This window comes from Acinetobacter sp. LipI_23, from assembly GCF_058243045.1.
Genome location: NZ_JBZAYJ010000001.1, coordinates 2822909 through 2880579, shown reverse-complemented (window position 1 = coordinate 2880579; position 57671 = coordinate 2822909). Strand labels below are relative to the sequence as shown.

Here is a 57671-nt window from a genome sequence, read left to right as displayed (position 1 = left end):
TATATTGGATTAGGTTTTTTGTTATGCGTATCTTTCGAAAATTACATCAAAAGCTCAACTGGACATCGACCCGTTATGTCGGTGTCGTGGTGGGTTTATTGGCTCTGACTTATTTAACCTCCGCAGTTTACCATAGCGTTAAACCACTGCCTGATGGGCTGGACTATACGGGCAAGTTACGTCATGCCGATGTCAAATTTATTGCAGATCAAACCTATATCGATGTACAAGGCAAGCAGCAACAAGATCATCATATTTTCAACACAGTGTTTCAACTGATTGAAGATGCACAAACCACGATTGTGTTGGATATGTTCTTGTTTAACGATGAAGTGGGAACATCTCAAGCATCACAACGGGCGTTGACTCGTCAGCTGACCGATGCGTTGATTGTCAAGCGAAGCTTACATCCGAATATTGAAATCAAAGTCATCACTGACCCGATTAACTCGGTGTATGGCGGGCTATTACCTGAGCATTACCGTAAATTGCGTCAGGCAGGTGTGGATGTGATTGAAACCGATTTACGTCCGCTACGTGCTTCTAACCCTATTTGGTCAGGTTTTTGGTATATCTGTTGTCAAAATGCAGGCAATAATCCCGACGGTGGTTGGTTAAAAAACCCGTTTGGGGATGAAAAAATCACCCTACGTAGCTATCTCAACTTATTTAACTTTAAAGCCAATCACCGCAAAACTTTGGTGGTCGATACCGCCGAAGGTTGGAAAACCTTGGTCACATCGGCGAATCCACATGATGGTAGTTCGCGACATTCCAATGTGGCGCTATTGGTGACAGGTAATACCGCAATTGATGTCTTGAAAACAGAGCAAACTGTGGCACATATGTCCCAGGGCGATGTACCGATGGTGATTCTAGGCGAAATTGCAGGCAATCCATCTCAACCGCAGGTACAGGTGTTGACTGAGGAAGCAATCCTAGATGCAACCCTCAACTTGTTGAATACCGCAAAAGCCAATGATCAGATTGATTTGGCGATGTTCTATTTGTCTGAGCGTCAAATTATCAATGCTTTAAAAGATGCACAGAAGCGCGGCGTTAAACTTCGGATTTTACTCGACCCAAATAAAGATGCATTTGGTCGTCAAAAGAATGGAATTCCTAATCGTCAAGTTGCGTCTGAGCTTAACGATGCTGGTATTACAGTGCGGTGGTGTAATACTCAAGGAGAGCAGTGTCATAGCAAAATGATTTTAAAACGCCATGCACAAGAAGCAGAGCTCATTTTAGGTTCAGCGAATTTTACCGCACGGAATTTGAAGAATTATAACTTAGAGACCAATTTACGTGTGATAGGCCAGTCTAATGTAGCGGTGTTTACAGATGCACAGCAATATTTTGATGGGGCATGGTCGAACTTAAATGGTCGTCAAATGAGTGTGGGCTATGAGCAATATAAAGATGAGTCAAAACTCAAATATGGGCTATACCGCTTTATGGAGTGGAGTGGTTTATCGACGTTTTAGAGATTTTTTTCCTTGTTAGAAAAGGCGTAGCACAGCTAGGTAAGAGAAAAACTAAAATAAAAAAAGCGCATATTGCGCTTTTTTTATTTGGACTTACTGTTCAGGATTTGGCGGGATGATTTGATCCAAATCTTTATCGGTCATGTTATCAAGTTCATGTAGATCGGTTTTGATTTTCCATTTTTCGGCATCTTCCACTGGGCTTGGTAGACGTGCTTCTAACCAGTCACAAATGACATCGGGTGGAAAGTCAGGATGGTTACACTGAATGACCCATGCCAAGAATTGTTTGGCTTCACCATTCATATACGGCGGCGGTGATACAGGTAAAAACTGCGTCGGTAGGCGCTCATTTTTCGAAATATAGTTCAGTACATGTCCCAGCTCTTGTACCGTTTGCCATGCCAAAGGATGATCTACATCAATTTGAAACTTAAACCACCATGCACTTTTTCCATCTGTGCCATAAGCATCAATCAGATTTTTTTGAATACTGGGCACTTTTGCAAAATATTCATAGAGTCGATCAAAACTTAATTCAGCCACGATTGTTCATCCAATACATTTATAAACAAAGATTAAGTATAAACTGAAAACTCATGCATTTTTTGCTTTTCAAAGAAATCCAGCTTCAAACCTTATAGTGGCGATAACGGGCAGTGATCTAAAATTGATGGTTTATACATTTTTTATCCATAAAATGGGTTTAAAATAATAATATTCACCTCAGTGGAGGAAGATGATGAAATATTTAAAAATAATCTATGGAATAAGTTTACTCAGCTTATTTCCTGCACTGAGTTTTGCTCAACCAGCGACGCGTTTTTATGGAAAACCGCTGACTTCGCAAACCCAGCGTTTCCCAACTTATGCTGGGCCGTATCAAGGAGCAATGCCCAGACCTACATCACCGCCTCAAATTGAGCCCCCTCATCACAGACCACCTCCGCACCATCCACCACATGGCGGATATCCGATGCGACCCGGTGTGAGTATTATCTACCGAGCACCCAGCTATTCAACCTATAGTCAGGAAACCAATAGCTATGTGTATGGGGATGGCGACTCCAGTATTGAAAGCCGTGATTATGTGTTGATTACCGATTGGCGACGTTTGGGATTGCCAGACCCACCTGAAGGCATGCACTGGATCTATGAAAATGGACGCTACGCTTTAGAACCAGATTCAAAATAAATGAATCTTTGATCGATATAGAAAACCCTCCGTTGTTTAGATGGAGGGTTTTTTAGTGGTCAATAAAGAATTAAGCGAGTTCATCATCTTGTGGGCGTGGTGTTTTCCCTTCAGCTAAAGGCTTGTCGGCATGTTTATCCCGAATTACTGAAGGATAATTCCACGATGCATAACGCACCACCAAAATTGCAATCGCCATAATTAAAATTGAACCCGTAATAATCACCAAATCCATATCAGCTTTGTGGTCATGCTGGATATCGGAAATTAAAAGTCGGGTGAGGGCAGTGATGGCGATATAAATTAAAAAGCGGACAGGCATGTGGTTGGTTTTAAAATAGATACCAACCATTGCACCCAGTTCTAAGTAGATGAATAACAGTAAAATATCATCAATTGAGGCATATTGTTTAATGGTCAGGATCTCATAAACGGTATGACCTGCCGACCAAATCACCATACAGCCAATAATAAATAAAGCCACATAGTGAAAGCTTTCTACTGCGGTATTGCCCAGTTTATCGAGGAGGGTTTCTATTTTCTCTACTTTAGGGTCACGGTTGGTCATGGCTGCCTCCTGATATGTTGATGGTGGTTTATTGCATCATAAGCAAATTTCATGCACATGACGTATAAAAGCAAAAATAAAGCTGAGCCATAAAAAAACGCCTGACGAAGCAGGCGTTTTTTTGTTCAGTCTTTGAGCGATTAAGCTTGGCTGGTGAAGTAGTCTTCAGAGAAGTTCATGATGACTTCTGCACCTGCTTTTACTTTTGCAATACGTAAGTCGATTTCAGGCAAAATACGTTGAGCAAAATAAGCTGCAAGCGCCAGTTTGTTTTGATAGAAGTCACCATCTTTGGCTTTTGCAGCATTGGCAATTCTTGCAAACATATAGGCAAAGCTGAGTAGGCCGACTGCATGTAAGTAATCTACTGCTGCTGCATTCGGGAACTCTGCACTTTCAGCAGCACGTTCAAGAACATACTTGGTCACTTCTTCCACTTCTGTTGCCGCATCGAGTGTTGCATCTTTAATGAAGTTTAGATCCGCATCTAAGCTGTTAGCAAAATCACGGATTTCAGTAATGTAGTCTGCAATGAATGCACCACCACATTTAATGGTTTTGCGACCGATTAAATCTTGAGACTGAACGCCGTTGGTGCCTTCATAGATTTGTGCAATACGTAAGTCACGTACACATTGCTCCATGCCCCATTCACGAATATAACCATGACCACCGAAGACCATTTGTGCATCTAAAGTTGCTTGGAATGCTGTGTCGGTTAAATACGCTTTTGCAATAGGAGTTAACAGTGCAACGCGGTCATTGGCTGCTTTCACAGCTTCAGGGTCGGTTGAGAACTTGGTGATATCCAGTTGCTGACCCACGTAAACTGCAAATGCGCGAGATGCTTCATTATTGGCACGTGCATTAAGCAACATACGACGCACATCACCATGAACTAAAATGCTGTCTGCAGGTTTAGCAGGTGATTGAACACCAGAAGCGCTACGACCTTGTAGACGGTCTGTTGCGTACTGTGCAGCATTTTGGTAAGCAAATTCAGATGCGCCTAAACCTTGAATACCCATCGACAAACGTTCGTAGTTCATCATCACGAACATAGCCGCAAGGCCTTCATTTTCTTTACCCACCAAGTAACCTTTGGCACCGTCAAAGTTCATTACACAAGTCGCAGACGCTTTGATCCCCATTTTGTGTTCAATTGAACCTGGACCTGCCGCATTACGCTCACCTACAGAACCATCTGCATTCACGAGGAATTTAGGCACGATGAAGAGTGAAATACCACGTGAACCCGCAGGTGCATCAGGAGTTTTTGCTAGAACCAAGTGAATGATGTTTTCAGCTAAGTCGTGGTCACCGCCTGTAATAAAGATTTTGGTCCCTGTAATGTTATAGGTACCGTCTTCGTTACGTTCAGCTTTAGTTTTGATAATGCCTAAATCTGTACCTGCATGTGGCTCAGTTAAACACATGGTCCCAGACCATTCACCTGAGTAAATTTTAGGTAAATAGGTTTCTTTTTGTTCTTGCGATGCATAGCTGTTTAACGCCATGCCTGCACCTACAGAAAGAAGCGGGTAGAGCATGAATGATGGGTTAGTTGCAAACAGCATTTCATCTGCAAGAACCGTCAGCATTTTTGGCATGCCTTGACCGCCCCATTCTTCATCAGCCGCTAAGCCAATCCATCCGCCTTCAGCATATTGCTTAAACGCTTCTTTAAAACCAGCAGGTGTAGTCACTGCTCCATTGCTAAATGTTGCGCCTTCTTCATCACCTGTACGGTTTATAGGTAGGGTGACGTTCTGCGCAAATTTAGCCATTTCCTCGAGGATCGCTTCAGCCGTCGCACTGTCTACATGAGCTAGATTTTCATTAGACTGCCAGAACTGATCTGCATTGAAAACGTCATTGAGGATAAATTTCATATCCGCAAGTGGGGCATTATAAATTGGCATGTTCGTTCACCTGTTTATTGTTTGAATCTCTGTAGACTTAGGACAACTTAATTAACAACGGAGAGTGTTGTCAGATGACCCAAGCGAAATAACGCTCTATTTATAAAGAAAAAGGACCGCCAAAGCTATGACTGTCCTTTTTCATTTCTGTACTCAAGAGTACAACTATTTCGAATATCGAATTAGTTATTAACTACTTAGAATGCAAAGTGCTCTGCATCTAATGCAAGTAACGGTTCTACGCCACCAGCAATCACGTCAACGTGTGAGCGAACACGTGGAAGAATCTTCTTGAAGTAGAAACGAGCTGTCGTTACTTTCGCATTATAGAAGTCAACGTCAGTTGTACCTGCAGCCAATGTTTCTTGTGCTACAAGTGCCATACGTGCCCATAAGTAAGCAAGCGTTACATAACCAGAGAAGTATAGGTAATCGACCGCAGCAGCACCGACTTCATCTGGATTTTGCATTGCTTTCATACCAATTTGCATGGTTAAGTCGCCCCACTCTTTATTTAGAGCAGCAAGGGGTTCAACAAACTCTTTCATTGCAGCATTATCTTTGTTTGCTTCAACAAATTTGTGAATAATCTTAGTGAAGTCTTTCAACATTGCACCTTGAGTACCCAAAACTTTACGACCTAACAAGTCAAGCGCTTGAATTTCAGTTGTCCCTTCGTATAGACACGCAATACGTGTATCACGAACGATTTGTTCCATGCCATGCTCTGAAATAAAGCCGTGACCACCAAACACTTGAACGCCGTGTTTTGCAGATTCAGAACCTGTTTCAGTCAAGAATGCTTTTGCAATTGGGGTAAGGAGTGACAAGATGTTGTCAGAAGATTTACGCTCTTCTTCAGTTGCACCTTGTTCAACCACGTCCGCATGTAGAGACAATAAGTAAACCAGAGCACGACCACCTTCAGCAAATGCTTTTTGAGTTAACAGCATGTTACGAACAGCAGGGTGAACAATAATTGGATCGGCTTCTTTTTCTGGTGCTTTAGGACCTGTTAAAGAACGCATTGCTAAACGGTCTTTCGCATAGGTTAATGCACCTTGGAATGCACCTTCAGATGCAGCAAGACCTTGAACAGCAGTACCAATACGTGCGGTGTTCATGAAAGTGAACATGCAGTTTAAGCCACGGTTTTCAGGCCCAATCAGGAAACCTTTTGCATTGTCAAAGTTGATTACGCAAGTTGAGTTCCCGTGGATCCCCATTTTGTGTTCGATAGAACCACAACGCACCGCGTTACGCTCACCCACAGTACCGTCTGCGTTTAAGTTAAACTTCGGTACGATGAATAAAGAAATACCTTTGGTACCTTTAGGTGCGCCAGGAAGACGAGCAAGTACAATGTGAACAATGTTCTCAGCCATGTCATGTTCACCCGCTGAGATAAAGATTTTCTCACCAGTGATTGCATAGCTACCGTCTGCTTGTGGCTCAGCTTTAGTACGGATAATACCCAAGTCAGAACCAGCGTGTGATTCTGTTAAGCACATCGTACCTGTCCAAACACCTGAAACAAGGTTTGGTAAGTAAGCATCTTTTTGTTCAGCTGAACCGTGATGTTCTAAAGTACGAACTGCACCATGAGAAAGACCTGGGTACATACCCCATGCCCAGTTCGCAGTACCCACCATTTCTGAAATCACGTTACCCAAAGAAACAGGTAATGCTTGACCGCCATATTGTTCTTCAGCAGAAAGAGACGGGAAGCCAAGTTCGATATATTTTTGATACGCTTCTTTAAAGCCAGTTGGAGTTGTAACAACGCCATCATTCCAAGTACAACCTTCGCGGTCGCCGCTTTGGTTGATTGGAGACAATTCGTTTTCACAGAAATCTGCAGCAGCTTCTAAATATTGGTCAACCAATTCACGGCTTACGGTTTCCTGAAATGCAGGCAATTTAGAATAGTGTTCTTCTGCATTCAATAGCTCATGCAGTACGAATTGCATATCACGTAAGGGCGCTTTGTATTGTGGCATATCGGTTTCCTCAATACTGGTTTAACCAGCTTATAATCCTAATAAACATAAAAACGTGTCTTCTTTGACACGGATTGGAATAACTTAATCGTGCAACATCTTCTAATTTGGTACAAGCGGTTCGGGTGCTTTTCTTGGTGACTGTAAAGTCAAATAAATATTATTCAAAATCGCTAAGTGCACTGAGTGTAAACAGTTTTGCTGCTTTTGGCATGACATAAATAGTCAAAAAGCGTAAAAAGTTATGTCCAATAAAAAAGGCGCAATTTGCGCCTTTTTGATCTAATTATACTTTTTAGAGTGGTTTAAGCAGCCTTATTCGGTGCTGAAACAGGAGCTTTAGGTTGGAAGTGAACCATACATTTGCCATCTACTGTTTGTGTGCCAACTTTTAACTGCACGGCTTTACCATCGGTTTGACCTTGGCAGGCTTTGGTCGCAGCTTGTTGGCGCGCTTGACGTTCAGCTAAACGTTGATCGTATTGCTGGGTTAACTCAGCACGTTTCGCATCGGTTAGTGGTTCGCCGCGTTGCATATGCATACCACGGAATTCACCACGATCGGCTTGATCGCCACGCATTGGGCGATGTTCACCACGTTTCATTTCATCACGGTTCGGTTTAAATGAAATCGCACATGTACCTTCTAGTGTTTGCTCACCTGCTTTGACTTGGACTGCTGAACCCACCGCTTTGCCATCGCAGGCTTTTTTAATGTCTTGCATGACTTGTTTACGTTCAGTACGCATTTTTTCAAATTGTTCGCGTTGTTCAGGTGTCATGTGACGGTCTTTTTGATAATGACCATGCATATGTTGCGACTGCTCCATATCTTTCGGTGCTTGGGTGGATTGACAGGCAGTCAACGCACCTACAGATAAAACGCTGGCAGTGGCTAAAGCAATTTTTGTCATCTTATTCATTCTACAACTCCCCCATACAAGAGCATGTGATTTTGGATGATTAAAGATTAAATAATAAAGATGTAGAAACAATGGAGAGTTTTTTGATGCAGTGTTCTATACAATAACAAGGCAAAAGAATGACCGAGAGACTGCTTTTGAAGATTCGCCGCGTACCGATTGCTTTACGCTTATTCCTCACTGTATTGCTGACCACTTTGGTGATTACCACGGTGAGTTTAGGTGTGCTGCATTGGACGATGCAAAAGAATTTTGCCAAATATGTGGCGGACGTGGAAATGCAAAAGCTCGATCATCTGATTGATAACTTGGCTGGCGTTTATAGTACCTATCATGACTGGGGCAATGCCATTCAAGCGCAAATTTTGCAGATTGAAGGACATGCCGCGCCAGATGATTATGACCGTCTCTCTCGTTGGTGGTTGCGCCGCCAGTACGATATTGCTCTGCAACAGCGTTATTTTAAAGAAAATACCAAAACCTTACTCAGTGATGTCTCTACCACTGAAGTCAAACATGAAAAACAGATTTTAACCGAACAAGAATTGCAAGCTTTGGAGGAAAACTTACCTTCGGAGTTTCAACCCTTCGAAGGTTTAAAGTTTCCACTCAGCGCCAATCAAAATGTGTTCCGCCCAGATCGTAAAAAAGAAGAGATTGAACAAGAGAGCAAACAAAACACAGGCAAAAAACAGTTTATTTCCACGCCTGACCGTTTGGGTCTGAGCTCGCGTTTGTCTTTATACGATACGCAGCGTCAGTTTGTGGTCGGTGAACCCTCGGATGATCAAGTTTCTTTCCGTCCTATTGTGGTGAATAACCAAGTGGTGGGGTATTTGGGGCTGAAACCAGTCCTTGATCAAGATGATGCATTGAGTATCAACTTCTTTAGTAACCAAAAACGTTATTTATTGCTGGTCTATGGTTTAACCGTTTTTGCTAGTTTAATTGCTGCGTTGTTGCTTGCGACTTATTTTAAGACACCGATTCAACGCTTGTTGAATGGTACGCGTGAATTAACAAAGGGTAATTTTCAGCATCAAGTTAAAGTGAATCGAAACGATGAGCTGGGTGATTTATCCAATGAACTGAACCAACTGGCTGTGATTTTAGATCAGCATGAAATTTCGCGTCGTCAGTGGGTGTCAGATACTTCGCACGAGTTGAAAACACCGCTGGCAGTGTTACAAGCGCAGATCGAAGCGATGCAAGACGGAATTCGAAAACCAACGCCTGAGCATTTTGAATCGATGTTACGCCAAGTCACCAGCTTGAAAAAACTCACACATGACTTGGCTGATTTGGCACAAGCGGAAGCACAGCAATTAAACTGTTACTTTGCAACCGTGAACCCGTGGGCGGTGATTGAGCAAGAAGTGGAAAACTTTAAGCCTAAATTTGAACAGGCCCATTTAAGCATTAGTGTCGAAGGTGAGGGCGCTGAGTTACAACTTGATATTGACCGCTTTAAGCAAATCATGGTCAATTTGTTGGGCAATAGCATTCGTTATACCGAAGCGGGTGGTCAGGTTCGAGTCCATACGGAACAGTCCGCAACAGATTGGACGGTCTATGTCGATGACAGTCCTTATGGTTTAAGTGATGAGCAACTAGCAAGACTCGGTGAGCGTTTCTACCGAGTCGATGACTCGCGTACGCGTAGCACAGGTGGTACAGGTTTAGGTTTGGCTTTATCGGCTAAACTGGCACAGGCTTTAGGAGGTGAATTGAGTTTTGATCATTCGCCTTTGGGTGGTTTACGTTGCAAGTTAACGTTCCCAAAAAAATGAAACACAAAAGGAAGTATGTATGAAACATATTATGCTGGTTGAAGATGAAGTAGAACTTGCACAATTGGTCCGCGATTATCTTGAAGCAGCGGGCTTTGAAGTCAGTATGTTTCACGATGGTCAGGACGCATTTGATAGCTTTACGCAGCGTAAACCGAGTCTGATGATTTTAGATTTGATGGTGCCGCGTATGGATGGCTTGACCATTTGCCGTAAAGTCCGTGAACAGTCGGATTTGCCGATTATTATGGTTACCGCACGCACCGAAGAAATTGACCGTGTGCTTGGCTTGAACATGGGAGCAGACGACTATGTGTGTAAACCATTTAGCCCGAAAGAATTAGTGGCGCGTGTCCAAGCCGTGTTACGCCGTTTAGAGCGTAAAGCTGAGCCTGAAGATCAGTCTTTGTTCCGCATGGATAAAGCGCAACAACGCATTTGGTATCAACAAAAGCCTTTAAACTTAACACCGACTGAGTTTCGTTTACTGGAGTTGTTTTTAGAGCATGTGGGGCAAGTCTATTCACGTGCGCAGTTACTAGATCATATCAACCCTGACAGTTTTGAAGTGGCTGACCGTGTGATTGATAGCCATATTAAGAACTTACGTCGTAAGATCTCTGATGCGGCTGAAACAGGTAACCGTCATGAATGGGTTCAGGCGGTATATGGTGTAGGTTACCGGTTTGAATATCCTGAAGATTAATTCATTTTTTAATTAAAAGTAGAAGCGGATAAGCCTTGGGTTATCCGCTTTTTTTATGGGATGGACTCAAGGCAGCAATCAAAATCTACAGTCCGTTTAAACCTTCAACTGGTGAAATGAAACTGAGCAATCGGCAATTTTGAAGAGCAAGACTGGTTGATCGCTTGTGCAAGCGGTACAATTCATTTTTTTATCAGGTGAGCATGTGTTTTGAGCAGCGAGACGCCTAAACTTCAGCGCCGTTTAAAGAACCGCCATATTCAATTGATCGCCATGGGCGGTGCAATTGGTACAGGTCTGTTTTTAGGTTCAGCACATATTATTGAGTCTGCTGGCCCATCGATTATTTTGGGTTATATGATGGGCGGTTTGATTGCATTTTTAATTATGCGTCAGCTCGGTGAAATGATTGTGCATGAGCCAGTGACGGGTTCATTCAGCTACTTTGCCTTTAAATATTGGGGGCGGTTTTCAGGCTTTTTAACGGGCTGGAACTACTGGGTACTGTATATCTTGGTGGTGATGACTGAACTGACCGCGATTGGCAAGTATGTGAATTACTGGTGGCCACATATTCCTGCGTGGGTCTCGGTGCTGGTGTTTTTTGTGGTGATCACACTGGCCAATCTTGCCAATGTCAAACTGTATGCGGAGTCTGAGTTTTGGTTGTCGATGATTAAAGTTGTGGCGATTATCGCCATGATCATCTTCGGGGTTTATCTGTTGTTGACGGCTGATGTTGGTTCAACTGCATCTGTCACGAACTTATGGGTACATGGCGGGTTTTTCCCACATGGCTTTGAAGGCTTGTTTTATATGCTGGCCTTTATGATGTTTGCCTTTGGCGGCATTGAGCTGATCAGTATGGCGGCTGCGGAAACCGAAGATCCTGAAAAGAATATTCCAAAAGCCGTCAATCAAACGGTGATTCGGGTTTTCCTGTTCTATATTTGCTCGTTGGCGATCCTTTTGTCTTTGGTGCCTTGGAATCAATTGGATTTGGGTGGTTTAGATAAAAGTCCATTCGTGCTTATTTTTAAGCAAATTGGCATTGATTGGGCAGCGCATTTACTGAATTTTATTATTCTGACTGCATCGGTTTCTGTTTGTAATAGTGGGATGTATGCCAATAGCCGCATGCTGTTAGGTCTGGCAGAACAAGGTAATGCCCCGCAAGTTTTTAAGCAGGTTAATCGACAGGGGACACCGATTGCGGCGGTTTTATTTTCAGCATTACTGATTTTTGGGTGTGTGCTGTTGAATTACTTTTTGCCTGAAAAAGCGCTCAGTTATCTGATTTATATTGTGGTCAGTGCGGCTGTGCTGAATTGGATGATGATCAGTTTGATCCATCTTAAATTTAGACAGAGTATGAAAAAACAGGGCATTCAAACCAAGTTTCCAGCGTTATTTGCACCGTTTAGCAATTATTTTGTTTTAGTGTTTATGCTGATGATTTTATATATCATGTGGAATCAGGGTTTTATGCTTTCCGTGTTGATGCTTCCTGTGTGGATCCTCGTGTTATTTGTTTTATTTAAAACATTGAAGCCGAAGAAAAGCTAAAGCTTAGGTGATGATGTTGAAAAGGACTTAATATGAGTCCTTTTTTATTGGGCTTTTGATCGGTATATAAATTATAGATATTTCAAATCATGTGTCAGTTTGTCTTTTTACTTTTACGTTTGTTTTAGACAAAGTCGATGAGTCGATATTCAAATCAGCGAAGCATTCTGCTAGCCATGTGCATACCACTTAGGGTTGGACTGTGAGATGGCATTCTAACTTTTCAACAATGCAATCAAATAAGCAACTGAATATGAAAATGACCAAACTTTTACTCATTCTCAGCCTAGCTTTGTATGAGTTCAGTATGGCTTTTGATTAATTTGGATGGAGAGTGAGCGATTTGCATACTCGATCTGTTCGGATTGATATGTATAGATAATTAAATAGGCAAAATCGAGAAAGAGTGAGTGTATTTCCAACAGATTGAAGTACTGAGCTATAAAGTTGCTTTTAAATCACGCAAAAATTCATTTTAAGGAGTCAGGCTCAGTTTTAGTCATCCTGAAAACTATCCACAATTTCTGCGGATAATTTTGGGGGTAAGTCTAATTAAGCTTATTTTTCTATGTACGTTTTGGCTTACACTAATTCAAGCGGATTGCGTCTAGGTCAGCTCTGAAATATTTTATATGATGCAGTCATAGAAAACAGGAAGTTCCAAAACATAAAACAAAAATGATAAGTTCAACACTAGGATGTGAGGTACGACAGGAGTTATACCTAGCTAACCAATACGAAAAAGCCCGACAGGATGTCGGGCTTTTTTTTATCATCTATAAATGTCTCATTTCACTTTTCGTTTCGAATTTTGGGTTCCAAAGTGGGCAATACGTAGAAAACGTTGAAAAACTGTTTAGCCGAGACAATATACCTTCAAATCCATGACCTGCGTGATGCAGTGATAGGGTTGCGCTTTAGGACATGTAATTGGAATAATTAACAATCTTTTTCATTCAATACATATTTAGGTGATGGCTTTAAGCGCAGCGATTCGCTGTCTTTGTCGTTTATTCAGCTTGGATACCACGAGCTCATAAGAGCTATGTACCAGATCAATGACTAAATCAGGATCTAAGTCTTCATCTTCATATATCGAAATCCAATACTTTTTATTCATATGCCAACCTGCATGAATATACGGATAAATATCACGTAGCATCGCGACGTGGTCAGGCGTAACTTTTAAGTTACTTAAAGCCGCGCCACTTAAAGATGAATTGAGCAAAAACATTTTTATCCATGACTTTATAGACATCACAGCCTTCACCAAAGGGCTGACTACACGTCACTTCTGGCAGGGCAAGTGCAGCTTTTGCAGCAATAAGATGTAAGGACATGTTGATCATCACTCAGTGGGCGAAGCCCTGTGGATATTGTTTAATTTATCCACAGTTTAAGCCAAATGCTTAAGAGGAACAACTCACCATCACTTCAGGCACATCCGTTGGTAAAGGTGCTAAATCCTCAGCTTTCTCTAGTGCTACATTCCGCTCAAATGGATGGCTAAGCAGGTCAAATAAGCGTTCGACTTCTGAGAAATCGTTCCGTTCAGCCAGCTCAATCGCTTTTTGTGCCATGTGATTGCGTAGGATATAAACAGGATTGGCTTGCTGCATAGCTGCATTGAGTTCTGTTGTGTTTTGATTTGCACGAATCTGTTCATATTGCGCGAGGAAACTTTCAAATTGACGACGGTCAAGGCAGTCATCTTTAATCATTTCATATTGCTGCTCTTGCAAACGCGTAAAGCTTTGTGTGTAGTCGAGCTGTTCAGTTTGTAGAATCCGTAAGAAGGTCATGGCACAGTCAAAACTGTCAGTATGAAAATGAGGTAAGCCCATTTTCTGACTTAAACCCAGTTTGTAGTGCTCCAAGAATGTGGGTTCATAGTGCTCTAGGCAATCGGCAAGGTCTTGCTTCCATTGTTCTTTGTCATAGTCTTGCGGACAAAGCGGAATGAGGTTATTCAACCATGTCCATAAATTCCAGTGACCAATGCTCGGCTGCTGCTGATAGGTATAGCGGCCTTGATAGTCGGAGTGATTGTTAATCCAATTCGGACGGAAGCGCTCCATAAAGCCATAAGGGCCAAAATCAAGGGTTGAACCCGTAATGTTTAAATTATCGGTATTCATCACCCCATGTGCGAAACCGACCAGTTGCCATTTGGCAATCATTACCGCAGTCCGTTGAATCACTTGGGTTGCAAATGCCAAAACAGGTTGTTCCGCATCTAAACACTCGGGGTAATGCCATTCGATGCATTTTTGGGTAAATTCGTCGAGTAAATCAGGTTGGTACTGGTTGATCCACTCAAAATGTCCCAAGCGAATATGACAGTCTGATGTACGCAACATCATCGCACCGAGTTCCAATTTTTCCCGCTGCACGCCTTGAGCCGATGAGGTAAAGCCCACCGCGTTGCTTGAAGCCACGCCTAAACTATTCAGCGCATGTCCAGCCAAGTACTCACGAATGACGGAGCGAAGTACCGCACGACCATCTCCCATACGCGAGTAAGGAGTAGAGCCTGCACCCTTTAAATGCAGGTCAATGGTTTGCCCATGTTGATCGAGGATTTGTGCGATCAATAAACCCCGACCATCACCGAGCTGTCCTGCCCACTGACCAAATTGATGTCCTGCATAGACCATTGCCAATGGTTCAAATTCACTAAAGGTTTTTTGTCCGCTACAAATCTCTACCCAAGACTGTTTGTCGGCTTCAGACCATTGCAACTGTTCTGCTAAAGCTGCATTGAAATGACCTGCTTTTGCCCCTTTTAGTGCCAAGGGCTGTTGATGGTGATAAAGCTTTGACGGAAGGAGAGAATAGCGTGAATTGAACTGCATAGTGAAGGATCACAAGGGATAAGCCATGACCCTATCAATATAGCAAAGTTTTAGTGTTAAGACATATATCCAACTGTTTTAGTCAACTATAAACAGTTTGGCACCTTTTGAGGTGGACGAGCGATGGGCTTCGGCTTGATCTGCAACTTGGTAACTCATGCCAGCCGTGAGGGTAAAGCTACGACCATCATCTAGTTCAGTGTGTAGTTCACCTTCTAAGCACAACAGGATATGTCCTTTAGAACACCAATGGTCGGCCAGATAGTTCTCAGAATACTCCACCATACGCACGCGAATCGCGTCAAATTGCTGAGTACGCCATAGGGCATAACCCTGATCACCTGTATGGCGGGTGGTGGGTATCTCAGCCCAGTTGGTGATACCGAAAGGAATGTTGTTAATATCCATGTTGTTATCCTTTATGAACTGCTAAAAAAAGCCCCTTGCGGAGCTTTCTTTTGAAATGCTGAATCAGAGATTAATTACTGAGAAACAGGGGCTTTTTTAATGCTGCGCATCAGTGTGGTCAAGGTTTGACGGTGATGACCTAGACGCTGTTCGACTAACTGAAACTCAATTTTGAGCTTTTCATCCATTTGATGGATTTTTTCAGCCACTGCTGTTTTCTTGGCTTGAATTTCTTGTTCTTTCAATTTTGCCCAGTCATTCAAGGTTTGGGTAAAAGCATCATATTCTTGTGCAATACGAGCTTTCGCAGAGCTGATGTCATCACTGACATTGAGACCATGAACTTCTAAGTCTTGTTCAGCGTATTTAAACTTCATCGCCAGTTCAGCTTTTTTAATATTGAAACTCGGAATACGACGTAAGTTTTTAGCTAAACCAAGTTTTGAGCATGACCAAATCAACCATTTGGTTGGGTCATATTGCCACCATTTCACACCATTACGGTAGTCGTATTGGAAAATGTGGTGGTAGTTATGATAACCCTCACCCCAAGTCGCAATAGCTAACCAGAAGTTGTCACGTGCGGTATTTTCGTCGGTATACGGACGTTTGCCCCACATGTGGCATAAAGAGTTAATGAAGAACGTGACGTGGTGGCTGAGGATTAAACGCATTAATCCGCCCAACAATAACACGCCCCATAAGTCGCCTACAGCCCAACCAATTGGTAATAAAATACCCATGTGGACGCTAATCACTAAAGGAACATAGTATTTGTGTTGGAACATCACCAATTTGTCATTGAGCAAATCGGGTGCATTTTTAAAGTCAGGTTCTGCTGATGGATAGTCACGAAGCATCCAACCCATGTGCGCATACCAAAAACCATTGTTAATCGAGTACGGATCTTTCTCGATATCATCGACATGGCGGTGATGGGTACGGTGACCTGAACCCCAATATAAAATACTGTTTTGCACGGCAAAGGTACCCATAATCATCAAAATGATTTTTAAAGGTAAGCTTGCTTCATAAGCACGGTGTGCCCATAAGCGGTGATAGCCAGCGGTAATACCTAAGCTACTAACACCCAGTAATACAAACATACTGATCCAAGCGGCTAAGCTGAAATCATGCTGAAAGGCATATAAGGGAATTGCAATCACAGCCACAATGGGAAGAAAAACCAATGCAAAAATTGCAACCCAGTTAAATGGGGCTTTGGGTAGGGGAGCATTCATCTCCAACAGCACTCCTGAAACCTTGGGAGGTATAAATGGAAGGTTAATCCATTACTTTTTGCATGGATTAGGCTACAGAATATTAGCATGAGCGAACCTTGGTTCACTAGCATTATTGTACAGATGTATTGTACTAAACAGTAACAGAATACGAATGTTTAGATATCGAAATTACCGAAGCTTTTCTAGGCTTTATCGTAGCAGAGCGATCAATATGAAAAATCAATATTTTCAGTGTCACTGCTCATGTAAAACTCAAGTCAGTCGTTGGCTTGTTCAATGAACATCTGCCAAATGTTGTAGCATCATTTTAGGAAAATCGGTAATTAATCCATCAATGCCACAGTCACGTAAATGTTTAGCGCGCTCGATGTCATTTACTGTCCAAACACTAATGGCTAAATTCGCTTGTTGTGTGGCTTTTAATAGGTCATCGGTTGCCAGTTGGTTCATCCAGCCGATTTGGCAACAGTCATATTTGAGCGCTTGTTCAATCGCAAGATGTTGAATATCGTCTTCAATCAATAAGCCACGTTTAAATGTTGAGTGTTGATCTTGGAGTGCTTGTAGGATTTTAAGATCAAAACTGGTGATGACTGCTCTCTGCTCAAAGTCTCTCAGTTGCTGTGTGAGATGTTGTGTTAGTCGTTCCGCTTCAGCTTGTGTTTCTACAGCTTTGACTTCAACTTCAAGATGTTCGAAGTCCTGCATAATCTGAAGGGCTTGTCGTAATGTTGGCGTACTTTGCTTTTCCCAGTCTAGCCAAATATGTGCTTGATTATAGGTATCGAGTTCTGTGCTGCTTAATGGGTAGAGTGCTTGGTTGATACCGGTGGTTCGGAGCATGTTGTCATCATGCATAATGATCAGCTCATGGTCTTTGAGCTGACGAACATCAAATTCGACCGCACGTATGCCCAGATCATGAATATATTGAAAACCGCCGAGTGTATTTTCTGGGGCTTCGCCACGTGCACCACGATGTCCGATGATTCTCATATTGAACCTGATCTATATACGTCTTTTGCGTGATTGTAGCGCTAAAAATATCTGATTGGGATCGATTCTAAGGTGGAAATATCAGATATACGCCAATGCTGTGTGTAATAGTTAGAGGTCCGATTGAGTTTGAGTGTAATGCTTCTGCGATATTGGCAATATGCAATGAAGTCCGAAGAGTTTCACGATGGGTAAATGGTTTTGATTACTTTTCCCGAAAGAAAAGTAATCTTAGAAAGTCTTCCAGTGAACTTATCTAAAAGACTCATAAGGAATCCATTTTGCTCTAAAAACTTAGAATGGTTTAAATAGTTTCATTGATATTTTTCTGCCAAAGTACTTCCGAGCCATTTTCAGCACGCTGTAAAGCACGCGATGCAACAAAAAGCCAATCCGATAAGCGGTTGAGCAACTGTAATGCGGTGCTTTGAATATTTTGATCACGAGTGTGCACTGACATTAAGCTACGTTCAGCTCGGCGACATACCGCTCGTGCTTGATGTGCATAGCTACATGCTAAAGAACCCGAAGGTAAGATAAATTCTTTCAGCATGGGTAAGTCTTCATTCATGCGGTCAATTTCTTGTTCAAGAAACTCAATACAAACCGGTTGGAGTAAGTGATAGTTTGGAATACAGACTTCACCGCCTAAGTCGAAAAGCCAATGTTGAATGAGGCTTAAGCTTTTGTCCCATGTGGCTTTGTTCGTGATTTGACTTGCACTAATTTGAGCACGAAGTACGCCAATTGTTGAATTAAGTTCATCCACATCACCAAGTGCGGTAATTCTTAGATCATCTTTAGTGACGCGTGATCCATCACCCAGACCTGTGGTGCCTGAGTCGCCAGTACGGGTATAAATTTTACTTAAACGGTGGCCCATAATTTTTCCTAGGTTTAAATGAAAAAAAGGATAATGTCGGTCAAGAACATTATCCATAAACTGCGCTGTTTTAAATTGTTTTTTGAGTCTTTACGTTAAATTAATAACGGAAAGTGATTCCTACAGAGGCTTGACGTCCCCCGTTAACATACCAACCATCGCCAAAGTTATCAGCTGTTCTATATTCTACATCGCCCATATTTTCAATGTTGCTAAACACTTTAATATTAGGATTGATATTCCAGTACATGTTTAAATCAACGGTTGCATAACCAGGAGCTTTAACTTTATTGGCAGGATCTGCATAAATATCTGATCGTGCAATAAGTGAAGCACTGATTCCGTAAATCGAATTCTCAAGTCCAGTCGTTAAAGTGAGAGTTTGTTTAGGCTTATATGCAATTCTCAGATCAGTCTTTTTATCTTTTGAATCAACATAAGCGTATTCTGTGTTTAGGAATAGGTCATCTTTTTTCCATTTAAGACCTAGCTCACCACCATTGATTTCAGCTTTATCAATATTGATATAAGTTGAATTAGGCTTTGACGGTTTATAGCTGATTAAATTCTTAATTTCAGTATGGTAAGCAGATAAAAAGGCATTTAGGTTTTGCCCAATTCTTTGATCTACACCAATTTCATAGGAAATACTTTCTTCTGGTTTGAGATCAGGATTACCATAGGTATTTCCATAGGACTTTTCTGAAAAATAATAGAGTTCTGTTAGGGATGGGGCTTTAAAAGCTGATCCGATATTGGCATAAATACTTGTTTCGGGTAATACTTGATAACGAACAGCTCCTTGACCGATTGTATGTGTACCGAATAGTTCATTATCTTCAGTACGAACACCAACCTGAGTATTTAGCTTATCTGTCTTATACTGATGTTGAACATAATAACCGGTAGAATCGATACTTTGCTTTTTATCTTTTACATCATTACTTTTAAAATCTGATTTTAGATAAGTTACACCTGCGAGTAAATTATTCTTAGAGTCTATATTCCAGTTTAAGTTTAGATCACCTTCATTGTTTTCTGTATCAAAATGGTTTGGATCACTATCTTTTACTTGTTGGTTATCAATAAAGTTTGAATAACGTGCAGATAATGTAAGATTTTCAGCAAAACCATATTGAATGCTTGAATTAATCAGGCGGTTCTCAAATATACGCTCTGCATTATTTTTGATAGTCATGTAATTGTAGAATTGACTCAGCCCTTCATTCTGACTGATTGATAGGTCAGTTTTAATGTTCTTTTTATTGTCGTAACCTACTTTTGCACTGTAACCTTTCTGATCGTAAGCAGCTTTTTGATCTTTGCTTTGATTATCTAGTACTCGTGTTCCATCACTTTCTAGACGTTGTCCTCTAATTTGTGCATAAAAACCATCTTGAATAAGGTCAGCTCCCGCAATGGCTTTATAGGTATTATTTTCCCCATAGATACCTGTAATAAAACCGCTATTTTTTGTTGGAGTTGAGGTTATCATTTGAGCCACTCCACCAATTGCATCTGTTCCATATTGTACAGAGGCTGGACCTTTAAGAATTTCGATCTGTTCAAGATCAGATGAATCAAGAAATGATGGATAAATTGCAGCAAGGTGGTTTTGGCTATTTAGACGAGCGCCATCTTTCAATATGAGAGTGTGATTTGGTCTAGTTCCACGAATTGAGATTTCCGTGATCTGACCTATTCCGCCACTTTGTTTGACAAAAACAGAAGGATCACGTTGAATTAAATCTGATAAGTTGAGAGCTGGATTTTTTTCGATTTCACTTTTTGAAATCACAGTAATACGCGCTGGAACATTTTCAATCTTTTCTTCGGAACGTGATGCAGTTACCACCAATGTTTCTAAAGATGCATTTACAACATTAGAACTGTCTTGTGCAGATACAGACGTAGAGAAACCCATCGCAATAGCGATTGCGCCCACTAAAGCTGTAGGCTGAAATAAATTTGACATGCTGGCTCCATACATTCACCCCCCGTGAATGATTGAGTTAAATGGCGCAACAAGCAGGTCTCCGGACTTAAATATAAATATTGCGAACAATATTGGTATATCCATCTTCCCACACGAGTGCAGTGATGTAAGTGCAAATACTTATAAAGATATACGTTTCGTTTTACCGTTGCGGGGGCAGTGTTGGACTCTCACCAACTTCCCTAAAGCATAGTGCTTAGACTTATTGCATTTGAGCGAAGTATAAGGTTTGTATGCGAATTAAACAATCTATGTAAAGATTTTTTCAGGATGAACTTTACGCAAGGTGAAAAAATTGCATTACAATGATTTGCCCTGTTATTTATAGATCAGCTATAAATAGGGTTGAGCCAGAGTCATAACCTATGCGAACCCGTGCCAAAATTTGTGGAATTACCCGTAGCCAAGATATTCAAGCTGTGGTCAATGCTGGGGCTGATGCGATTGGTTTTGTATTTTTCCCGCCTAGTCCACGTCATGTCAGTGCAGCTCAAGCTAAAGAATTGATTCGACATGTGCCTGCCTATGTGCAAACTGTTGGGCTTTTTGTGAATGCAACTGCGGATGACATTGCCGATGTGTTAAAACTAGTAGCGCTGGATATCATTCAGTTTCATGGTGATGAAACACCAAAAGACTGTCAGGCAATTGCTGCACAAGTAGGACGTCGTTGGTATAAAGCCATTCAAGTGAAACCTGAACTGGATGTGGTGGCAGAAGTTCAACGCTTTCAACAGGCAGGGGCAAGCGCAGTGCTCTTAGATGCATGGCATCCTGAACTGAAAGGGGGAACAGGACACAGTTTTGACTGGTCACAATTCCCCAAACTGGATATTCCTTTAATTTTAGCTGGTGGTTTAACCCCAACTAATGTTGAAGACGCTATAAAGACGACTGGGGCTTATGCTGTAGATGTCAGCGGAGGCGTCGAATCCGCTAAAGGTATAAAAGACCAACAACTTATAGAAAACTTCATGCAAGGAGTCCATCGTGGATCAGCAAAGTAATGTGATTGACTATACCCAATACCCAGATGCAAAAGGGCATTTCGGTATCCATGGCGGACGTTTTGTGTCAGAAACTCTAATGGCTGCATTAGAAGACTTAGAAAAGCTCTATTTCCGTATGAAAGATGATGAGCAATTTCTGGCAGAATTCGACCGTGACCTCGCCTACTATGTAGGTCGTCCTAGTCCTTTATATTATGCTGAGCGATGGTCGAAAGAGTTGGGTGGGGCGCAAATTTACTTAAAACGTGAAGATTTGAACCATACTGGCTCACATAAAGTGAATAACACCATTGGTCAGGCACTATTGGCAAAACTGTCTGGTAAAAAACGTATTATTGCCGAAACAGGTGCAGGTCAGCATGGTGTAGCAACGGCCACGATTGCCGCACGTTTAGGTCTTGAATGTGTTGTGTTTATGGGTGCAGATGACGTAAAACGTCAAGCTATGAACGTTTATCGTATGCGTTTACTCGGTGCGACCGTTGTTCCTGTGGAAAGTGGCTCTAAAACATTGAAAGATGCCATGAACGAAGCCATGCGTGATTGGGTGACCAATGTTGACTCTACATATTACGTGATTGGTACAGTCGCTGGCCCGCACCCATATCCACAGTTAGTTCGTGACTTCCAATCCATTATTGGTCGTGAAGCTCGCAAACAAATTCAAGAGCAAGCAGGGCGTTTACCTGATGCCTTGGTGGCATGTGTAGGCGGTGGTTCAAATGCAATGGGCTTGTTCTATCCATTCTTAAATGATGCTGATGTGAAAATGTACGGCGTTGAAGCAGCAGGCTATGGCATTGAAACTGGTAAACATTCTGCACCATTGAATGCAGGTCATGTCGGTGTTTTACATGGTAACCGTACTTACTTGATGTCGGATGAACAAGGTCAGATCATTGAAACGCATTCGATTTCTGCAGGTTTGGATTACCCAGGTGTAGGCCCTGAGCATAGTTTCCTTAAAGATATGCATCGTGTTGAATATGTTCCGATCAATGACAATGAAGCTTTACAAGGTTTCCGTGATTTGACTCATATCGAAGGGATTATTCCTGCATTGGAAAGTTCTCATGCCATGGCGTATGTCACTAAACTTGCACCGACGATGTCTAAGGATCAAATTATTATTGCGACGGTTTCTGGTCGTGGTGATAAGGACTTAATGACCGTCGCGCGTATTGATGGCGTGGAAATGGTTGAGATGTAATGACTTCTTTGGAGCCTCCCTATTTGCGAGCGCTTTAAAGACAAGATTCTAAAAAATCGTGTTGAGTGAAAGCTCAGCACGATTTTTTTTGAAATAGAAGTTTATCCAAAAAATAAATAAGGGAAGGCGACATGGATGTCTGCTCAACAAGATGATGTTGTTACTTTTACCGAAACAAAAGTAAGATATTTCCTGCCAATGAAAACTTTGGTCAAATCTATCTTATTGGTTGTAACTTTATTTACATTTTGACGGAGTCTTGCTGCTTACACCTCAAATGTAAGGAGTTCATAATGTTACTTTGGATAAGCTCAAAGTAACCAAAGGAATTGTCATTCGCAAAACTCGTCCTATACTTTCATGTGATTAATGTGGTTGCAAAAACATTTATCTCGAAGTGTGGTTTATCTCGAACAATTGCGAAAGATGCTTCCGTAAAACGCCTGTTAGCTATAAAAAATATCCCAAAAAAAGGAAAGAAAATGCCTAGTCTATTTATGGTTATGCTTGGTGGTCGTCATGTACGTGCCAATACCGAAGTCCATGATGTTGTATTTGCAGTCGCTGACAGTTTAGAAGACAGTTACCCGCAACTTAAAAATGCATGGTTTGGTGAACAAAAAGGCTTACATATTGATGCTTGGATGCAAGTGAATGGTGTTGAAAGTGGAGGGAAAAAATACCAAATAAAGTTTAGTGATGCTCAGCCTCAAGTCACAGATGAAAAATTGTGGCTCATAAATTTAGGTGGCTATGACACACGTGAATTTGGGGAGTTGCATCGTTATGTACTCGTTGTTGCCCCCAATGCAGTAGAAGCCAAACAACTTGGCAAACAATATTTTGATCAAAAGTGGAAAAAGCAACATACAGATCGTGTTTTAGACGTCGATGATTGTATTGCGATTGATTGCATACATGGACGTTATGTGTTGTTGGTTGAAGCTGAGTTTGATGCAAACATCTGGGAAAATACATATCTGACGTTAAATTAAGGTTGGATCATTCTTAATTTTTAAGTGGTGTCTTCAAATGTAAGAGAGTAGGTTTAGCGAATAATTTGATGAAAAAACAAACTAAAGACTTTTCACCTTTAAAATTATAGGCATAATAAGCATACGGATATTAATTAACTTTTGCTTAAGGATAGAGCATCAATGGATTTGATACAGTCCAATGGACAACCCCATTATGGTCGGTTTAGTGAACTTCCAAAAACCATTGATTTAGATAAATATCAGTATAAAACTCCGTATGGTGAAGTGCTTACGGGATGGCGTAAAAAACTGAAATATAAAAAATTTAAGTTTTGCAGCATTCAACATGAACACTATACCATTGGTCTTGCAATTGCCGATATTGCTTGGGCAGGACATGGTTTCGTTTATATTTATGATCATCTTAAAAATGAAGTGCTTGAATGGAATGCGGTGAATTTTTTAGCACGTAAAACCGTATTGGATGAACAGCCTTTATATAATCAAAGCGTGTTTTCAAACTCGCCTTTCCAAATTGAAATTCAGCATGCTAATGGTGTGCGTTATGTGCAAGTGACTAAATATGGTGAAATTAAACTGAGTGCACGTATTTTCTGTGCCAGTACAGAACCGCTTAGTATGTGTAGCCCAACAGGAATCAATGGTTGGACCTACACACAAAAACTCACAACTTTGGCTTGTGAAGGATTTTTTACCAATAAAGCAGGTCAGATAATCCAATTCAATGATCGGACATTGGCTTCTTTAGACGATACCTGTGGTTTTCTTCGACCTGAAACAGCTTGGTTTTGGTTATCATGCAATTTTTGGGATGCTGAGGACAGACGCATTGGGCTCAATTTGGCTTCTGGTGTAAATGAAAGTTATGGCAATGAAAACTGTCTGTGGATAAATGGAAAATTATACACAGTGAGTGATGTTTTGTTTCAGATGGAAGAAGAAGGTCGCTGGACGATTCGTTCGTTAGATGAGCGTTTGCATTTAACCGTGACTACGGGTTGGCGTCGTTTTGAAAACCTCAATTTACGTCTGGTCGGCAGCCAGTTTAGTCAGTGGCAAGCCAAAATTAGTGGTACGATCCAGCAGGGTGAGAAAGAGCTTATCTTTCTCAATGAATATGGCTTACTTGAACAGCATTATGCAAAGTGGTAAAAACACTTGTGATAAGAAAAACCGGCATCATGCCGGTTTTTCTTTTGCCTTTATTTATTAAAACGACTAATTTGCTCCAATGCTGCTTGAACATGAGCATAGTTTGGTTCTTGATCTGACATTGGCTGATTCTTTTTATCTAAGATTTCGAACTGACCAACAGCCCCCACTTCTAAGATGTTTTTAGGGGTAACAATGCCATATTTGCTATAGCTAGAGGCTAAGATCCAATCACGTTGAATTTGTGGTCCCAACAAATCTTCACCCACTGAATAGTCATGAATTTTTGTGGTCACACCCAAATAGTTCTTCATGAGGGTTGGAACAATATCTTGATGGCTAGTTAAAACTTGGTTATTCCATAGTTTATCAGCTTGAATCTTCGGACCAATGATTGCAAAAGGAACTTTGACTTGAGGGTCGGTAAAGTTACCATTATGTCCCCAAAAGTTTTGAAGATTATCATTCACCTCTTGCCCGTGGTCGCCAGTAATGATGACCAACGTGTTCTCTGCATCACCTGTTTCTTTGAGTTTATCTAAAACTTGTTTCACAATGCTGTCGACGTAGTGCACACTAGTTTTATAACGATTCATCATTAATGAACGATCAGAATCATTACTTAACTTGAGATAATTGACTTCATCCAGCATTGGTTTGTACTGGTGTGGATAGTCTTTAGGAAAGCTGTATCCGTGTGGAGAGTCATAAAATAAAAATGAAAAGGTTGGTTTGTTTCGATCTCTTTTTTCATACCATTTTAACCAATCTTGCGTTAATTCTTCATCAAGACCACCTGCCACTTTGCCAGAAGAACCAATACGTAAATTTGGCACTTTTGAAAACGCGGTTTCATGGAATTCAGGGTTGGTTAATTTGGCAGCAGCAAATAAACCCAGTTGATAATTCAGTGCTTGCAAACGGTCAATAAATACTGGACTTTGGCGGTTCACAATCATGCCATGCCAGTAAGTACCAGGAATACCATAGAACATCCCAAAAATACCTGTGCGTGTGGCATTTCCTGTTGAATAGTGTTGATTAAAAATCTTTCCGTTCTGCGCATAATTCCACAAGTTTGGTGAGTTGTCTGCATTAAATGTGTCTGCACGCCAAGAATCAATCACGATAAACATAATATTGGTGGGTTGCTTTGGAGCTTCTCCAACAATCGGCGTCAGCGGATAATTCAGGTCACTTTTACGTTCTAAAGACATAGCCTTTTGTTTTTCTAAGGCTTCTTCATCAATCCAGCCGTACTTTTTCATGGTTTTATTCGAGGTCATCGGATAAAACATCGGTAAATAGCGTTGTGTCATGGTTACAGGTTGATACACATGTGCTGCAGCCCAAACGTGAATACCATTACTTAAAAGTAAAGCAACAAACACTAAGCCTGTAAACTTTTTACCAATGCTCCATGAAAAAGTGGGTAATTTTTTCTCTAAGAATCGGATCAAGTAAAATTGTGCTGCAAAAATACAGGCAATCGCAGCAATGACCATCAGCCATGTTGAGATTGAGAAACTCACAACCTGACCTGACATCACCAGTTCCAGCATGACGGTATTGATATGGAAACGGTACTGTGCGTAAACAAAGGTATCTATGATCAGTGCAATGAGTGCCAAGCTAGCAATACTTGCTTGCGTAATATGACGTAGCGTATTGGGTAGAAATAAGCTCGGAATCAAGATCAAGCCAATCAATGAAGCAAGCACAGTCATGTGCGAGAATGTTCCAGTAAATAAGAAACTGAATCCCAATAAATCTGTTGGAAACTCAGATAAATACAGGAAATATCTGCAAGCAATAAGCATCGAGATCACTGCATTGACCATGATCAAATAACCAAGAACGCGGAGTTTGAATTTAAACGACATTTTTAACTTCGGATGTAATCGGACATACAAATTCAACTTCATATACCCATGTTTTAAGATGGCGTATGATACCTAAACTCATCCAAAGTGTATATTTGTTGCGCTTACTGAATTATTTCCCAGCTTGCCAAAAAGCTTCACCCGCTAAAATCGGATCATGACTTTCTGCTAGGGTGTCGATCCAAACTTTATACTGAGCAATCACAGGATGTTGATTGGGATGAAAGTCTTTCTTAAACCAATCGAGATATTGACCACGCATCCGAGACAGTATCCCTTTTTCCCCAAAGAACCAAGGCAGCCCTTTACGCATCATTTGCAAGCGCTGAATACGGCTAAAGCCATCATGCTTGAGCATGACATCTGCACGATAAGTGGTGAAACCAAACATCATCACCGTGGTAAAGGCCAATGCAAATAGACGCGTCGCTTCAGGCACATGTCCGACTTGTTTCATCACATCAAACGCGACATCACGGTGTTCCATTTCTTCAATGGCATGCCATGCAAATAAAGAACGCACATAGGGGTGGGCCTCAGCCAACGTGGCTTTATGGCTATAAAAAGTCTCGGCCATCAGTGCGGTTAAATGTTCTGCCGCAGCCGTCATGGCAATGTTGTACTGCGGCGAGCGTTTGCTTAATTCGAACTTAAAAATTTTATTTAAACGCTGAATAAACTGATCGACAGGCATGCCTTGTTCTCGCATGACCTGATTCATTTTGTCATGGGCAATGCCATGCTGTGCTTCCTGCTTAATAAAATCGCTTACACGAGCCGTTAAGCTTGGGTCTGTAATTTGGTCCCGAAACAAACGCACGCTTTGAATAAAATAGCGTTCTCCATCAGGGAAAGTGAGGCTGAGTGCATCGAACATGCGCGTCCGAAATGGGTCGCCGCCAAACCAAAAACGTGGCACTTCATCGAGCTTAAAATTGAGTTGGGTTCGCACAATCGGTTCAACAGGGGCTTTAACAATGGCATTCATTTTGTTTTACTTCATTTGCCTTGGATGATTGCAGTATGTCGGAGAAAATGCAGTTTGTTTTGACAGATATTGCCATTTTTTATACATTTTACGCCAATGTGAAAATATCGCATGTCAAATAGCGGGTTGGCCGTCATGCAAGAATTACAAATCCCCAATGGTTATTTTCAGCTCTGGAACATGTACCTCATAGAGCAAGGAATTGATTTTCATCAACTCGGTTTTTTAGAGCAATATCAGTATGAACTGGAGCATGTATTACAACTGCCAATCGATACCCAATCGCCATTTTCATTCTTTCAAACGATTTTACAACTGACGCGAGAGCAATTGGATTGTCCTCAGTTGATTATGGAGATGGCAAAATTTATTCAACCTGAGCATTTTGGTGTTTTGGGCTATATGGCCACACGCAGTAATAGCGTGGCTGAAGCACTGAGTTATGTGATGCGTTTTAGTCGTTTGGTGATTGATGGGGCGGAAGTTAGTCCCATGCAGATGCAGCAAAGGGGCAATGAAATTTGGCTGACTTGGCCTTTTCTCAATGAGAAATATGCTTCACTGAATGAAATGACCATGGCATCTATTGTGCATTTGGCCAAGAAAATTTTCCCCGATCAATTACAAATCTTAAAAATCCAAATGGCGCATCCAGCCCAGATGGCACAGTATCATTATCTAAAATTTTATGGTTGTGAAGTGAGCTTTAATCAAGCCTGCTATGCCTATGTGATGAGTGTGGACAGTTTGACTTTAAAATCGGGTTTTGCTGATCCTTCCTTAACGCAGCTTTTACTGAAACAAGCAGAGGTAGCAATTGCCCTCAAGCCTCGTTATGAGAGCGTATTACAACAGATTCATAGCGCCGTGGCTGATTATCTTAAAGCACATGCGGAAGCTCCTAAAATTGAACAGATTGCTAATGAATTACACTTGTCGACGCGAACCTTACAACGCCAGTTGCAAGACTGGGATATTTCATTTAAGCGAATACTTGAGTCAGAGCGCATGAAACGATGTGAATATTTATTACAACAAGGTTTGAGTTTGACTGAAATCGCTTTACAACTCGGCTATTCGGGACAGTCTGCTTTAGCGCGTGCTTATAAACAGCATAGTGGTCAGACCTTATTGCAGTTGAAACGACAACTGAAATAACAGCAGGCATAAAAAAAGCGCCTTTGGGGAGGCGCTGAAATGTATGCAATGATCAGACTAATTTCAGTCGTGGAAAACGGAATGCAATCGCAAGGATGGCAAAGATTGCCAGTATCCAACAGTAGTAAATGCTGCCGATGAGTTCAACTGGCGAAAGCTTTGCAATTGAGCAGGCCAATAGAAGCTGTGCACCATAGGGAATAAGCCCTTGTACAACACATGAAAAGATGTCGAGTAAAGCGGCTGCACGTTTTGGGTCTACGCCATATTCTTTCGCGACTTCACGCGCCATATCGCCCGATAAAATAATCGCTACAGTGTTGTTGGCCACAAAAATGTTGGAGAAAACCACCAAAAAGCTTAATCCGATTTCACCTGCGCGCTCACGACCAACTTTAAATAAACGGGTTAGGCTGTAAATGCGTTGAATAAGCCAGTCGAGACCACCTTCTTTTTGCATAATGGTCGAAAGACCGCCCAAGAACATCGACAGTAAAGCGACTTCAAACATACCGACAAAACCATCATAGATGGCTGTGTTGAGTTGAATGACGGTAAATTCTGGTTGTGTAATCAGTCCCATCACCCCAGAGAGCACAACACCGACTGTAAGTACCGCAAGCACGTGTAAACGACTGAAGGCGAGGCAAAATACCACGACATAGGGCAACACTAGCCAAGGATTAAAGTCTTTGGATTGAATGGTTTCGGTTTGATGGATGCTAAAGACATAAATCGCGATTGTGATTAAAGCTGCAGGTACTGCAATCCAGACATTGACGCGAAACTTGTCTCGAAGCTGAACTTTTTGACTGGTGGTGGCTGCAATGGTGGTATCCGAAATCATCGACAGGTTATCACCAAACATCGCACCGCCTACGACCGCACCTATGGCATAGACTGCGGCAATATCAGTGGCTTGAGAGAAACCAAAGGCAATGGGGGCGCAGGCCGCGATGGTGCCCATCGAGGTGCCCATTGCCGTTGCAATGAATGCTGAAATAATAAATAGCATGGGCAGGACAAAGGCTGGTGGAATCGCAGACAAGCCCATTTGCACTGTGGCATCTACACTACCAATGGCACTGGTGGTACTGGCAAATGTGCCTGCCAGCATGAACACCATGAACATCAAGATAAGGTTCGGGTGACTTGCACCGCGCAGAAAGGTTTCGATGCCTTGATTCAGCTCACCGCGATAAATCAATACCGCCAAAATAATGGCAGGAATGGCCGCAACAGGCGCTTTCATTTGATAGAACGCAAACTCGGTTCCAATCACAGAATGGTAAATACCACTGCCTAAGAAAATGGCTAAAAAAACAATAAGCGGTAACAGCGCAAGCGCACGTGCTTGCACTAAACCTGAGTTATCGGTGGTCATAGGAGATAGGGAAATGAAAGAATGTGCGTAGTATAATGCAGGTTTTGCTATTTCATAAAACTTTAAATGTAAAAGCTAAGCCGTCTATTTTTATCATTTTTTTGCAAATAAAAATAAGTTTATCTAAAACTTAGACATTTTGGTATTTCCTAAAATTAGGCATCTTTGATCATTGAGAAAAAAACCGAAATATCAGTAAATGGTGCTTTACGGTTGTTCTGAAAATATTTGACGAAAAATGAATTGGAATGCGAACGCGATGTGCTCTATTCAATGAGTAAAAAATAGCGTTACAATGCAGCGTCTTGTATTTTTACAAAGTCAACTCCTCAGTAGTTTTAATTTTAAACAAGTTAAGGAAAGCACAACCCTATGTCACGTTTAGCCACTCGTTTTGGACAGCTTAAATCTCAACAGCGTAAAGCTTTGGTTTCTTATGTTATGGCTGGTGACCCTCATCCACAGGTAACAGTTCCTTTGTTACATCAGATGGTCGAGGCGGGTGTAGATGTGATTGAACTCGGTCTTCCATTTTCAGACCCTATGGCAGATGGTCCTGTGATTGCCCTTGCAGCAGAACGCGCATTGGCAGGTGGCACCAATACCTTAGACGCTTTGAATATGGTCAAAGAGTTCCGTCAAAAGGATCAAGAGACCCCAGTCGTATTAATGGGTTATCTGAATCCTGTTGAAGTCATTGGTTATGAAAAGTTTGTATCGACTGCGCATGCATGTGGTGTCGATGGCATTCTACTGGTGGACTTACCACCAGAAGAAGCAGCAGAGCTTGATGTTGTATTGAAGCAATTTGATATGGATCAAATCTTTTTACTAGCGCCAACCTCAACGGACGAACGCATTAAACATGTGGTGAAACAGGCGAGTGGTTTCATCTATTACGTGTCTTTAAAAGGGGTCACAGGTGCAGCAACTTTAGACGTTGCTGAAGCTGCAAACCGAATTGCGAAAATTAAAGCAGAAACAGATATTCCTGTCGGTGTTGGTTTTGGGATCAGTGATGCGACATCTGCCAAAGCAATGGGCGGAGTGGCTGATGCTGTGATTGTTGGGAGTGCTTTTGTTAAGCAATTTGCAAACTTAGCACCAGAACAAGCCGTGGTTGAAACGGTTAATAAAGTCAAGGAGCTTCGAGCAGCGCTCGATGAGTTAGTATGAGTCAAGATGTTAAATCAGGGAAAATCCTAAGCCCATCGACGCCATGGACTGAACGTGGTGTACCCGGTATTCAAGTACCTGATGAGCAAACCTCACTCAAGGCGACGTTTACAGAACCAACGATTGAATGTCCTGAGTGCCATGCACTTGTTACACGTACTGCAATGTCATTTAACGCTTATGTTTGCCCTCAGTGTGATGAACATTTGCGTATGAAAGCCCGTGATCGTTTGAATTGGTTCTTTGACCAAGTGCAAACAGAGTTGGGACAAGAATTTAAAGCCAAAGATCCACTGAAATTTGTCGACTCAAAGCCATATCCAGCGCGTATGAGTGAAGCGCAGACCAAAACAGGTGAAACTGAAGCCTTGGTAGTGATGCAAGGTTTACTCAAAGGTATTCCTTTGATTGCCTGTGCCTTTGAATTTGATTTTATGGGTGGTTCAATGGGTACGGTTGTTGGTGACCGTTTTGTGCAAGCGGCTGAAAAAGCCATTGCGGACAAGCAACCTCTGATTTGCTTTGCTGCTTCAGGCGGTGCGCGTATGCAAGAAGGCATGTTGTCTTTGATGCAAATGGCGCGTACTTCAGCGGCCATCCAAAAAATGAAAGATGCTGGCTTACCTTATTTGGTGGTGTTGACCCATCCTGTTTATGGTGGTGTAACCGCATCTTTAGCAATGCTCGGTGATGTACATATTGCAGAGCCGAAAGCGATGATTGGTTTTGCGGGTAAACGTGTCATTGAACAAACTGTGCGTGAAAAGCTGGAAGAGCCGTTCCAACGTGCGGAATACTTGCTTGATCATGGTGTAATCGATCAAATTGTTCACCGTCACGCATTACGTGATACAGTTTATCGTATTGTCGCGAAACTGATGAATTTGTCTTGAACACAGCACCACTTGCAACAGACTCTTTAGAAACATGGCTCGATTATTGGGGCCATGTTCATGTTACGGGGATTGATTTAGGATTGGAACGGGTCATTCCTGTAGCTGAAAAGCTCGGTGTAACGCGTCCCGATGCCAAAGTTTTAACTGTAGCGGGAACCAATGGAAAAGGTTCGACCACCACCACACTGGCTGCCATTTTAAATGCGCAAGGCTATAAGGTGGGACTGTATCAGTCACCACATATTTACCGTTTTAATGAACGGGTTAAATTGCGTGGTGTAGAGGTCGATAACCAAAGCTTGGTCGATGCTTTTGTACAAGTGGATCAAGCGCGCCGTGATTGTGATTTAAGCCTCTCGTTCTTTGAGGCGACCACACTCGCGGCTTTTGTCATTTTTAAAGACCAAGTATGTGATGTTTGGGTCCTTGAAGTGGGTCTGGGTGGTCGTTTAGATGTGGTCAACGTGATTGAACCCGATGTTGCGGTGATTACTAATATTGGTTTAGACCATACTGACTGGCTGGGCGATACCATCGAAAAGATTGCCTTTGAAAAGGCAGGCATTATCCGTCCCAATATTCCTGTGGTGTTTGGCGGCTTACAACAAATCCCTCAAGCGATTATCGATAAAGCGGATGCTTGTGCTGCAAAACTTTATGCAGTGAATCGTGACTATTTTTATCAACGCAGTGAGCATGGTCAGTCATGGATGTTTGCATCCAGCGGCACCACTTTAAATTTACCTCTCGGCACATTGGCGGTTGAGAATATTTCAACAGCTGTTGCTGCTGTTTTATTGAGTGGTTTAACTGTCACTCAAGCGGCTATTTCTGAAGGAATTCAAAATGCAAAATTGCAAGGTCGTTTTGAAATTCGCCAAATACAGAACAAAACGGTAATTTTTGATGCAGGGCATAACCCGCATGGTGTTGCTTTTTTATTAAATCAATTGCGAAATTTCCTAAAATACAATAAACAGTACACTGAAGTAGTCAGTGTTTTCTCGATGTTGGCAGATAAAGATGTGAAATCTGTCACAGAGTTATTGAAAGATTCCATACAAATGTGGAAAATTGCGGCATTAACTGTCCCGCGTGCAGCTCCAATTGAACAATTGGATCAAGCGCTGCAAGGGCAACATGTGCAGCACTTTGACAGTGTGAAATTGGCTTTTAAATCAGCGCTCGACGAAACAAAGAATAATCAGCTGATTTTGGTATGTGGTTCATTTCATACCTTAGAAGCGGTATGGGAGTATTTGGAAGAATGTCAATGAATAGCAAACAACGTTGGATGGGTGGCGTTGTTTTATTAGGTGGTGGTGTCCTTTTGGCGGCATTACTGCTTAAAGGCAAAGAAGAAATACATCAAAATAATATTAAAGCACCAGAGCTAGTCACACAAAATGTGCAACGCAATGCCGAAGGTGAGTTGGTTCAACTTCAGCCGTTAACGGTTGATGTTGAAACAGAAAAGCGTTTACTGGAACAACAACGTGTAGCACGTGAAAAATCGGTTGCTGAACAAGAAGCTCGTGCGGCCGAATTTTTAGCAATGCAACAGCAAGCCGAAGCAGATGCTGCACGTAAAGCAGCAGAAGAATATGCTGCGTTGAATGCGCACCGTAATGCTGCACAGCAAAGCTCGGATAACATTCCACCAGAATTGGTTGAAGATGAAAAAGCCAAGCAACAGCGAATTGCTGCGGATAAAGCCGCTGAAGTAAAGAAGTTGGAACAGCAAAAGCTGCAAGCGCGTACTGAAGCAGAAAAAGCAGCGGCTGCAAAAAAACTGGCTGAGCAAAAAGCCTTAGCAGAAAAGCAAGCACTTGAAGATAAAGCTAAGCGCGAAGCTGAGGCTAAACGTAAAGCAGAAGACGAGCGTAAAGCTGAAGCGAAAAAAGAAGCCGAACGTAAAGCAGATGCTGAGAAAAAAGCGGAAGACAAACGTAAGGCAGATGAAAAGCGTAAAGCTGATGAAGCCAAGAAAAAGGCGGAAGCTGAAAAAGCGCGTGATTTGCTTGAACATGGCGATAAGCAGTGGATGGTACAGGTGGCATTGGCTGCCAATGAAGCCAATGCGGATGCACTGGCTGCTAAGCTTCGTGCCAAGGGCTATAAGGTCACTAAAAGTCCAACCTCTAAAGGTGTGCGAATTATGGTGGGGCCATCTAAAGACCGTGATACTGCCGATGCAGCCCGCAAAAAGATCACTTCAGATGCGAGCCTCGGTATGAAGTCCGCATGGGTGATTGACTGGGTTCCACTCGATAAACGCTAAAATTGGGTTCAACCCAGTTGCCTTCACTAAGATGGATTCAACAGTTGCTGTTGAATCCATTTTATATTTTCAGGGCTGAATAATGGCTCAATATTTTGCCAAATTGGATGAAAACCATAACCCCCATGTTTCATCTCAGCCAAGGCATCAGTGGTAGACCAGTTTTGAAAAATAATGCGGTACATGGCCACACTGGCGCCTGTACGGTCTGAACCATGGTAGCAATGCAGTAAAACTTTTTGCTGGTTTTGCTCTGCAAGTTGGATTTGCTGCATCACCTTTAACAAGTCTTCTCGGTCAATCGCCCATGTATGAATGGGGATATGTACCAGTTCAAACCCTTGGTTGGATAGTTTTTTCAGGTCTTGATTGCGTGAGCGTAAATTAATAATTACATCAATTTTCTGTGCTTTTAAACTCTGAACTAAATTTTGATCGGGTTGCTCACTACGAAAAATGGTTTTACTGATTTGATAGAAATTATGCTCAGGCTGCATCGACTGTCCCCAGTGTTGTGGACGCTCTGTCTCTGGCAGCCCAGGTGTAGTCATACAGCCAGAAACACTGATACACAGAGAAAGCATAACAAGATATTTGGTCATAGGATCAGGCTCTGATGGTGTGAAAGTTCAACAGGGTCATGTGCGCAAAAGATTTCGATACTTGGTTCAGACTGTGCCAAGTGTTGAATTTTATGCAAGTTACTTAAACGCTGTGCATTATCTTCGGCAAAAAATACTTCCAAGGCATTTAAGCTGCGAAGTCTGTTTTGGGGGGTAAGTTCTAGGTGGGAGTAGTAAGCATCCCCGCAGAAGAGTTTCCAACCTTGTTGGGTTTTAATGGCAATGCCACAGTGGCCTTCAGTATGCCCAAACAGTGGAATCAAAAGAATCTCATTATGAAATAAGTCAAACCCTTGCACTTGAGTCAAATTAAACCATGCGTCACCGTGAATCGGCTCAATAAAGTGCCAATGGCGATGCTGCTGAAATTGTTGTGTTTTATAACGGGCTTTATTTTTAAATGACTTCAGGTTTTGTGCAGCATTATATTCGTTAGACAGGATATGTACTGTTGCATTGGGAAAGTCGGAAATACCCCCCGCATGGTCAAAATCCAGATGTGAAACCAAAATGTGTTTGACATCCTTTGGGCTAAAGCCAAGTTTTTGGATTTGTGCAATGGCTGTTAATTCTAAGTTTTGTTCAATTTTTCCAATTCGAGCCACCAACTGCCCCAAACGCTGTTTGGTGTGTAGATAGTCCTGTATGCCTAAGCCCGTATCAATCAGCACCAGCCCTTGATCTGTTTCAACCAAAAGACAATGGCACACGACCTTAGCTTGAAAACCTTTTTGACCAAAGAGTGGGGCACACACTGGACACATGGTGCCGCAATGTAAATGGTGAATATTATAAATCATAAAGTCATTTTTATCGTATTGTTTTGACTGTTATAGCGGAAGATTTTAGTTTTAACAGTTTGATTTTGTTAAAGAGTCATGTATGCCTGCTTTAATCGGGAAAAAGCCTGTCGATTGACAGGCTTTCAAAAGTTCAAACCCGGCTCGTCATTGGAGTTTGAAACGATCATACAAGGTGACTCTGAACGTATTTTTATTGTTTAGGTTCCTCTTTTGGGTTGCCTTGAGTTTGGTGCCCCCATTTTTTGTTTTCAATGGGACTGCTCGGTCAAAACTTCAGGCTTCACTTGTCTGCTGCCACAGCAGAATACTTTATCCTTGCTCAGGCTGTGGAGTCAGGCGCAAATACGGGGTGACAGCCTTATAGCCTTTCGGAAAGCGCTGTGCGATTTCAGCTTCATCTTTGAGTGATGGCACAATCACCACATCTTCACCTTGTTGCCAGTTCGCAGGAGTTGCAACTTTGTGATGATCGGTCAGCTGCAGTGAGTCAATCACGCGTAAGATTTCATGGAAATTACGACCTGTTGATGCAGGGTAAGTGATAATCAAACGGACTTTTTTGTTTGGGTCGATAATCACTAAAGAACGAACCGTTAATGTCTCACTGGCATTGGGATGGATAAAACCATATAGCTCAGACACTTTACGGTCTTGGTCGGCAATGATCGGGAAGTTCACCGTGGTATTTTGGGTTTCATTGATGTCTTTAATCCAACCCTGATGCGATTCGACATCATCGACCGAGAGGGCAATGGCTTTTACTCCACGTTTTTCAAATTCATCTTTGAGTTTTGCAGTAAAGCCAAGCTCGGTCGTACATACTGGTGTGTAGTCAGCAGGATGTGAAAAAAGTACCCCCCAGCTATCGCCTAAAAATTGATAAAAATCGATTTCGCCTGTGCTGGATGCTTGTTGGAAATTAGGTGCGATGTCGCCTAAACGTAAACTCATGTTGAACCTCAAATTATCTTTATGTCTATGGAATGAACATCACTATGGCGCAATTTCTTATGCATGAAAAATAGTGTTTTATTATTTATTTCTCTGTACACGACAAAAATAGATAACTCATTGAAATAATGTCACAATAATTGTTTTCTAACGACGAATACTATGATACATCTCAATGAGTTATATCTTATCTTAAACAAATCTCTAAAATGGAACAAGTCACATTTAAAGTGCTTTGCGCTCATCATGCTTGTGATTATTTTAAAGCAAACATGTAATCTTTCTTCTGCATCTAAAGCCTTGCCCATCAAGTGCTTACCACAATCATTTTATCGACGTATGCAGCGCTTCTTTGCAGGTCAGTATTTTGATTATCGTCAAATTTCTCAGTTGATTTTCAATATGTTTTCATTCGACCAAGTGCAACTGACTTTAGATAGAACCAATTGGAAATGGGGAAAACGAAATATTAATATCCTGATGCTCGCAATCGTTTATCGTGGAATAGCGATACCTATCCTTTGGACATTGCTTAATAAACGTGGAAATTCAGATACGAAAGAGCGCATTGCTTTGATTCAACGCTTTATAGCCATTTTTGGTAAAGACCGTATTGTGAATGTGTTCGCAGACAGAGAGTTTATCGGTGAGCAGTGGTTTACATGGTTAATTGAACAAGACATCAACTTCTGCATTCGTGTTAAAAAAACTTCATTGTCACCAATCATTTAGGAAAGAATCATAAAATTAGTGATTTATTTCGCCATCTTAAAGTTGGTCAAATTGAATGTCGTAAACGACGGATTTTGGTTGGTCGGGTGAAACTATATATAAGTGCACTACAGTTAGAAAATGGAGAGCTTTTACTCGTCGTTTCTCCTCAGTTTAATGCCAATGCTATTCAGGATTATGCATTACGCTGGGAAATTGAAACCTTATTCAGTTGTCTCAAAGGACGCGGGTTTAATCTTGAAAATACGCGCTTGACAGACCCTAGACGAGTGAAAAAATTGATTGCGGTGTTAGCTATAAGCTTCTGTTGGTGTTACTTAACGGGTGAATGGCAACATGATCAAAAAAAAGCGATAAAAATAAAGAAGCATGGACGACTCTCAATGAGTTTATTTCGCTATGGTTTAGACTATGTTCAAATGGCGATTCAGCGTTTAATTGGTTTTGGGAAAAAAGAAGAGTTTAAGGAAATTTTGGCAATTTTAAGAAGGCAGAATCCTGATAGGATAAGGGTTCTGTGAAATTTGTCGTGTACAGAGTATTTATTTATAAAAAATATTCATAATTAGCCGGATAGCTGTCATGTATACGGATCAAATTAAACCTGATTTCATCGTTGCTCTAGAGGCCGCTTATTTGTATGTTTACTAATGGTATTTAGACGAGGTTATTTTGGCTTCTGAAGTGTATCGCTCTATAGAATGGATCGCGCATAGGATCGGTTTATGATTGGCTATAATTCTTTTCATGATTGATTTATAGTTGTTTTTTAAAGCAATTCCACAAAGTATAAAAAACTTGAGTATTAGAACAATGAAAAAAATAGGTATCGTCCTGACTTTAGTGTTATGGGGACTGGAAGTAACCTATGCGCAGAATGGTGGGCAATTGAAACAAGCCCAAGTCAGTACTGCTCGTCAAACGCCACAACAAATTACAGATCAATATCTAGCGTCTCAAAAAAGCCTCAAACAGCGTAAAGCCACCCTTTCACAGGCTCTCGAGCGAGAGTTAGCTCAAGGTCAGAATACGAATGCGAGTAATGTCTATAATATTACCTGCGTACAGCTTGTTCCGATTCTTACCGCAATGCGAGTCAATGATGAACAACTCTTGGGTTTCTTACAGAGCATGAATCCAAGTCAGTCCAACAACGGGGTGAAAGCCTCGCTGCGGGAAAATCAAGCGCTTGAAAGCAAAACCTTGAATAACTGCAAACAATTAAAGTCGCTACTTTAAAAAAGACTGTTGAATCCTGATGAGTTCGGATGAAATCTCTATGTCGGCTGTTTAAAATTTGTTACATTAGTTTGCCTTAGATTCGACGGGCTAGAAACAATGAATAGATTTTTTAAATGGTTTTGTGTAAAGCCCTTGTACTTCAAATTTCTAGCACCATAATAACGACTAAGAAAACATATTCATTTGACAAGCAAGATTTAGAGAGTCTATTCATGTTGGCAAGTCTGATCGGAGGAATCTTCGGTACCAAAAATGAGCGCGAACTCAAACGCATGCGTAAAATCGTAGACAAGATTAATGCGCTCGAGCCGACGATATCCGCTCTTGGCGATGCAGACTTATCTGCAAAAACTGAAGAATTTAAACAACGTTATAACAAAGGCGAAAGCCTCGATAAATTACTCCCGGAAGCATTTGCCGTCTGCCGTGAAGCAGCTAAGCGTGTCATGGGCATGCGTCATTATGATGTACAGTTGATTGGTGGTATTACCTTACACGAAGGTAAAATTGCAGAGATGCGTACAGGTGAAGGTAAAACCCTGATGGGTACCTTGGCGTGTTATTTAAACGCGATTAGTGCTCAAGGTGTTCACGTCATTACCGTGAATGACTACTTGGCACAGCGTGATGCTGAATTAAACCGTCCGCTCTTTGAATTCTTGGGTTTAAGTATTGGTATTATCTATTCCATGCAAGATCCAACAGAGAAAGCTGAAGCCTATCGTGCTGATATTACCTACGGTACCAACAACGAATTTGGCTTTGACTATCTACGTGACAACATGGTGTTCTCGCTTGCTGAGAAAAAACAACGTGGTTTGATCTATGCCATCATTGATGAAGTCGATTCGATCTTAATTGATGAAGCGCGTACGCCTTTGATTATTTCAGGTCAAAGTGATGACTCTTCACAGCTGTATGCTGCAATCAACAGCATCCCACCTAAACTGCATGCGCAGAAAGAAGAAAAAGTCGCGGATGGTGGTCACTTCTGGATTGATGAAAAGCAACGTTCTGTTGAAATGACAGAAATTGGTTTTGAAACGGTTGAAAATGAACTGATTGAAATGGGCTTGTTGGCTGAAGGTGAAAGCCTGTATTCATCGACCAACCTAAACCTAGTTCATCATGTTACTGCTGCCATTCGTGCGCATTACTTGTATCAACGCAATGTGCATTACATCATCAATGATGGTGAAGTGATTATTGTCGATGAAAACACAGGGCGTACCATGCCTGGTCGTCGCTGGTCAGAAGGTTTACACCAAGCAGTTGAAGCAAAAGAAGGCTTAGAAATCCAGCCTGAAAACCAAACGCTCGCAACTACAACCTTCCAGAACTATTTCCGTCTATACAAAAAGCTTTCTGGTATGACCGGTACTGCCGATACTGAAGCAGCGGAAATGAAAGAAATTTATGGTCTAGATGTGGTCATTATTCCGACGCACCGTCCAATGGTTCGTCTCGACCAAAACGATTTAATCTATTTAAATCGTAATGGTAAATACAACGCGATTATTCAAGAAATTCAACGCGTACATGAGTCTGGTGTAGCCCCAATTTTGATTGGTACAGCAACCATTGAAGCTTCTGAGATTCTTTCTGATAAATTGCGTGATGCTGGCATTCAGCACGAAGTGTTAAATGCGAAACAACACGAACGTGAAGCGGATATTATTGCGCAAGCGGGTGCACCGCGTGCAGTAACTATTGCAACCAACATGGCTGGTCGTGGTACAGACATTCTGCTCGGTGGTAACTGGAAAGCTTTACTGGCAAAAATTGAAAACCCAACCCCTGAAGATGAAGCGCGCTTAAAAGCTGAATGGGAACAAAGCCATGAAATGGTATTGAGTTCTGGTGGCTTACACATCATTGGTTCTGAGCGTCACGAATCACGTCGTATTGATAACCAGCTTCGTGGTCGTGCAGGTCGTCAGGGTGACCCTGGTGTGTCACGTTTCTACTTGTCACTTGAAGATGACTTAATGCGTATCTTTGCGGGTGATCGTGTTGTGGGCATGATGCGTGCGATGGGCTTACAAGAAGATGAAGCCATTGAGCATAAAATGGTGTCACGTTCGATTGAAAATGCGCAGCGTAAAGTTGAAGCACGTAACTTCGATATTCGTAAGAACTTATTGAAATACGATGACGTCAACAACGAACAGCGTAAAATTATTTACTCACAACGTGATGAAGTTTTGGCTGAAAGCACATTGCAAGATTATATCGAAGAGATGCAACGTGATGTGATGCAAGGCGTGATTTCTAACTATATTCCACCTGAGTCAATTCATGATCAATGGGATATTGATGGGCTTGAAAAAGCGTTACGTGAAGACCTTGCAATTGATTTGCCAATCAACCAATGGTTGGAAGATGACCGTCGTTTAGATGAAGAATCTTTAGTTGAGCGTATTACTGATGAAGTTGTACAGCGCTACCGTACCCGCCGTGAGCAAATGGGTGCTGAAACAGCAGTTATGCTGGAGCGTCACTTCATGTTGAACTCGCTGGATCGTCACTGGAAAGATCACTTGGCTGCGATGGATTATTTACGCCAAGGCATTCACTTGCGTGGTTATGCACAGAAAAATCCTGAGCAAGAATACAAAAAAGAAGCATATAACTTATTTGTAAATATGTTGGCGATTATTAAATCGGATGTTGTGACTGATTTATCTCGCGTACATGTGCCAACGGCTGAAGAGCTGGCTGAAATGGAAGCTCAAAAGCAAGCTCAAGCTGAAGCGATGCAATTGAACTTGTCGCATGCAGACTTTGATGGTTTGTTGGCCGATGATCAAAGCCACTTCGCAGAAGTAGATGCACAGTATGAGCCAGTAGAAGAGTTTGCTGCACCTGCGAGTCGTAACGCGCCTTGCCCATGTGGTTCAGGCTTAAAATACAAACAGTGTCACGGTAAAATCTAAACTGTGAATGAGTGAAAAAGCAGAACTTCGGTTCTGCTTTTTATTGATATGACTGAAAAATTGACGTTAAGATAAATCAAAATACGATTCTGATTACAGCTAAAGCGTTGCATAATGTGAATAGCATTTGCAGTGTTAGGCATTAAATGCTATTTAGTTGCTCATCATCTAAACCTCTAAAGTGGAAAGACAATGAAAAAAGTATTAAAACCAATCATGATTGTAGCTTTAGCGCTTCCAACTTTTGCATTTGCAGATACCACTACCGCAGCTAAAGTTCAACAAGCGCGCGGTGCAACCACAGCACCTGCGGCACAAGCCAATGGCAATATTACGGTACAAAGTCCGCGTACAGGTATTCGTTATACCTTTGCCAATCCAAATCAACGCCCAGTGGTTCTGCAAACGGCTGCTATTGCTCCTGTAAATGCCGCAACGGTGAACCGTATTGTGGCTTCAAACCCAGCGCTTTCTCCTGTAAGTCAAGAAAATGCTAAACAAGCGCTTTTGTCTAGCTCAGCACAGCTTGCTTCAAATTAATCAAATGCTGTTGCATAAAACCAATCTTCGGATTGGTTTTTTTATGTCAAAAATGAGTGTGCATTGAAAAGTTAAAGCAAACAAAGTCTTCTGCTCGATTTTTTCTGAAAATTCTAATAAGCTGTGTTTTTTCTAACAAATGAATTGGACGTTTAAAATGCCAGTAGGTGACGTATCAATGCCACAAATGCACGTGGTGAAAGGGGTAAGAATCGGAACGGCTGAAGCTTATGTGCGCTATCAGAACCGACGTGATCTTGTCATTTTCGAATTTGCTGAAGGAACGAATGTTGCGGGTGTTTTCACTCAAAATGCGTTCTGTGCAGCGCCTGTGCATGTGTCAAAAGCGCACTTACACGTGGCGAATCCGCGCTACCTCATTATTAACACTGGTAATGCCAATGCAGGTACAGGCAAGACAGGCATGCTGAATGCTGAACGTACTTGTGCACAGTTGGCTGAACTTGCTGGTGTGCAATCAACGGAAGTGTTACCGTTTTCAACAGGGGTGATTGGTGAGCAATTGCCGTTGGAACGTTTGTTAAATGGATTACAGCCTGCATTAAATAGTTTGAGTGCTGATGCTTGGGATGTTGCTGCTACCGGGATTATGACCACAGACACCACACCAAAAGGTGCATCTGAGCAATTCGAATTGGATGGCATCACGTATACCATGACGGGTATTTCTAAGGGTGCAGGCATGATTCGTCCCAACATGGCAACGATGTTGGGCTATGTTGCAACCGATGCACCTATCAGCCGCGAGTTGGTTCAGCAACTGTTGAGTGAAACGGTCAATGTTTCGTTTAACCGAATTACCATTGACGGTGATACTTCAACCAATGACTCCTGTATCTTTGCGGCTACGGGTCAAGCGGGTGGTGTTGAAATCACCTCAACCCAAGATGCACGCTATGCCGTAGTGCTAGATGTACTCACGCGTATGATGAAGCGTCTTGCACAACTGATTGTGCGTGATGGTGAAGGCGCAACCAAGTTTATTACGGTTGCTGTTGAAGGTGGGTATGACACGCAAGAATGCTGCGATATTGCTTATAGTATTGCGCATTCACCTTTGGTTAAAACCGCGATATTTGCCTCCGATCCGAACTGGGGACGTATCTTGGCTGCGATTGGTTATGCTGGGGTTAAAAATTTAGATGTTGAAAAAATTCAAGTTTGGTTAGATGATGTGCAAATCTGTAAGGATGGTGGCGCAGCTGCCGATTACACGGAAGCGGAAGGTGCTCGTGTAATGTCGCAAGCTGAAATGACCATTCGTGTAGATCTAGGACGCGGGGCAGCGAAAGACACAGTGTATACCTGTGACTTATCTTATGACTATGTGAAGATTAATGCGGATTATCGCTCTTAATCTTAACGAGTTTTAAAAAAGCCTCCTTTGGAGGCTTTTTTACCATAAGAACTTTTGAATGATTGGTCAAAAGCCGAGAAGCCATTTGGCCAATAAATTAAGTGCGGGACTTGCTTGCCGACAAGCATGAAGGGATGAATGAATGATGAACAATGCGACCAATTTAATTGCCAATGACGCAAAATCAATTGTGCAGGCGCATTTGGACCGTTTGGGTGAAACCAAAGACTCAAAGCTCAGTGATGAAGTGAAGCAAGAAAAATTTGCCTTAATCTTGGCCGAGTTGAAAAAGCGCGATGCGGTATTGGTAGCGCACTACTATTGCGATCCTGAAGTGCAGGAATTGGCGGAGTTAAGTGGTGGCTGTGTATCCGATTCATTGGAAATGGCACGTTTTGGTCGTGATCATCCAGCATCGACCTTGGTGGTGGCGGGGGTTAAATTTATGGGTGAAACCTCAAAAATTTTATCACCGAATAAAACCATTCTGATGCCAACTTTAGAGGCTACATGTTCTTTAGATTTGGGTTGTCCTGTTGAAGAATTCAGTCAGTTTTGTGATGCCCATCCAGACCATACAGTAGTGGTCTATGCCAACACTTCAGCAGCTGTTAAAGCCCGTGCCGATTGGGTGGTGACTTCAAGTTGTGCGGTCGAAATTATTGAGCATTTAGACAGTTTAGGTGAAAAGATTATTTGGGCGCCCGATCAGCATTTAGGCCGTTATATCCAAAAGAAAACAGGCGCAGACATGTTGCTTTGGGATGGTGCTTGTATTGTGCATGAAGAATTCCGTGCACGTGGCATCGCGCAAATGAAAGCGCTTTATCCTGATGCTGCGGTGCTGGTACATCCTGAGTCACCTGAGTCGGTGGTAGATGTTGCTGATGCTGTTGGAAGTACGTCGCAGCTGATTAAAGCTGCGCAAACCTTACCCAATGAACGACTGATTGTGGCAACCGATCGGGGTATTTTCTACAAAATGCAACAAGCGGTACCCAACAAAATTTTAGTTGAAGCACCGACAGCTGGAGAGGGTGCAACTTGTCGTTCTTGTGCACACTGCCCATGGATGGCAATGAATGAGCTGGATGGTATTTTAGAGGTCTTACAGCGTGGCGATCAGGAAATATTTGTAGACCCAGCACTTGCTGAGCGTGCAAAATTACCTTTAGATCGCATGTTGGATTTTAGTGCATCGCTAAAACGTTAAAATTTGTATAAAAAATGCCTGAAACGCTTGATTAATATACATTTGATGTGATTTTTTTATTTTTTTTAAATATAGGTGTTGACGTTATCAAGCGTCACGCCTAGAATGCACACCGTACCGAACGAGATGTTCGATACAAAAGCTGAGATGAATCGGAGCATAGCACAGCCTGGTAGTGCACCTGGTTTGGGACCAGGGGGTCGTAGGTTCGAATCCTACTGCTCCGACCAATTCTTCAAGGCAAGGTTATCCATAATACCTCGTATTATTGGTCATGCGCCTGTAGCTCAGTTGGATAGAGCATCCGCCTTCTAAGCGGATGGTCACAGGTTCGAATCCTGTCAGGCGCGCCATTAGGTAGCTTGGTATTAAGAACCGACACGTTATGGTGGATGTAGCTCAGTTGGTAGAGCCCTGGATTGTGATTCCAGTTGTCGCGGGTTCGAATCCCGTCATTCACCCCAACTTTAAAAAGTTGAAATCGGAGCATAGCACAGCCTGGTAGTGCACCTGGTTTGGGACCAGGGGGTCGTAGGTTCGAATCCTACTGCTCCGACCATTTATTAAAATGGTCGAGATAAAGATACCGCGTTAAGCGGTTTTTTTATGCCTGAAATTTAGTAAAGTACATAAAAAAGCCTTCGTGACGAAGGCTAAAGATAAAACATAAATGTTTATGGAATAATAATAATATTCACACGACGATTCAGCGCTCGATTTTCCTCGCTGCTATTTTCTACCAGAGGTTGTGATGCACCGCGCCCCATGCTCTGAATATTTTGAGTTTTAAACCCAGTTTCGGTAAAAATTTGGCTAACTGTTGATGCGCGTTTCTCGGAGAGTGTTTGGTTGTAGCTTGGGGCACCAATATTATCTGTATGTCCAACCACTTTAATTTTATTCAAATTATACTGCTGCAATTGTTTGGAAAGTGCTTCGAGTGCGGGTTTTTGAGAGGCTTGAATATCGGATTGGTCAAAGCCGAACAATAATTTTTCAGGCAGTCTCAGCGTCCAGCCTTCTTCGGTCAAGGTAAAGCCTTGTTTCTTCAGCATTCGCGCTTGTTTATAGTTGAGGTGCCCTAAACTGAGACAGCCAGATAAAGCAGTGATAAGACCTGCGATAAGCATAAATTTACAAAGATGTTTTAACATGAGGGTTCCTGATCAGGATTTAGGCAAGGTGTGATATACCACCCTTGAGCTAAGTTTTTGGCTTTATACATGGCATTGTCTGCTTCAGCAATCAAATCTTCAGGTGTTGTTGCACATTTTGAGAAAGCAACGCCAATACTGAAACTAAAATGAATCTGATGTTGATCAAAAGATAACGGTGCTTTACTGCATTCGATTAAATGCTCACAAATCAGTTCTAGGTGATCATAGTGTTTGATATTACGGAGCAGAATTGCAAACTCATCACCACCTAAGCGCGCTACCACATCGTGGCTTCTGACATTCTTTTTTAAGCGTTGAGCCATTTCTTTGAGCACTGCATCACCTGCTAAGTGCCCATACACATCATTAATGTTTTTAAAGTTATTGTTATCGATAAAAAAAAGAGCGGTCTGGTTTTTCTCTGGGTGCTCAAATTGATTGAACAAAATATTGTAAAAATAATGACGATTCGGGAGTTCGGTTAACTGATCATGCAATGCTTGATGTGATAACTGAGAGTTTTCGCTTTGTAGTTTTTCATTGGTGCGCTGCACCTTATCTAATAAATTATTAAATGCACCACTGATGACGCGAAATTCATAAATAGGCGATGATGGAAGACGTGCTTGATATTGAGTATCAAGATTAAGGCTTTCAACGGTATTGACCATGGGTTGAATTGAGTGCATTAGTTTTTGATATGTTGAATGTACCAACCACAACATAATCAACAGGATGACAAAAATCCCAGCGGAGAGACAAATCAAGAGCTGAAAGAAAAAGCTCATGAGTTGAGTGGCACTACCGTAAATAATCAATGTCCCGTACTGGTTGTTTTGATGTTTGATGGTGCGTGTCACAGGGTGTTTAAAGAAGACCTTATCAAACAGATTTTCCATCCATGCAAATTCAGGTGTCGGTTTGTATGCTTCGGCCAGTGGTTTCCCTTGCAGGTTGATGACTTGAATAGCGCGAATTGGATATTGCTGAATATGATTGTTCAGTGTTTGCTGTAGTGTAATAGGATCATTGAAAATGACAGCAGGTTGAATTTGCTCACTTAAGGTTGCGCTAAAAATATTAAGGCTTTGTTTGGCATAGGTATTCATGGTGTAGATGGAAATCACCACGAAAATTAAACTACAAACTCCAAGAGTAAGAGCAAAAATCAGCAATTGAGACTGACTAAAAATTTTTTGTAGGGAAGTATTAGAGCTTTTACGAAACATTGACTTAAGGCTCCGTAGATTTTGCTAATAATAAAACACGTGGATCTACACGTGCTTGAGATTGGGACAGGCTGGCCAAGTTTACCTTAAAGGAAGTTCGCGTTTTGTTTTGATATAAGCAAAATGCGCTACCTAATTCGCATTCGGTATTGTTGGAGCTGAACGTCAGAGGAGCATCTTTTAGGTTATTTATAATATTTTGCTCTTCACGTGGTGTGTAGGTTGAGAAAAAAACAGCATTGCACATAACCTGATTCAATTCAGACAAACTGACCGCTTGAATTTGATATGCGCTCTTGAGTTGCTGATTGACTTGAATGAACTGATTGGATAATTGGTTGTTATTTAAAATGCATAAAGAAATGGGATTGGGAGTATTCCAACGTACATAGCTCAAAATCGTCAATGTGGTTGCCGGGAGATTTAGTTGTGGTTGTGCCTGCACCTGAGAAATCATTAAGCAGGACAAGAGGGTTAAATAAATTTTGTATTTAAAAGCTGTCATTATTCATTTTGCTTGGCAGCGAAAGTGAGCTTATTTTAACGAAAAATAAACAGTGATGGTTAAAATTGCTTTAATAATCGACAAAAATCACATTTTTGACCAAAAAATATGCGCTTGAAATAAAATAATAGAAAAAGGTGTTGCAAGGGGTGTGAAATACTGTAGAATGCACATCCATCGGCGGTGATGTTGATTAAAACTTGTTGAGAAACAAGGATTTAGCCCAAGCGGTAGAATCTGGAAGTCTTGAATAAGTTTAAAAATAATTAACAAAACCAGTTGACTTCTTCTTGAAAGAGAGTAGTATAGCCGACCTAGCTTGCTGATGACGAATCAGCAAGAAGATCATTAAGAGATTATGAAGAACAACTTGTGTGGATTTTTACTGATTGATCGATCGAAAATATTTCATTGATTGAATGGTAAAAATTACTCGAAGTTTATTTGAGAAATATTTGTCAGAAAATTGATGAGCCAAGATTTGTAGCCATAAGCTACTAATGATTTTTAACTGAAGAGTTTGATCATGGCTCAGATTGAACGCTGGCGGCAGGCTTAACACATGCAAGTCGAGCGGGGAAGGGTAGCTTGCTACATTTCCTAGCGGCGGACGGGTGAGTAATGCTTAGGAATCTGCCTATTAGTGGGGGACAACATTCCGAAAGGAATGCTAATACCGCATACGCCCTACGGGGGAAAGCAGGGGATCTTCGGACCTTGCGCTAATAGATGAGCCTAAGTCAGATTAGCTAGTTGGTGGGGTAAAGGCCTACCAAGGCGACGATCTGTAGCGGGTCTGAGAGGATGATCCGCCACACTGGGACTGAGACACGGCCCAGACTCCTACGGGAGGCAGCAGTGGGGAATATTGGACAATGGGGGGAACCCTGATCCAGCCATGCCGCGTGTGTGAAGAAGGCCTTTTGGTTGTAAAGCACTTTAAGCGAGGAGGAGGCTACTTAGATTAATACTCTAGGATAGTGGACGTTACTCGCAGAATAAGCACCGGCTAACTCTGTGCCAGCAGCCGCGGTAATACAGAGGGTGCGAGCGTTAATCGGATTTACTGGGCGTAAAGCGTGCGTAGGCGGCTTCTTAAGTCGGATGTGAAATCCCTGAGCTTAACTTAGGAATTGCATTCGATACTGGGAAGCTAGAGTATGGGAGAGGATGGTAGAATTCCAGGTGTAGCGGTGAAATGCGTAGAGATCTGGAGGAATACCGATGGCGAAGGCAGCCATCTGGCCTAATACTGACGCTGAGGTACGAAAGCATGGGGAGCAAACAGGATTAGATACCCTGGTAGTCCATGCCGTAAACGATGTCTACTAGCCGTTGGGGCCTTTGAGGCTTTAGTGGCGCAGCTAACGCGATAAGTAGACCGCCTGGGGAGTACGGTCGCAAGACTAAAACTCAAATGAATTGACGGGGGCCCGCACAAGCGGTGGAGCATGTGGTTTAATTCGATGCAACGCGAAGAACCTTACCTGGTCTTGACATAGTAAGAACTTTCCAGAGATGGATTGGTGCCTTCGGGAACTTACATACAGGTGCTGCATGGCTGTCGTCAGCTCGTGTCGTGAGATGTTGGGTTAAGTCCCGCAACGAGCGCAACCCTTTTCCTTATTTGCCAGCGGGTTAAGCCGGGAACTTTAAGGATACTGCCAGTGACAAACTGGAGGAAGGCGGGGACGACGTCAAGTCATCATGGCCCTTACGACCAGGGCTACACACGTGCTACAATGGTCGGTACAAAGGGTTGCTACCTAGCGATAGGATGCTAATCTCAAAAAGCCGATCGTAGTCCGGATTGGAGTCTGCAACTCGACTCCATGAAGTCGGAATCGCTAGTAATCGCGGATCAGAATGCCGCGGTGAATACGTTCCCGGGCCTTGTACACACCGCCCGTCACACCATGGGAATTTGTTGCACCAGAAGTAGGTAGTCTAACCGCAAGGAGGACGCTTACCACGGTGTGGCCGATGACTGGGGTGAAGTCGTAACAAGGTAGCCGTAGGGGAACCTGCGGCTGGATCACCTCCTTAACGAAAGATTGACGATTGGTAAGAATCCACAACAAGTTGTTCTTCATGACGATGTATCTGAGGGTCTGTAGCTCAGTTGGTTAGAGCACACGCTTGATAAGCGTGGGGTCACAAGTTCAAGTCTTGTCAGACCCACCAAATCTGACTAACAAGCATTGTTAAATGCTGAATACAGAAAAACAGAGACATTGACTTATTGATAAGCTGGGGACTTAGCTTAGTTGGTAGAGCGCCTGCTTTGCACGCAGGAGGTCAGGAGTTCGACTCTCCTAGTCTCCACCAAATTTCAAGATAAGAAAAGCATGCTTTTCCTTGAAATTTAAGCAAGAAGCTATGCTTCGCGCAGATAGGTTGGATTATAGAATTTAGTAAGTTGAAGCTTATTAACTTCTGTGATTTATCACAGTTTCCTGACCTGACGAAGGCTGGAAAAATCATTAACAGAATATATTTGAGTTGAAATAATTTGTTCATACTCGTTTTTAAGATCGACATTAACAGTGATTTATTACTGATTGATGAAGATTGAAGAAATGAGTTACTAGCGAAATTAACTGAATCAAGCGTTTTGGTATGTGAATTGAATTGAAGCTGTACAGTGTTTAAGTACACAGAACAACAAACTGTAAGGAAGTGATGAGAAATCATCATAGACTGTCTTAATCCTACTTGTAGGGATTAACGACTGTTTGGGGTTGTATAGTCAAGTAATTAAGTGCATGTGGTGGATGCCTTGGCAGTCAGAGGCGATGAAAGACGTAATAGCCTGCGATAAGCTCCGGGGAGGCGGCAAATATCCTGTGATCCGGAGATTTCTGAATGGGGAAACCCACCTGTCATAAGGCAGGTATCGTATGATGAATACATAGTCATACGAGGCGAACGAGGGGAAGTGAAACATCTCAGTACCCTTAGGAAAAGAAATCAATTGAGATTCCCTCAGTAGCGGCGAGCGAACGGGGAAAAGCCCATTAAGTCATATCAGTTTTAGTGGAATGCTCTGGGAAGTGCAACCATAGTGGGTGATAGTCCTGTACACGAAAGGGCTGATATGATGATGTCGAGTAGGGCGGGGCACGTGAAACCTTGTCTGAATATGGGGGGACCATCCTCCAAGGCTAAATACTCCTGACTGACCGATAGTGAACCAGTACCGTGAGGGAAAGGCGAAAAGAACCCCTGTGAGGGGAGTGAAATAGATCCTGAAACCGCATGCATACAAGCAGTGGGAGCCGACATGTTCGGTGACTGCGTACCTTTTGTATAATGGGTCAGCGACTTACATTCAGTAGCAAGGTTAACCGCATAGGGGAGCCGTAGAGAAATCGAGTCTTAATAGGGCGTTTAGTTGCTGGGTGTAGACCCGAAACCGGGTGATCTATCCATGAGCAGGTTGAAGGTTGGGTAACACTAACTGGAGGACCGAACCCACTGTCGTTGAAAAGCCAGGGGATGACTTGTGGATAGGGGTGAAAGGCTAATCAAACTCGGTGATAGCTGGTTCTCCCCGAAAGCTATTTAGGTAGCGCCTCGGACGAATACCATTGGGGGTAGAGCACTGTTTCGGCTAGGGGGTCATCCCGACTTACCAAACCGATGCAAACTCCGAATACCAATGAGTACTATCCGGGAGACAGACTGCGGGTGCTAACGTCCGTAGTCAAGAGGAAAACAATCCAGACCGCCAGCTAAGGCCCCAAAATTATAGTTAAGTGGGAAACGATGTGGGAAGGCATAGACAGCTAGGAGGTTGGCTTAGAAGCAGCCACCCTTTAAAGAAAGCGTAATAGCTCACTAGTCGAGTCGGCCTGCGCGGAAGATGTAACGGGGCTAAAACTATATGCCGAAGCTGCGGATTTGCAATTTATTGCAAGTGGTAGGGGAGCGTTCTGTAAGCCGATGAAGGTGTATTGAGAAGTATGCTGGAGGTATCAGAAGTGCGAATGCTGACGTGAGTAACGACAATGCGAGTGAAAAACTCGCACGCTGAAAGACCAAGGGTTCCAGTCCAACGTTAATCGGGGCTGGGTGAGTCGACCCCTAAGGCGAGGCCGAGAGGCGTAGTCGATGGGAAATTGGTTAATATTCCAATACTTCTATGTAATGCGATGAGAGGACGGAGAAGGTTAAGTCAGCCTGGCGTTGGTTGTCCAGGTGGAAGGTTGTAGGCATGTATCTTAGGCAAATCCGGGGTACTGTATGCTGAGAACTGATAGCAAGCTGTACTTGTACAGTGAAGTGGCTGATACCATGCTTCCAGGAAAAGTCTCTAAGCTTCAGTTACATAGGAATCGTACCCGAAACCGACACAGGTGGTCAGGTCGAGTAGACCAAAGCGCTTGAGAGAACTCTGCTGAAGGAACTAGGCAAAATGGTACCGTAACTTCGGGAGAAGGTACGCTGCCGACGGTGATAGGATTTACTCCTTGAGCTATTGGCAGCCACAGAAACCAGGCCCCTGCAACTGTTTATTAAAAACATAGCACTCTGCAAACACGAAAGTGGACGTATAGGGTGTGATGCCTGCCCGGTGCTGGAAGGTTAATTGATGGGGTTAGCGTAAGCGAAGCTCTTGATCGAAGCCCCAGTAAACGGCGGCCGTAACTATAACGGTCCTAAGGTAGCGAAATTCCTTGTCGGGTAAGTTCCGACCTGCACGAATGGCATAATGATGGGGGCGCTGTCTCCAGCAGAGACTCAGTGAAATCGAATTCGCCGTGAAGATGCGGTGTACCCGCGGCTAGACGGAAAGACCCCGTGAACCTTTACTGCAGCTTGACATTGAACTTTGATCTTACTTGTGTAGGATAGGTGGGAGGCTTTGAAACCGAGACGCTAGTTTCGGTGGAGCCAATCTTGAAATACCACCCTGGTAATATTGAGGTTCTAACTCTGTCCCGTTATCCGGGACGAGGACCATGTCTGGTGGGTAGTTTGACTGGGGCGGTCTCCTCCTAAAGAGTAACGGAGGAGTACGAAGGTGCGCTCAGCGTGGTCGGAAATCACGCGTAGAGTATAAAGGCAAAAGCGCGCTTAACTGCGAGACCCACAAGTCGAGCAGGTACGAAAGTAGGTCTTAGTGATCCGGTGGTTCTGTATGGAAGGGCCATCGCTCAACGGATAAAAGGTACTCTGGGGATAACAGGCTGATACCGCCCAAGAGTTCATATCGACGGCGGTGTTTGGCACCTCGATGTCGGCTCATCTCATCCTGGGGCTGAAGCAGGTCCCAAGGGTATGGCTGTTCGCCATTTAAAGAGGTACGCGAGCTGGGTTTAGAACGTCGTGAGACAGTTCGGTCCCTATCTACCGTGGGCGTTGGAAATTTGAGAGGATCTGCTCCTAGTACGAGAGGACCAGAGTGGACGAACCTCTGGTGTACCGGTTGTGACGCCAGTCGCATCGCCGGGTAGCTATGTTCGGAAGGGATAACCGCTGAAAGCATCTAAGCGGGAAGCCTACCTCAAGATAAGATTTCCCTAGGACTTTATGTCCTCTAAAGAGCCGTTGAAGACTACGACGTTGATAGGTTGGATGTGGAAGCATAGTGATATGTGAAGCTGACCAATACTAATTGCTCGTGAGGCTTGACTATACAACACCCAAACAGTTGGTGTTGTGGTTCAAATCACTGCAAACAACTTGATTTAGTTATAAAGCTAGATAAAATATCCAACTCAAATATACCTGTTAATAACTCATTTGATGAAAGTTAGGCACGAAGAGCACTGCTCTGAGGTTAGACCCAACGAATAGTCATAAACAGTTGTGCTGGCGACAATAGCAAGAGTGAACCACCTGATCCCTTCCCGAACTCAGAAGTGAAACCTCTTAGCGCTGATGGTAGTGTGGAGTTATCCATGTGAGAGTAAGTCATCGCCAGCTCATTAATTCTAAATCCCCCTCCGCTTAAAGCAGAGGGGGATTTTTTATGCTGAATATATTAAATAATAAATGAGAGACAAGAAGAATATTAGCTAAAAATAGCCGTTAATATTTAATAGGTTTAGTTGCTATTAAAAACTAAATTTGTTTATATTTTTATCAGATGGATCAGTATTGCATGATTCGACTGCTGGCATTTTTTAGGGTATAGAGTAGCTGTCCTAAGAGTACATCTTTTTCAGTCAAGGTTACGATAATCATTGGATGATTTGAAGAAGGGATCGAGGTTAAAATGGCTTTACCATTGTCTGCATCCAAAGTAATTGATTGACAACCTTCGAGATGAATTTCATTCATAAAGGCCGCAACCATAGCTAAAATCGAGCTACTAACTGCTGCAAGCTTAGTACTGTTATAACCATCTCTCTTATAAACATGGGCTAACTCGAAGCCATCTGTGCTACACAGCATGACCTAATTGACACTGCGAACATTCATGAGAACATCTTGGATCTCATTCTTTGCAAAATCAATTAACTCTTTTGGTGCTGTGCGGCTTTGCGCTAAAGTAAACATATAGAACCTCGTTAAGGGTTAATTGGCAATATTTGAGTTGATTTCAATGGAGGTAATAAGCGCTTCTAATAATAAAACGTCATCTTTCTTTCTTGCGTCGATAAAGAAGAGTGGAGAAAAAAGGTCATTTTGTAATAACCAGTCTTTATAGATAGTGGTTGATTTGGTTGACTCAGAAAGAAGATCGGTATGTGTAATGCCGATCGCAATATTGTCGGTAAAGCTTTGAAAGGCTTCCAGATAACTTTCTAATTCTTGAATAGGGTTATCTGAATGATGGTCAATCAAAATCACAGCACCAATAGCACCTTTAGTAATGGCAGACCAAATAAAGTCGAAGCGGCTTTGCCCAGGTGTGCCATATAGCCCGATGGTCAGGTTTTCATCAAGCGTGACTTCACCATAATCAATACCAACAGTGGTTTCCAATTTGGTATGACGCTGTGCATCTGTATTGAAAGCCTCCGTTTGCAGTACGAGAATCTCTGAGAGTGATCGAATCGCTTCCGTTTTACCCGCGCCCATACCACCAGCAAAAACAATTTTAAAGCGTTGTAAAATCATATTATTATCCTATATGTTTAGTTTTTTTCTTAGTTTCCCAAAAAAGCTTTTAATTAATCCTGCTTCTTCTGTAACTTGAGGGATTTCTGGTGGGTTAAAATGTTTATCCCAAATATTATTTTTGAGAGATTATGGGTCGCAATATTGGCCGCAATAAAGCGCTGCACAGTTTCAATGGGGAGGTTCAACTGCGTTGCAATTTTTGAAACTTTACCACCTTGAATAAAGCAGCTGGAAAGTTGAAAAATGGTTTTCCTGTCCACATTGCTTGCTGGCTTAGGCCACATATGGATCTTAAAATGGCCATCTTCAGGTGCAATTTCTTTCAAAAATATGGATGAATCCCAAAAAAACTGCCATAACCAGTCGCTAAGTATATGGGGTTGCTTACGTGAGACTTTCATGAAGTTACTGGTGCTGGCAATGTCATAATCAAAACCAGAATCTGTAAAGGCTTGTTCTCGTTCTGTATTGAGCCAAGCGATATTTTTCTGAATATCAATAATGGCAATGGTGCCCAAAGTATCAAAAAGATGTAGCTTCGAGTTACGTTCTGTATCCAGCATTTTGCTGAAATATTCTAATTTGTAGGGTGTTTTTTTATTCTGAGTTTCGATAGGAAGGATTTGTTGATTGTCAAAAGAGGGATGTAGTAGATGTTGAATAATCCAATTCGAGAAGCTTTCAATATGCGTAATTGGTAAAGAAAGTGTATTTTCGTGGAGTCGGTTTTCGTTATGGGTTTGCTTAGAAATTTTTAGCCATGGGAACTGACGACTTCGAATGATCTTTTGGATCCCTTCGGTTTCATAAAAACTTTCATGGATAAATAAACAATCAATAGTTGGGTCAGCAGCGGAGCTCCAGTTAATTTTATACTCTTGAGGAATGAGATTACGTAGCTGTGTTTTAAGTTCGTCAGAATGGTTTGAACTCAGGCCGGTAATCGCAATATTAATATATTGCTTATTCATAGTGTTTCTTTAATTTAATTAGGTTGAAGAGGACAACGCATACAACCCCTTTCCCAAAAGGATGAGAAAGGGGCAATTCAAATTAAGAAAAATCTAGGCCTTTTTCATATCCTTTGAGTTCATGGCGAGCCATGGCAAGATTTGCTTTAGAGCGTTCAAGGACAAGATATAAGAAAATTTTGTCATTGCCTTCTAAAGGACGAATAAGGTGATACTGCTTACCCAGTGTAATTAAAATATCTTCAATTGAGTCATTTAAGTTTAATGCTTGTGCAACACGTCGTTTTGAGCGAACGACTTCAGTATTACCTGCCGCCGCGAGTTCTAAATCGATGCTTCCACCGCCTTGAGTTGCTAGGGCTAAACCGCTTTCCCCATCGACCAATGCTGCTGCATAGAATCCATCGATATTTGCTAATGCTTCCAATGACACTTTAGCCATAGTTTTTCTCTTCAATTTTATGAGTTTTAAAATCCTTTTAACTTGTTGTTTCACAATTCGATTTAACTATATGGACGGTGTGAAAAAATTATCAATATAAATAAATGTAACAAAAAAAGATGAATAAATGTACAATTAAACCCGAGGCTTTTAGTCAGTTTTTGCTAGAGATTTTGTGATTAGGTTTGCGGATTTTAGAGAGGAGTGTGAAAAAGTTTATTGTTATTTGAAAAAGTGTTTAATTTATTTGCTATTGTAACAAAATGTAACTTTTACCGTATGGACAAATAAAAGCAAAAAAGAAATCGATTTTTTTGCTTTTTAAAGATGAAATATATAATTATTTTTCATTAAAAAATAAAGGGATGCGCAAAATGAGTGCATCCCTTGGAGATTAGACAAACATTTGACTTGCTGCGCAATAAAGTCCCCATAAAATCACGATAGCCACAGCAGGCTCAATCAGTTTTGCCCATGTTGGCGTTGGATTTTGCTCTGCTACCTGTGTGTGTAGCTGATCTGAGTGGTCTGTTGCGTGTTGATTTACCATTTGATTAAACTCCTTCATCGTCTCTTCTAATGATAGCTCTTCTTCAGGCTTTGGTTTAGAGCCAATCAGTTCTGTTAGCTCACTTGTTGTCCAAATCCAGTCATCAGCCAGACCAGAGAGGTGCTCGATTTGACCGACAAGCAGCTCACGTATTCCATGTTCGCCAAAGTTTCCCGTGACATCAAGTTGTTTGAGTTCAGCAAACTGAAGACCCAACATTGTAGTCAAGCTATGTTCTAAGTCTGCCTTCGCTAACTGTGATTCATTTTGCGGAGACGTGGTGAGATGCCTTGCAAGTTCTTGAATATAGAGATGATCTTGAGTTTGAATCTCTTGATAGAGCTTGGTGCCATCTTGACGCATCAAAGTGATGAGCTTTCCAAGGGAGAGGGTATTGGCCTCAGAAAGATATTGAAGTCGCTCCTCATCTGAATATTGACTCAGAAGCTCAGGCTTTTGAATTTTAATCTGCTCTGCAAAATATTGTACTAAATCAAAAGCCATATAATTACTCCATTTTATTAATCTAATAACCTTAAACTTGGTTTTTTCTTAGCGGGTTCAGTTTTTTCTTCATTGTCTGATTTTAAAGCATTTTGGTCACTTTGGGTATGATTGTCATACTCGCTTGGATCGAAGAACAAGCCTTG

Annotated in this window: 45 protein-coding genes, 6 tRNA genes, 3 rRNA genes, 2 pseudogenes and 1 riboswitch (1 of these 57 cut by a window edge); of the genes and pseudogenes, 29 read left to right on the top strand and 27 right to left on the bottom strand. The window is 42.1% G+C overall.

The window, feature by feature from the left end; all coding sequences use genetic code 11:
• Positions 1 to 23 precede the first annotated feature (23 nt).
• On the top strand, positions 24 to 1487 hold the full coding sequence (locus AC4CVD_RS14160) for a phospholipase D family protein (RefSeq protein WP_490753344.1): 1464 nt from the start codon (positions 24 to 26) through the stop codon (positions 1485 to 1487).
• 93 nt (positions 1488 to 1580) lie between these two features.
• Here AC4CVD_RS14160 and AC4CVD_RS14155 read toward each other — a convergent pair whose 3' ends face one another.
• Positions 1581 to 2033 (bottom strand): hypothetical protein, encoded by a 453-nt coding sequence (locus tag AC4CVD_RS14155; RefSeq protein WP_058870278.1) that lies wholly within the window; start codon positions 2031 to 2033, stop codon positions 1581 to 1583.
• A 193-nt stretch (positions 2034 to 2226) separates the two neighbouring features.
• On the opposite strand from AC4CVD_RS14155, the gene AC4CVD_RS14150 reads away from it, so the two are divergent.
• Positions 2227 to 2682, top strand: coding sequence for an RcnB family protein (locus AC4CVD_RS14150; protein ID WP_490753343.1), 456 nt, complete (start codon positions 2227 to 2229; stop codon positions 2680 to 2682).
• Positions 2683 to 2752: 70 nt separating this feature from the next.
• Here the strand turns inward: AC4CVD_RS14150 and AC4CVD_RS14145 are convergent, their stop codons facing one another.
• From AC4CVD_RS14145 to AC4CVD_RS14130, 4 genes are all read right to left on the bottom strand, one after another.
• On the bottom strand, positions 2753 to 3250 hold the full coding sequence (locus tag AC4CVD_RS14145; RefSeq protein ID WP_490753342.1) for a phosphate-starvation-inducible protein PsiE: 498 nt from the start codon (positions 3248 to 3250) through the stop codon (positions 2753 to 2755).
• A gap of 140 nt (positions 3251 to 3390) precedes the next feature.
• Positions 3391 to 5172: an acyl-CoA dehydrogenase C-terminal domain-containing protein gene (locus AC4CVD_RS14140; protein WP_114837710.1), complete on the bottom strand. Its 1782-nt coding sequence runs from the start codon at positions 5170 to 5172 to the stop codon at positions 3391 to 3393.
• 197 nt (positions 5173 to 5369) lie between these two features.
• Positions 5370 to 7172 (bottom strand): acyl-CoA dehydrogenase C-terminal domain-containing protein, encoded by a 1803-nt coding sequence (locus tag AC4CVD_RS14135; protein WP_004983590.1) that lies wholly within the window; start codon positions 7170 to 7172, stop codon positions 5370 to 5372.
• A 305-nt stretch (positions 7173 to 7477) separates the two neighbouring features.
• On the bottom strand, positions 7478 to 8095 hold the full coding sequence (locus AC4CVD_RS14130) for a hypothetical protein (protein WP_490753341.1): 618 nt from the start codon (positions 8093 to 8095) through the stop codon (positions 7478 to 7480).
• 137 nt (positions 8096 to 8232) lie between these two features.
• On the opposite strand from AC4CVD_RS14130, the gene baeS reads away from it, so the two are divergent.
• The 3 genes from baeS (at position 8233) to AC4CVD_RS14115 (ending at position 12157) form a co-directional block, all read left to right on the top strand.
• Positions 8233 to 9885, top strand: a complete 1653-nt coding sequence (gene baeS / locus AC4CVD_RS14125; protein WP_078425720.1) for a sensor histidine kinase efflux regulator BaeS — start codon at positions 8233 to 8235, stop codon at positions 9883 to 9885.
• A gap of 19 nt (positions 9886 to 9904) precedes the next feature.
• Positions 9905 to 10591 carry a response regulator gene (locus AC4CVD_RS14120; protein ID WP_004983596.1) on the top strand — a complete coding sequence of 229 codons (687 nt, stop codon included), beginning with the start codon at positions 9905 to 9907 and terminating at the stop codon, positions 10589 to 10591.
• Between the two features lie 210 nt (positions 10592 to 10801).
• Complete coding sequence (locus AC4CVD_RS14115; protein WP_078388469.1) at positions 10802 to 12157, top strand: amino acid permease; 1356 nt, start codon at positions 10802 to 10804, stop codon at positions 12155 to 12157.
• Positions 12158 to 13124: 967 nt separating this feature from the next.
• On the opposite strand, the pseudogene AC4CVD_RS14110 reads toward AC4CVD_RS14115, so the two are convergent.
• The 7 genes and pseudogenes from AC4CVD_RS14110 to AC4CVD_RS14080 form a co-directional block, all read right to left on the bottom strand.
• Positions 13125 to 13497 (bottom strand): annotated as a pseudogene (locus tag AC4CVD_RS14110) (MmcQ/YjbR family DNA-binding protein).
• A gap of 69 nt (positions 13498 to 13566) precedes the next feature.
• Entirely contained in the window at positions 13567 to 15012 is a 1446-nt protein-coding gene (locus tag AC4CVD_RS14105) for a protein adenylyltransferase SelO (protein ID WP_490738231.1), read from the bottom strand.
• Positions 15013 to 15090: 78 nt separating this feature from the next.
• On the bottom strand, positions 15091 to 15420 hold the full coding sequence (locus tag AC4CVD_RS14100) for a DHCW motif cupin fold protein (protein WP_086210413.1): 330 nt from the start codon (positions 15418 to 15420) through the stop codon (positions 15091 to 15093).
• Positions 15421 to 15494: 74 nt separating this feature from the next.
• Positions 15495 to 16661 carry an acyl-CoA desaturase gene (locus tag AC4CVD_RS14095; protein WP_087527976.1) on the bottom strand — a complete coding sequence of 389 codons (1167 nt, stop codon included), beginning with the start codon at positions 16659 to 16661 and terminating at the stop codon, positions 15495 to 15497.
• Positions 16662 to 16937: 276 nt separating this feature from the next.
• The gene (locus AC4CVD_RS14090) at positions 16938 to 17660 is read right to left on the bottom strand and encodes a glycerophosphodiester phosphodiesterase (protein WP_490753340.1); all 723 of its coding nucleotides are present in this window, start codon (positions 17658 to 17660) and stop codon (positions 16938 to 16940) included.
• A 304-nt stretch (positions 17661 to 17964) separates the two neighbouring features.
• Positions 17965 to 18543, bottom strand: a complete 579-nt coding sequence (locus AC4CVD_RS14085) for a cob(I)yrinic acid a,c-diamide adenosyltransferase (protein ID WP_201706757.1) — start codon at positions 18541 to 18543, stop codon at positions 17965 to 17967.
• 100 nt (positions 18544 to 18643) lie between these two features.
• Positions 18644 to 20518: a TonB-dependent receptor plug domain-containing protein gene (locus tag AC4CVD_RS14080; protein WP_490753339.1), complete on the bottom strand. Its 1875-nt coding sequence runs from the start codon at positions 20516 to 20518 to the stop codon at positions 18644 to 18646.
• 35 nt (positions 20519 to 20553) lie between these two features.
• A riboswitch (cobalamin riboswitch) is annotated at positions 20554 to 20760 on the bottom strand.
• Positions 20761 to 20904: 144 nt separating this feature from the next.
• Here AC4CVD_RS14080 and AC4CVD_RS14075 point away from each other — a divergent pair.
• From AC4CVD_RS14075 to AC4CVD_RS14060, 4 genes are all read left to right on the top strand, one after another.
• Positions 20905 to 21546 (top strand): phosphoribosylanthranilate isomerase, encoded by a 642-nt coding sequence (locus tag AC4CVD_RS14075; protein ID WP_490753338.1) that lies wholly within the window; start codon positions 20905 to 20907, stop codon positions 21544 to 21546.
• Positions 21530 to 22759, top strand: coding sequence for a tryptophan synthase subunit beta (gene trpB, locus AC4CVD_RS14070; protein ID WP_178928470.1), 1230 nt, complete (start codon positions 21530 to 21532; stop codon positions 22757 to 22759). The genes AC4CVD_RS14075 and trpB overlap by 17 nt, the downstream gene beginning before the upstream one ends.
• Before the next feature lie 482 nt (positions 22760 to 23241).
• A complete protein-coding gene (locus AC4CVD_RS14065; RefSeq protein ID WP_490753337.1) occupies positions 23242 to 23754 on the top strand; it encodes a DUF1543 domain-containing protein in 513 nt (170 codons plus the stop codon).
• A gap of 162 nt (positions 23755 to 23916) precedes the next feature.
• Positions 23917 to 24909 (top strand): DUF2804 domain-containing protein, encoded by a 993-nt coding sequence (locus AC4CVD_RS14060; RefSeq protein ID WP_490753336.1) that lies wholly within the window; start codon positions 23917 to 23919, stop codon positions 24907 to 24909.
• 50 nt (positions 24910 to 24959) lie between these two features.
• Here the strand turns inward: AC4CVD_RS14060 and AC4CVD_RS14055 are convergent, their stop codons facing one another.
• Positions 24960 to 26792, bottom strand: coding sequence for a DUF3413 domain-containing protein (locus tag AC4CVD_RS14055; protein ID WP_490753335.1), 1833 nt, complete (start codon positions 26790 to 26792; stop codon positions 24960 to 24962).
• A 112-nt stretch (positions 26793 to 26904) separates the two neighbouring features.
• Positions 26905 to 27780 carry a metal-dependent hydrolase gene (locus tag AC4CVD_RS14050; RefSeq protein ID WP_490753334.1) on the bottom strand — a complete coding sequence of 292 codons (876 nt, stop codon included), beginning with the start codon at positions 27778 to 27780 and terminating at the stop codon, positions 26905 to 26907.
• Positions 27781 to 27915: 135 nt separating this feature from the next.
• On the opposite strand from AC4CVD_RS14050, the gene AC4CVD_RS14045 reads away from it, so the two are divergent.
• Positions 27916 to 28938, top strand: coding sequence for an AraC family transcriptional regulator (locus AC4CVD_RS14045; RefSeq protein ID WP_490753529.1), 1023 nt, complete (start codon positions 27916 to 27918; stop codon positions 28936 to 28938).
• A 52-nt stretch (positions 28939 to 28990) separates the two neighbouring features.
• Here AC4CVD_RS14045 and AC4CVD_RS14040 read toward each other — a convergent pair whose 3' ends face one another.
• Complete coding sequence (locus tag AC4CVD_RS14040; RefSeq protein WP_490753333.1) at positions 28991 to 30322, bottom strand: Na+/H+ antiporter NhaC family protein; 1332 nt, start codon at positions 30320 to 30322, stop codon at positions 28991 to 28993.
• 372 nt (positions 30323 to 30694) lie between these two features.
• Between AC4CVD_RS14040 and trpA the strand changes: the two genes are divergently transcribed.
• Genes trpA through AC4CVD_RS14020 form a run of 4 tightly spaced genes read left to right on the top strand, consistent with a single transcriptional unit; the run spans position 30695 to position 34675 of the window.
• Positions 30695 to 31498, top strand: coding sequence for a tryptophan synthase subunit alpha (trpA, locus tag AC4CVD_RS14035; protein WP_005401958.1), 804 nt, complete (start codon positions 30695 to 30697; stop codon positions 31496 to 31498).
• Entirely contained in the window at positions 31495 to 32391 is an 897-nt protein-coding gene (gene accD / locus AC4CVD_RS14030) for an acetyl-CoA carboxylase, carboxyltransferase subunit beta (RefSeq protein WP_005401957.1), read from the top strand. Before trpA ends, accD begins: the two co-directional genes overlap by 4 nt.
• Entirely contained in the window at positions 32388 to 33671 is a 1284-nt protein-coding gene (folC, locus tag AC4CVD_RS14025; RefSeq protein WP_490753332.1) for a bifunctional tetrahydrofolate synthase/dihydrofolate synthase, read from the top strand. The genes accD and folC overlap by 4 nt, the downstream gene beginning before the upstream one ends.
• Positions 33662 to 34675, top strand: coding sequence for an SPOR domain-containing protein (locus tag AC4CVD_RS14020; protein ID WP_435781913.1), 1014 nt, complete (start codon positions 33662 to 33664; stop codon positions 34673 to 34675). Before folC ends, AC4CVD_RS14020 begins: the two co-directional genes overlap by 10 nt.
• 26 nt (positions 34676 to 34701) lie before the next feature.
• Here AC4CVD_RS14020 and AC4CVD_RS14015 read toward each other — a convergent pair whose 3' ends face one another.
• The 3 genes from AC4CVD_RS14015 to AC4CVD_RS14005 form a co-directional block, all read right to left on the bottom strand.
• Positions 34702 to 35277 carry a dual specificity protein phosphatase family protein gene (locus AC4CVD_RS14015; protein ID WP_004697794.1) on the bottom strand — a complete coding sequence of 192 codons (576 nt, stop codon included), beginning with the start codon at positions 35275 to 35277 and terminating at the stop codon, positions 34702 to 34704.
• Positions 35274 to 36098 (bottom strand): MBL fold metallo-hydrolase, encoded by an 825-nt coding sequence (locus AC4CVD_RS14010; RefSeq protein WP_004697796.1) that lies wholly within the window; start codon positions 36096 to 36098, stop codon positions 35274 to 35276. The genes AC4CVD_RS14015 and AC4CVD_RS14010 overlap by 4 nt, the downstream gene beginning before the upstream one ends.
• Positions 36099 to 36410: 312 nt before the next feature.
• Positions 36411 to 37052 (bottom strand): peroxiredoxin, encoded by a 642-nt coding sequence (locus AC4CVD_RS14005; RefSeq protein ID WP_490753331.1) that lies wholly within the window; start codon positions 37050 to 37052, stop codon positions 36411 to 36413.
• 162 nt (positions 37053 to 37214) lie between these two features.
• On the opposite strand from AC4CVD_RS14005, the gene AC4CVD_RS14000 reads away from it, so the two are divergent.
• From AC4CVD_RS14000 to AC4CVD_RS13955, 10 genes are all read left to right on the top strand, one after another.
• Positions 37215 to 38305 (top strand): IS4-like element ISAba1 family transposase gene (locus AC4CVD_RS14000; protein ID WP_100607965.1). Its coding sequence is split into 2 segments (ribosomal slippage): positions 37215 to 37755 and positions 37755 to 38305, totalling 1092 coding nucleotides; the frame shifts between segments, so codons are not numbered across the junction.
• A gap of 292 nt (positions 38306 to 38597) precedes the next feature.
• Complete coding sequence (locus AC4CVD_RS13995; RefSeq protein ID WP_490753330.1) at positions 38598 to 39023, top strand: hypothetical protein; 426 nt, start codon at positions 38598 to 38600, stop codon at positions 39021 to 39023.
• A gap of 215 nt (positions 39024 to 39238) precedes the next feature.
• A complete protein-coding gene (gene secA / locus AC4CVD_RS13990; RefSeq protein WP_490753329.1) occupies positions 39239 to 41962 on the top strand; it encodes a preprotein translocase subunit SecA in 2724 nt (907 codons plus the stop codon).
• 192 nt (positions 41963 to 42154) lie between these two features.
• Complete coding sequence (locus AC4CVD_RS13985; RefSeq protein WP_004983653.1) at positions 42155 to 42502, top strand: hypothetical protein; 348 nt, start codon at positions 42155 to 42157, stop codon at positions 42500 to 42502.
• Between the two features lie 157 nt (positions 42503 to 42659).
• A complete protein-coding gene (gene argJ / locus AC4CVD_RS13980; RefSeq protein ID WP_490753328.1) occupies positions 42660 to 43880 on the top strand; it encodes a bifunctional glutamate N-acetyltransferase/amino-acid acetyltransferase ArgJ in 1221 nt (406 codons plus the stop codon).
• 145 nt (positions 43881 to 44025) lie between these two features.
• A complete protein-coding gene (nadA, locus tag AC4CVD_RS13975) occupies positions 44026 to 45093 on the top strand; it encodes a quinolinate synthase NadA (protein ID WP_333642426.1) in 1068 nt (355 codons plus the stop codon).
• 153 nt (positions 45094 to 45246) lie between these two features.
• Positions 45247 to 45323: transfer RNA gene (locus tag AC4CVD_RS13970), tRNA-Pro, on the top strand.
• A 46-nt stretch (positions 45324 to 45369) separates the two neighbouring features.
• A tRNA-Arg gene (locus AC4CVD_RS13965) sits at positions 45370 to 45446 on the top strand.
• Positions 45447 to 45481: 35 nt separating this feature from the next.
• Positions 45482 to 45557 (top strand) — tRNA-His (locus AC4CVD_RS13960).
• 18 nt (positions 45558 to 45575) lie between these two features.
• Positions 45576 to 45652 (top strand) — tRNA-Pro (locus AC4CVD_RS13955).
• A 115-nt stretch (positions 45653 to 45767) separates the two neighbouring features.
• Here the strand turns inward: AC4CVD_RS13955 and yfiB are convergent.
• Genes yfiB through yfiR form a run of 3 tightly spaced genes read right to left on the bottom strand, consistent with a single transcriptional unit; the run spans position 45768 to position 47984 of the window.
• Positions 45768 to 46247, bottom strand: coding sequence for an outer membrane lipoprotein YfiB (gene yfiB, locus AC4CVD_RS13950; RefSeq protein ID WP_490753327.1), 480 nt, complete (start codon positions 46245 to 46247; stop codon positions 45768 to 45770).
• The gene (gene dgcN, locus AC4CVD_RS13945) at positions 46241 to 47479 is read right to left on the bottom strand and encodes a diguanylate cyclase DgcN/YfiN (protein ID WP_490753326.1); all 1239 of its coding nucleotides are present in this window, start codon (positions 47477 to 47479) and stop codon (positions 46241 to 46243) included. The genes yfiB and dgcN overlap by 7 nt, the downstream gene beginning before the upstream one ends.
• 4 nt (positions 47480 to 47483) lie before the next feature.
• Positions 47484 to 47984: a regulatory sequestration protein YfiR gene (gene yfiR / locus AC4CVD_RS13940; RefSeq protein ID WP_151836092.1), complete on the bottom strand. Its 501-nt coding sequence runs from the start codon at positions 47982 to 47984 to the stop codon at positions 47484 to 47486.
• A 508-nt stretch (positions 47985 to 48492) separates the two neighbouring features.
• On the opposite strand from yfiR, the gene AC4CVD_RS13935 reads away from it, so the two are divergent.
• The 5 genes from AC4CVD_RS13935 to rrf all read left to right on the top strand — a co-directional run bounded on the left by AC4CVD_RS13935 (position 48493) and on the right by rrf (position 53915).
• Positions 48493 to 50030, top strand: a 16S ribosomal RNA gene (locus AC4CVD_RS13935).
• A gap of 61 nt (positions 50031 to 50091) precedes the next feature.
• Positions 50092 to 50168: transfer RNA gene (locus tag AC4CVD_RS13930), tRNA-Ile, on the top strand.
• Positions 50169 to 50236: 68 nt separating this feature from the next.
• A tRNA-Ala gene (locus AC4CVD_RS13925) sits at positions 50237 to 50312 on the top strand.
• A gap of 419 nt (positions 50313 to 50731) precedes the next feature.
• Positions 50732 to 53625 (top strand): 23S ribosomal RNA (locus AC4CVD_RS13920).
• A gap of 175 nt (positions 53626 to 53800) precedes the next feature.
• Positions 53801 to 53915: ribosomal RNA gene (rrf, locus tag AC4CVD_RS13915) — 5S ribosomal RNA — on the top strand.
• The 16S, 23S and 5S rRNA genes sit together here with 2 tRNA genes alongside, the layout of an rRNA operon.
• Before the next feature lie 168 nt (positions 53916 to 54083).
• Here the strand turns inward: rrf and AC4CVD_RS13910 are convergent.
• From AC4CVD_RS13910 to AC4CVD_RS13885, 6 genes and pseudogenes are all read right to left on the bottom strand, one after another.
• Positions 54084 to 54491: pseudogene (locus AC4CVD_RS13910) on the bottom strand (roadblock/LC7 domain-containing protein).
• Between the two features lie 18 nt (positions 54492 to 54509).
• A complete protein-coding gene (locus tag AC4CVD_RS13905) occupies positions 54510 to 55055 on the bottom strand; it encodes a GTP-binding protein (RefSeq protein WP_490753325.1) in 546 nt (181 codons plus the stop codon).
• Positions 55056 to 55108: 53 nt separating this feature from the next.
• Entirely contained in the window at positions 55109 to 56029 is a 921-nt protein-coding gene (locus tag AC4CVD_RS13900) for a hypothetical protein (RefSeq protein WP_490753324.1), read from the bottom strand.
• Between the two features lie 82 nt (positions 56030 to 56111).
• Positions 56112 to 56471: a hypothetical protein gene (locus AC4CVD_RS13895; protein ID WP_004695079.1), complete on the bottom strand. Its 360-nt coding sequence runs from the start codon at positions 56469 to 56471 to the stop codon at positions 56112 to 56114.
• 394 nt (positions 56472 to 56865) lie between these two features.
• Positions 56866 to 57525: a hypothetical protein gene (locus tag AC4CVD_RS13890; RefSeq protein WP_078389015.1), complete on the bottom strand. Its 660-nt coding sequence runs from the start codon at positions 57523 to 57525 to the stop codon at positions 56866 to 56868.
• Between the two features lie 17 nt (positions 57526 to 57542).
• Positions 57543 to 57671, bottom strand: partial view of a ClpXP protease specificity-enhancing factor gene (locus AC4CVD_RS13885; protein ID WP_125281751.1) — the final stretch only. Its footprint extends 303 nt past the window's final position; 129 of the gene's 432 nt are visible here — the last part of the coding sequence; the start codon falls outside the window, past its right edge; the stop codon is at positions 57543 to 57545.

Bases quoted from the DNA above. Each gene is read 5' to 3' on its own strand.
- AC4CVD_RS14160 (WP_490753344.1), top strand. From the start codon at position 24: ATGCGTATCTTTCGAAAATTACATCAAAAGCTCAACTGGACATCGACC.
- AC4CVD_RS14150 (WP_490753343.1), top strand. From the start codon at position 2,227: ATGATGAAATATTTAAAAATAATCTATGGAATAAGTTTACTCAGCTTA.
- AC4CVD_RS14145 (WP_490753342.1), bottom strand. From the start codon at position 3,250: ATGACCAACCGTGACCCTAAAGTAGAGAAAATAGAAACCCTCCTCGAT.
- AC4CVD_RS14140 (WP_114837710.1), bottom strand. From the start codon at position 5,172: ATGCCAATTTATAATGCCCCACTTGCGGATATGAAATTTATCCTCAAT.
- AC4CVD_RS14135 (WP_004983590.1), bottom strand. From the start codon at position 7,172: ATGCCACAATACAAAGCGCCCTTACGTGATATGCAATTCGTACTGCAT.
- AC4CVD_RS14130 (WP_490753341.1), bottom strand. From the start codon at position 8,095: ATGAATAAGATGACAAAAATTGCTTTAGCCACTGCCAGCGTTTTATCT.
- AC4CVD_RS14120 (WP_004983596.1), top strand. From the start codon at position 9,905: ATGAAACATATTATGCTGGTTGAAGATGAAGTAGAACTTGCACAATTG.
- AC4CVD_RS14105 (WP_490738231.1), bottom strand. From the start codon at position 15,012: ATGCAGTTCAATTCACGCTATTCTCTCCTTCCGTCAAAGCTTTATCAC.
- AC4CVD_RS14100 (WP_086210413.1), bottom strand. From the start codon at position 15,420: ATGGATATTAACAACATTCCTTTCGGTATCACCAACTGGGCTGAGATA.
- AC4CVD_RS14095 (WP_087527976.1), bottom strand. From the start codon at position 16,661: ATGAATGCTCCCCTACCCAAAGCCCCATTTAACTGGGTTGCAATTTTT.
- AC4CVD_RS14090 (WP_490753340.1), bottom strand. From the start codon at position 17,660: ATGAGAATCATCGGACATCGTGGTGCACGTGGCGAAGCCCCAGAAAAT.
- AC4CVD_RS14085 (WP_201706757.1), bottom strand. From the start codon at position 18,543: ATGGGCCACCGTTTAAGTAAAATTTATACCCGTACTGGCGACTCAGGC.
- AC4CVD_RS14080 (WP_490753339.1), bottom strand. From the start codon at position 20,518: ATGTCAAATTTATTTCAGCCTACAGCTTTAGTGGGCGCAATCGCTATT.
- AC4CVD_RS14075 (WP_490753338.1), top strand. From the start codon at position 20,905: ATGCGAACCCGTGCCAAAATTTGTGGAATTACCCGTAGCCAAGATATT.
- AC4CVD_RS14065 (WP_490753337.1), top strand. From the start codon at position 23,242: ATGCCTAGTCTATTTATGGTTATGCTTGGTGGTCGTCATGTACGTGCC.
- AC4CVD_RS14060 (WP_490753336.1), top strand. From the start codon at position 23,917: ATGGATTTGATACAGTCCAATGGACAACCCCATTATGGTCGGTTTAGT.
- AC4CVD_RS14055 (WP_490753335.1), bottom strand. From the start codon at position 26,792: ATGTCGTTTAAATTCAAACTCCGCGTTCTTGGTTATTTGATCATGGTC.
- AC4CVD_RS14050 (WP_490753334.1), bottom strand. From the start codon at position 27,780: ATGAATGCCATTGTTAAAGCCCCTGTTGAACCGATTGTGCGAACCCAA.
- AC4CVD_RS14045 (WP_490753529.1), top strand. From the start codon at position 27,916: ATGCAAGAATTACAAATCCCCAATGGTTATTTTCAGCTCTGGAACATG.
- AC4CVD_RS14040 (WP_490753333.1), bottom strand. From the start codon at position 30,322: ATGACCACCGATAACTCAGGTTTAGTGCAAGCACGTGCGCTTGCGCTG.
- trpA (WP_005401958.1), top strand. From the start codon at position 30,695: ATGTCACGTTTAGCCACTCGTTTTGGACAGCTTAAATCTCAACAGCGT.
- accD (WP_005401957.1), top strand. From the start codon at position 31,495: ATGAGTCAAGATGTTAAATCAGGGAAAATCCTAAGCCCATCGACGCCA.
- AC4CVD_RS14020 (WP_435781913.1), top strand. From the start codon at position 33,662: ATGTCAATGAATAGCAAACAACGTTGGATGGGTGGCGTTGTTTTATTA.
- AC4CVD_RS14015 (WP_004697794.1), bottom strand. From the start codon at position 35,277: ATGACCAAATATCTTGTTATGCTTTCTCTGTGTATCAGTGTTTCTGGC.
- AC4CVD_RS14010 (WP_004697796.1), bottom strand. From the start codon at position 36,098: ATGATTTATAATATTCACCATTTACATTGCGGCACCATGTGTCCAGTG.
- AC4CVD_RS14005 (WP_490753331.1), bottom strand. From the start codon at position 37,052: ATGAGTTTACGTTTAGGCGACATCGCACCTAATTTCCAACAAGCATCC.
- AC4CVD_RS13995 (WP_490753330.1), top strand. From the start codon at position 38,598: ATGAAAAAAATAGGTATCGTCCTGACTTTAGTGTTATGGGGACTGGAA.
- secA (WP_490753329.1), top strand. From the start codon at position 39,239: ATGTTGGCAAGTCTGATCGGAGGAATCTTCGGTACCAAAAATGAGCGC.
- AC4CVD_RS13985 (WP_004983653.1), top strand. From the start codon at position 42,155: ATGAAAAAAGTATTAAAACCAATCATGATTGTAGCTTTAGCGCTTCCA.
- argJ (WP_490753328.1), top strand. From the start codon at position 42,660: ATGCCAGTAGGTGACGTATCAATGCCACAAATGCACGTGGTGAAAGGG.
- nadA (WP_333642426.1), top strand. From the start codon at position 44,026: ATGAACAATGCGACCAATTTAATTGCCAATGACGCAAAATCAATTGTG.
- yfiB (WP_490753327.1), bottom strand. From the start codon at position 46,247: ATGTTAAAACATCTTTGTAAATTTATGCTTATCGCAGGTCTTATCACT.
- dgcN (WP_490753326.1), bottom strand. From the start codon at position 47,479: ATGTTTCGTAAAAGCTCTAATACTTCCCTACAAAAAATTTTTAGTCAG.
- yfiR (WP_151836092.1), bottom strand. From the start codon at position 47,984: ATGACAGCTTTTAAATACAAAATTTATTTAACCCTCTTGTCCTGCTTA.
- AC4CVD_RS13905 (WP_490753325.1), bottom strand. From the start codon at position 55,055: ATGATTTTACAACGCTTTAAAATTGTTTTTGCTGGTGGTATGGGCGCG.
- AC4CVD_RS13900 (WP_490753324.1), bottom strand. From the start codon at position 56,029: ATGAATAAGCAATATATTAATATTGCGATTACCGGCCTGAGTTCAAAC.
- AC4CVD_RS13895 (WP_004695079.1), bottom strand. From the start codon at position 56,471: ATGGCTAAAGTGTCATTGGAAGCATTAGCAAATATCGATGGATTCTAT.
- AC4CVD_RS13890 (WP_078389015.1), bottom strand. From the start codon at position 57,525: ATGGCTTTTGATTTAGTACAATATTTTGCAGAGCAGATTAAAATTCAA.